The following is a 46,330-nucleotide window of genomic DNA, read 5'->3' as shown; positions in this document are numbered from 1 at the left end:
AGTTATGAAGCTGCTGTGATTCTAGCCTGTGTCTTTATTTGGCTGCCGCTGATTTGAATTCTATACAGACCCTAGTCGCTAATAATTAATTCACTAATCCTTAGTCCTTAACGTTAATAAAAAACAATAAAATCTAGGTTCGCGCCTAGGGTGTGTCATCAATTAAGCCAAACGATACAAGAGATTAGGTGAATGGCGCTCAGGAAATGACTGGCTAACTTATCATAGCGAGTGGCAATCGTACGGTACTGCTTAATCTTGGCAAAGAAGTTCTCAATCAGGTGTTGTGCTTGATAGAGCTGTTTATCAAATTCTCTTGGCTGTAACCGATTACGCTTAGACGGTATAACCGCATTACCTTGTACCGCTTCAATAGGTTCAATGACGCGGGCATCCGCATCGTAAGCTCTATCCGCTAGCCATGTTTGGCTAATGCTGACATCTAAAAGAGCATCCGTACGGGTATGACTCTTAGTCGTCATTCCGCCTTTACTGCGTCCAATCGCTTGATCCCTTTTTTTCCAGCACTGTGCTGATGCGCCTTGACAATGGTTGCATCTAGCATAGACTCCTCAGGGAGCAGGTTAAAGACCTGCTCCCATATGCCTTTTTTTGACCAACGGCTGAAGCGAGTATGAACCACTCTAATCATAGTGTCTGATCTCAGGTTTCTAAAAATGGAATAAGTATAACTTATTCTACAAGAGGCGTGCTAATTGATGACACGCCCTAGCAGTTATTCAATATGATAAATAGATGAGTAAGTTTTGTTTAGCTTAAAAATACTTATAGAGGAGAGTGCCGCTCATTTTTAATGGGCTTGGTCATACTTGGATAACTTTCAGCAACTTTTACTCTATTTCTAGCTTTGTTTCTTATCGCAGGCTTCTCGTTATAGTTTGGAGTAAACCCATTTCACTTCGCACCACTTTTATCAATATACCTTTTTGTGCAAGGCCAGAAGTTCTATTTTTTGGCTTTTGTTCCTACAGTTTTTGATGGTTTATGAAAATGTCCAGAAAGCATCGGTTTGACGTACACCATTTGAATTCATGAAGGTCTTATTTATCAAATTAGCTATACAGTTTTTTCAGTACGCAACATCATTTCCTACAAAGCTATTTATATTCAGTATATATAACGTCGTTTAGTTGTTTCAAATGTATAGTAGTTACGCAGAACCAACCCGAATAGGGATAATTATATGTCTATAATATAAACTGTATGGTTAATTGGAATGTACGAATGGTTGTTTATTTGATGAGTCATGAGAAATTAATCAATATTAAGTTCATAAACCAATAGCAAGAGCCACCCAAAATTCTATTATCACCTGCCAGCGAGAAGCCAGCATGCTTACTTTGACGTTAACGATTAACCAGCAAGATTATGAGTTTGATAACCTTGACCCACGGACGACACTGCTTGATGTTTGTCGTCAACACCTGCAAATCACCGGACCAAAAAAGGGCTGTGATCACGGTCAGTGCGGCGCTTGTACTATGCTTGTCAATGGACGGCGGATTAATTCTTGCTTGGCATTAGCAGTCATGCACGATGGCGATGAAATCACTACCATCGAAGGCATAGGTATGCCGGACTCACTATCGGACTTGCAACAAGCCTTTAGAGATCACGATGCCTTCCAGTGCGGTTATTGCACTCCTGGACAGATTTGTTCAGCGACGGCATTGATGACTGAGATTAAAGAACAATGGCCAAGCTACGTGACTGCCGATTTACAGCAACCTGATGGATTATTAGTACAAGAGATTGCTGAGCGCATGAGTGGTAATATCTGTCGTTGTTCGGCGTATCCTAATATCATTAGAGCTATTCAGCAAGTTCTTTCAGAGCAACTATCAGACCAATCTTCGACTACAGCAAGTCCAGCTTCTGGTTTGACAGACAGCAAGACAATAACCAGCTCATCCATAACTGGAATCTGGTCACCGCCGCCTAGCGAAACCCAGCTCGGTAAGCAATCGACAAGCAGTAAAACCATAGGGAGCCGCTCATGAAACGCTTCGAATATATTCGTGCCCTTGAACCGCAACAAGCGGTGATGTTTGCCACACCAAAGGATGCGTCATTTATCGCAGGTGGCACCAATCTATTAGACTTAATGAAGTTTGAGATTGAGATGCCTCTTAAGCTGGTTGATATTAATCGTCTAGAATTAGAACAAATCGAGGCCACTGCTGATGGCGGGCTACGTATCGGTACGCTAGTGACCAATAGTGATTTGGCGGCACACCCTACAATTACTGCAAGTTATCCGGTGCTGACACGGGCAATCTTAGCAGGCGCCTCAGGGCAGCTGCGTAACAAGGCGACAACAGGCGGTAATTTATTACAGCGCACCCGTTGCTATTATTTTTATCAACCGGATAGCCCGTGTAACAAGCGCGAGCCAGGTTCTGGTTGTCCTGCTATCGATGGGCAGAATCGTCAGTTGGCTATTTTGGGTACTAGTGATGCTTGTATTGCCCAGCATCCCTCTGATATGGCAGTTGCTATGAGCTTGTTGGATGTCACTATTGAGACCCTCAAAGCAGATGGCTCAACCCGTCAGATTGCTATTAAAGACTTTTATTGCTTGCCAAAAGATACCCCACATATTGAGACGGTTCTAGAGACTGGCGAGCTTATTACCCATGTCGTTTTACCTGCACCCATTAAGGGCGTACATACTTACGATAAAGTGCGTGATCGCGCCTCTTATGCCTTTTCCTTAGTATCTTGCGCCGCAGTGATAAACAAAGATGATAGCGGGAAGATGAAAACGGTGCGTCTAGCATTTGGTGGCATCGGTACCGAGCCTTGGCGTAATGAAGCGGTCGAGGCAGTATTGACCGGTACTGACGGTAACACTAACGTTATTACGCAAGCGGCAGACCTATTATTAAAAGATGCCAAAGGTAGCGGTCAAAACGACTTTAAAATACCATTGACACGGCGCTTGCTAAAGCAGGTCATTCAGCGCGCATTAACGACTCAGGGAGCATAATCATGGCACTATTTCAGTCAGGAGTTCAATCAGAACCTACCAAAAAGATGACCATGGATGAGCCCGTTGAGTCCCTTTTTGACAAAACGCCTAGTAAATTGGTGGGTCAACCCATCACTCGTGTGGACGGCTCACTAAAAGTTAGTGGTCAAGCACCTTATTCGGCTGAGTTTCATCTTGAAGGTCAAGTCTACGGAGTCTTGGTCAGCGCGACTATAGCTAAAGGCAAGATTAAGCACATCGATAGTAGTGCGGTGGAGCAGATTCCAGGCGTGATTAAAGTCGTTACTGACCCTAAGCATTTTGTGCGTAACTCGCAACAAGGCGGCGCTACCAAATCACCTACCCAAGGTGTGGCTGAGATTTTTTATCATGGTCAACCAATTGCAGCCGTTATTGCTGAGACCTTCGAGGCAGCAACTGAAGGTGCCAAAGCCCTTAAAGTCACTTATAAAGATGAAACAGAAGATGCGGTATTAGATTTTGAGGCAGCACTGTCTGATGCCCATCCAATCGATCCGGCAGAAGGCGCAGATAAGAATCAAACCCAAGGAGACCCTGAGCAAGGATTAAAAAATTCTGCGGTAACTATTGATCATGTCTACCACACGCCCAGTCAAAGTAACTCTCCTATGGAACCGCATACGACGCTAGCGCATTGGGAAGGTGATAAGTTAATCATGTATACCTCCAACCAAAAGCTAGCATCTTCTAAACAACAAATTGCGGATGCCTTAGGTTTGGATGAAGATAAGGTACAATTGATTGCTCGTTATGTCGGTGGCGGCTTCGGCAGTAAACTTGGTATTGCGCCTGAATCAATTGCTGCGGCAATTTCTGCAAAAGAGCTGGGCCGTCCGGTCTTAATTGTTATGACCCGTTCGCAAGTAATGGAGGCGACAACAAGACGCTCGAACACCCGTCAGCGTATCGCTATCGGCTGTGACAAAGACGGCATTATTAATACCTTTATTCATGATAGTATCTCTAGCAATTTGCCGGGCGAGAGCTTCTTTGAGCCTGTTGCTTTGTCCACGCATTTTTTATACCGCGGTAAGAACCGTCAGGTTCAGTACCAGATGGTCGATACCAACCAAGTCTTATCTGGTTCCATGCGCGCGCCAGGCGAGGGCGTGGGACAAATTGCAGTCGAATGTGCGATGGATGAATTAGCTATCAAGCTCAACATGGACCCGCTCGAGCTCCGCCGTCGTAATGAGCCGGAGCAAGACCCAAGCCAAGACATTCCTTTTTCAACCCGCAGTCTAATCGCCTGTATGAAGCAAGGCGCTGAGCAATTCGGTTGGGATGAGCGTGTAGCCGAACCTGCCAGCCGTTTGGAAGGCGACTGGTGGATGGGTATCGGTATGGCAGCGGCCGCTCGTGGTAACTCATTAGGAACTTCTGAGGCGCGGGTAATCCTACAAGCCGATAGCTCAAAAGAGCTGGGTATCAAAGCGGTTGTCGAGACGGACATGACCGATATCGGTACGGGTTCTTACACTGTATTTACCCAAGTAACTGCTGACTTATTAGGGCTGCCTATCGACCACATTGAGATGAAGCTCGGTGACACCAGTCTACCTCCAGCCTCAGGTTCTGGCGGTAGTAAAGGTGCGTCTAGTTCAGGTAGTAGTATCTATCTTGCTTGCCAGCAACTGCGTGAGATGCTCGCGGATAAAGTTGGTTTATACCCGGATACTATCCAGCTGCGTGCAGGTCAGATTGAAAAAGTAGGCGAGCACGATGCTGCATCAACAGAAGCTATAATGGAAGCTGGCAAAGATATTGCCACCGACGTTGTAGATAAAGCCACTGACGTTGTAGATAAGTTAGCAGAAAAAATAGGCTTGTCTGCGCCTGAGCGAGAAGATTCTGAGAAAGAAGGCTCTAGGCAAAATGGTTCTCAGCAAGAAAGCTCTGAACGAAAATATTACGACTTTAGTAATTTTCAAAGCTATTCATTAGCGGATATTATCGGTGAATACGATGAGCAAAAGCTGAGTGCCAAAGGCGAAATCAAACCCGGAAAAAATGCCAAAAACCATCGCCAAGCCTCGTTTGGTGCTCAGTTCGCTGAAGTTGGTGTGCACCGAGTCACCGGTGAGATTCGAGTCAAGCGTATGACTGGTGCATTTGCCGGTGGGCGTATTCTCAATCACAAAACGGCCACTTCACAGTGTTACGGCGGTATGGTGTTTGGGATTGGTTCAGCCTTAATGGAAGAAATTATCCATGACAAGCATGATGGTCGCCTGTGCAACCATGATCTCTCTGAATACCATGTTCCTGTTAATGCGGATGTACCGCAAATAGAAGTCATTTTGGTGGAAGAAGATGACCGCTATACCAACCCTATGCACACCAAAGGGATTGGTGAAACCTCTATTTCAGGAGCCGCCGCTGCCATAGCCAATGCTATTTATAACGCGGTCGGCATTCGAGTTCGTGAGTTGCCCATTACTTTGGACAAGCTCCTCGACCAACTACCAGATTAATTTTCCTTATTAGAAGTTATTTTCATATTAAAAAAACCCGCTACTCAAACGGGTTTTTTTAAGCTTATCTTTTGAGACTGTTTTTAAGATTTAAGGAACGTTATGAATCAAGTTGCCGACATTCTTAAGCTTGCAGCGCAGGCTGAGCAACAAAATATCGATGCCGTACTGGCAACTGTGATACGTACCGAAGGCTCGGCTTATCGCCATGCCGGTGCTATGATGCTCATCTGCGCAGATGGACGTTCGGTGGGGATGATTAGCGGCGGCTGCTTAGAACCGCATATCATCAAACGCGCGTTTTGGTTAACTCGTCATGGCGCTAATGTGCAAGCTTATCAGACAGGTGATGACATTGAATACAATGAAAGTGGCGATGCGGGGTTTGCTATTAAAGATGATGATAGTTACGACGATGATTTCTTGGATGAGGAGTTGGATAGTGAGTTGAATTTTGGTTTAGGATGTAATGGACGGGTACACGTGTTGTTCGAGCGTTTAGTGACAGCAATGTCCCTATTAGATTTAATCCGTCAGACTCGTAAGACCCAACAACCGGTAACGATTGCCACCCTCATTAAGTTCGATAGTCCTCATTCTCAAAACTCTCAACACAAAGGTTCTGAACCTCAAATCGGCACGCGTATTGATTTAGATGCTTATCTCAATACGGGGCAACTGATCGCTGTTGATTCAAGCCAAAACTTTTTCGATGCTTTTAATACTTTTACCCATGCCATTAAAAGATTATCAGGACATAAGTTTAATAAAAAAAATGCTGACTACGTTATTGTAGAAGGTGATTTAGACAAGGGTCCAATAGATGACAGTCAGCAGAATTTAACACGAGAGTCAGTACCAAAGGCAGGTCAAAAAGAGTGGTTAGTTCAGCGGATTTGCCCACAAATACGACTGCTAATTTGCGGTGCGGGCAATGACGTTATGCCGCTGGTGACGATGGCAAAGCTGCAAGACTGGCATGTCACAGTAATAGACAGTCGTCCGCAATATGCAACGCGCATACGCTTCAGTCAGGCGGATGTAGTGAAGTGCCTGCCATTGGACGATACCGAAACTTTAATTAAACTGAGCTCTAATGCTATCGTTGCCGTGATGTCGCACAGTCTTACCCAAGACCGTGCCCGCCTAGCCGTACTATTAGAACATCCACCTGCTTATCTTGGACAATTGGGCCCCCGCTATCGTACTGAGCGCCTCATTAAAGAGCTTAGCGCGACAATGGTTAATCCTGCGCTCTTAGATGAGGGTATTGCAAAACTGCATTATCCCATCGGCTATAAATTGGGCGGAGACGGGCCGGAAGCCTTGGCACTTGGTATCATAGCGCAAATGAGTGCAGTGATTCACGGTCAAACATCGCCAACAAGGCTTCCAGACAGCAAATGTAATCCGCAAGCATCGGTTCAACAAATACCAGCTCAACCATTAACCGAATATGATTATGCGGATAGTTATGCCCATGATTAACGACCATGCGGTTATTATCCTAGCAAGTGGGCTTAGTCAGCGTCTTGGCCAATCCAAACAATTGTTAAGTAAAAATGGCGAACCCCTGATCTGCTATATGACTAAACTTGCATTAGTCACTCAGCCTAATGCCGTTATCGTTGTCATTCCGCAAGGCCAAGCAGTGATTGCTAACGCAACTGCCAAGTTAGTTAGTCAGAATTCAATGATTGATATAGTGGTTAATTCAATGCCTGAAACAGGCATGGCGCGCAGTCTGTATCTGGGCATTGAAGCATTAACCAAAGTCAACCTTGATAACGCATGTATCAATCGGGTGTTAATTATGGGCGTTGACCAAGTTTTATTGGACAGTCCTCATCTAACAGACTTGCTGGCAGGCAAGCACACTGTGGTTGCTAGCAGTTATCAGCATTTAAAAGAGAACCATTTAAATGAGCAGCGCTTAGATGAGACTATTTCTACCGGTGAATCCGAAGAAAATATCGTCGGCCTACCCATAATGGTTAGTTATGAGCTTCTCAGACAGTGGCAGTCAGCGCTGATAGGGGATAAAGGGTTGCGTCATTTAATTAGAGCATTACCGTCCAACCAAATAAGTACCGTCACCAATCATCAACTAAGCTATGATATTGACACACCTAATCAACTTGCCCACGCGAAACAACAAAACTGGCTTGATAATTAATATAAAAAGCAGGTTAAATTAAAGTAGGTTAAAGGCTACTGAATAGACAACAGTCATTGCCTTATCATATTCTTACTCAAGATATCAGTTTTTTAGATATAAAGAATAGGCTCGATAAATCTCAACCTTATTCTATAGCGTTATCTGAAACTGCTGTAATCGATAGTCATGTTCGAAAGAAAGGTGAAAAATTTTTTTTCAGCGAGGGGTATTGTCACAAGACGAATGTGGCACTCATCATGGTTATTAGTTGTGATAGCCAAATAATAAACGATATATGTTGAGTTATCTTATAAACATAAGTAATGTATACTTCAACATTGTTTTTTACTGTTGAAAACTAGAGAGTGTGAGGTATGGACGTTAGTCAATTAAATGGTCGTCATAATCAAGTTGTGAGGCCGTCTTATTTAAGGGCATCAAAATCAATATTAACGCTAGGTGTTTCTGCTGGTTTAGTACTAGCGCTGACGGCTTGTAGTAAAGAAAACACCAGTGATGAGACGCAGGCAGTTACTAATGATGCATCCCAACCGACAACACCAGTAGAAACCATACGTATTGCTGCCGCTGCTAACTTATCCGATGTATTACCGGAAATTATCGATGGCTATAAAGCAGATAATAACTTACCTGACCAAGAAATAGAGGTCACTTATGCTTCTTCTGGTAAATTATATGCGCAAATAACAGCAGGCGCCCCTTATGATATATTCTTATCCGCCAACCAAACATTTCCGGCTCAGTTAGCAGACGAGATGTTTAAAGATGAAAAGAACCATTTACCGTTTACTTATACTCAAGGCCAGTTGTCTCTATATAGCGCGACCAAACCTATGAGTGGACTTAACCAAACGACATTGACTGATTTATTTAAGACCAATAGCAAAACCAAAGTTACTATTGCTAGTCCTGAGCTTGCGCCTTATGGCAAGTCCGCAAAAGCGTATCTACAATCGCAAGATGTCTATGATTCACTAAATGAGCAAAAACGCTTGATACAGGCCGAAAATATTGGCCAAGCCTTTCAATATGCTCATACCGGCAGCGTCGATTATGGTTTTGTTGCGCAATCACAAGTCATTGCGATTAAGGCCACATCTGAACAATTTTATATTTTACCACCAGATTCTTATCCAGCTATCTTACAAGACGGTATGGTCATTACGGATGTCGCAACAGCGACAGAATTTACCGATTATCTGCGCTCTCCTGCGGGACAAGCGTACTTTTCTAAAGCGGGTTATTTAGCCGTTCAATAATTGAAAGTCGTGCAGACTATAACGACCATAAACTGACATTAATATAATGATAAATCAATCCCTCGTATCGGGCATGCTCAGTCCAGTCTGGGTAAGCATTAAGCTTGCCGGTGTGACGACCTTGTGTTTGTTATTGTTTGCAACGCCTTTGGCCTACTGGTTGGCTAAGCCAAGCCATGGAAATATTGTCGGGCGTTTTAAGGTATTGTTAATGGGGGTCATTGCCATGCCATTGGTATTACCGCCAACAGTGATTGGTTTTTATTTATTGCTACTCATGAGTCCGAATTTTGGCATTGGGAAATGGCTTGCTGAGCATAATATAAGCCCATTTATATTTACTTTTGAAGGGTTGGTTATTGGCTCGATCATCTATTCACTACCTTTTTATGTGCAACCTGTCTATGCACAATTCTTGCGAATTCCAAAAAGTGTAATGGAGGTTGCCCATCTATTAGAGCCAAGCCGTTTAAGGCGTTTCATGAGAGTGGCGCTACCACAAGCACGCGTTGGTATCGTTCTTGGCAGTTTGGTTAGCTTTGCGCATACCATCGGAGAGTTTGGCGTGGTATTAATGATAGGTGGCAGCATCTCAGGTGAAACTAAAGTCGTGTCCATTGCTATATATGAGCAAGTAGAGGCGCTTAATTATGAGGCCGCCCATACGATGTCTATCATTCTCGTTGTTATGGGTATGATAATGGTCGCTTTGATCGCCAGCGTTAATAAGTTAAATCATCATTCATAAAGCTGTAGCATCTCTCTTGTTAATTTTTTGTTGTTTGCATGTTTATTAGTGCGGAAGTAGTGATATTATAAAATTGCTGCTATTTATTCTGCAGACATCATTTACTATTATTTATTTATCGTCATTTACTTATAAGGTCTGTCATGCGCAAAATTCCTGTTTATACCCCCCCTGCAGGCGGTTGGTCTTCGCTGATTGCTTCTGCTCGTAAGCTAATGGATTATAAAGCTTTTTTACGCGGTAGTTTGAGTGTATTGAGTAGCAATCAACCAATAGGCGGTTTTGATTGTCCGGGTTGTGCGTGGCCCGATCATAAGAGCCATAAAACAATTGATGTCTGTGAGACTGGTATTAAGGTAATTGCTAGCGAAACTATGTCGACGCGTGCGGATGCTAAGTTTTTTGCTAGGCACACGGTTAAAGAATTGCAAGGTTGGTCTGGCTATGAGCTTGAGCATAGCGGCCGATTATCAGAACCATTATATTATGATGCGGCGCAAGACCGCTATGTGGCTATATCTTGGCAGGACGCTTATGCCCGTATCGCTGAGCAATTAAAGAATCTCGACTCGCCTGATGAAGCATTATTCTATACCTCGGGACGTGTCGCTAACGAACCGGCCTTTATGTACCAGTTGCTTGTGCGCTGCTTTGGTACCAACAACTTACCAGATTGCTCTAATATGTGTCACGAGCCCACCTCGGTGATGCTAGGCAAGCAGTTGGGCGTAGGCAAAGCGACCGTCGTATTAGAGGACTTTGAGCAGGCCAAACTCATATTGATGTTCGGACAAAACCCTGCAACCAATCACCCACGAATGCTTGAGATGCTAGCCCATGCGCACAAGCAAGGTTGCGAAATTCTCTCTATTAACCCCATGCGCGAACAAGGGCTAAAGGCGTTTAGAAACCCGCAAAAACTGACGCAAATGGTGGCAGGAATGAGTGACGACATGGTGGATAACGTTATTCAAATCCAAATCGGTGGTGATGCCGCGCTCTTGACCGGTATGGCAAAATGGCTTATCGAAAATGATAAAATTAATACCGACTTTATTGAAACGCATACCTCAGGTTTTGAGGCGCTGAAGCATTGGCTGAGAGAGCAGTCGTGGGCCGATATCGTACTGGGTTGCGGTATCTCGCAACAAGAAATAGTTAATATTGCCGGCCTCGTTGCCGACAGTCCAGCGACGATCTGTACTTGGGGTATGGGCATTACCCAGCACGTTCAAGGCGATGACAATGTCGCTATGATTACCAATTTACTGTTATTAATGGGGATGATAGGCATCGAAGGTGGCGGTGCGTCACCGATTCGTGGTCACTCCAACGTGCAAGGTGATCGGACGATGGGTATTCATGAGCGTCCGTCTCAAAGTCTGCTTGATAGCATGCAGAAGGTCTTTAACCATCCAATGCCGCAAGAGAATGGCCTTGATGTCATCTCAGGGGCAAAAGCTTTAATTCAAGGCAAAATTAAAGTTTTTGTGAGTATGGGTGGTAACTATGCGGTTGCGGCACCTGATTCAAATGCCATTCAGCAAGCGTTAACAAAAAATCAGCTCAATGTTTTTATTGCAACTAAACTTAATGAGACCATGCTTTATCCGGGCGTGGACAATCTAATTTTACCTTGCGTGAGTCGTACGGAACGCCTCATCACTACTAAAGGTGAACAGTTTGCGACGATTGAGGATTCCATGTGTAATATTGTAACCACCCAAGGTCGCGTTAAGCCTATTAGTAAAACTCTAAAATCTGAAGCGCAGATTGTGACAGGTATTGCTACGCAGTTGTTTGGGACTGAGTCGTCAATTCCTTGGCAAGCTATGGGTGAGGATTTCGATGTGACTCGTGATTATATCGCTCAGGCCATTGCAGGTTTTGAGGACTTCAACCAGCGTATCCGTGCGGCTGATCGCGGCTTCCACTTGTATCATCCTGCGCGTCATCGTGAATGGGATACCGAAAGCGGCAAGGCCCAGTTTGAAGTACCAAAATATCCGATTACTTATGTCGCTACCCAAATGGCAGACAGAACATCGACGTTCGACGACGACAATGCCAAGAACTCTCAGCCTGACGAACAAGCAGTTTGGCAATTAACCAGTGTCCGTAGCCATGATCAATTTAATACGATGATCTTTGGCTTCCAAGATCGCTACCGGCAAACGGATCGCCGTGATGTTTTATTTATGCATCCGGATGAGATGAGCCGATTGGGTTGGCAAAAGGGCGATACAGTTAGGGTTTTACGTCAAGACAGTAAAGGCCAGCAACGAACCTTAGGGCCGTTGATACTTACTGAGATGGACATTGCTGCAAATGCCGTCGCTACCTACTATCCTGAGTGTAATGACTTAATCGATTTAGACACGCACGCTCCAGATTCCAGAATTCCGTCGTATAAATCATTGACCGTAATTCTAGAACGGGTTAGCGCTGATGATCTTGTTGCCTCTGCTTAGAACTCTATAATTAAAGTTGAGCAAGTAATAATAGTAAAATTAAAGCCAATCAAGATAATGACGAAGTTAATATCATTAACTTCGTCGCTACTCTCACTATTAAAGAAATAACTGTGACATAGATAACTATGACAGACACACATAATGGGAACGCATAATAGACATGCATAAAAGGACAACCCTCATGATCATGTCAAAAAGCTGCCCCAAACATTTTGTAGTAAACGCTTATGATAGCTGAACACGATAGTCTTCAACGCCGGCATCAATACGGTGATCAAGCTTCAACAGACAACGTACCTGAAACAATAGAGCTAGCTGAGACACCGCTGGCACGCAGTCATGCGACACAAAAACATGCTTATCCTTCTGATAAGCATGGCCAAAATAGTATTGGTAGCCTTGATGAGGTTCATATTGATCATAAATCTGCAAGCTTGGCTGTGGAGGCAGCGATTTCTATCGTTATTAATGGCATTCACTATGCGGTATTGATGGCTAGCCCCAACCAGCTTGATTACTTAGCGATTGGGTTCTTGTTCAGTGAAGGCCTAATTCAGCATAGCCATGAGTTACTCGATTGGGAGGTAACCCAACTTACAGATAAATCCAGCTTCAAAAATTTTACTGAGGAATCAATCGATGAGGCTAATGTCTCGATGGCCTTTGACCAGCTCCTAGATTACGATGTTTATGTGGTGGAATTGGTACTAAACCAACGCTGTCATCAGCGTATTCAAGCACAAAAACGTCAGCTTGCGGGGCGAACAGGATGCGGCATGTGCGGTATAACAGGACTGACCCAAGCGCTGCCAGATTTGAGTGCTTATCAACGAGATACGGAACAGCTCAGAGTAACAAAGCCAAGCCTCGATAGTTTGTTGAAAATGCGGGTAGAAGTCGACGCCGCCCAGCATACGCATCAACTAACAGGCGCTGTCCATGCTGCGGCAACGATGCATGAACAGCATTTGCATCTGTTTGAGGATGTGGGACGCCATAATGCCCTTGACAAGCTTATTGGCTGGAAATTGCGCCACAAGGTAGATGTCGAGTGCGTTACCATGACCTCGCGATTGTCGATTGAGCTGGTGCAAAAGTCTATTCGGATTCGTTTGCCTTGGTTAGTAGGTATGTCCGCACCCACCAGTACGGCAGTGCGTGTCGCTCAGCACTACGGTCTAGGGCTGGCTGGATTTTTACGTGATAATAGAGTGACTTATTATTCAGGTATTTAGTACTTTAATACTAGGACGCGTTATTAAATGTCGCTTATATTATTATAAAGTAGGCTCATAATTGCCCTTAGCCTCAAACAAAATGACTGTAGGATATTCTACTGATTTGCGAATAAGCAGTATTGAACCATCAATATCAGTCGGCCTCTATCCGTGAGTTAGATTCAAGCCTTCTTAAGAAATCGCTGTAACCCTTGCAATTAGGACAAAAAAAGCCTCACTGTGAAGTGAGGCTTTTTAAGTATTTGGAGCGGGAAAAGAGATTCGAACTCTCGACCCCAACCTTGGCAAGGTTATGCTCTACCACTGAGCTATTCCCGCATAGTTATCAACTAACTGTTTTCTAGTTGATAATGGCGTATTATACGCAGTTTTTATAAGATGTCAACCCTTATCACGAAAAATATTAAAAATTAGCAAAGTAGGCATGTCATCCTGCCATCGATATATGATATAACTTATCTTTATATTATGTATTCTAAAAGCTTTAAGTCTAATAAATGAGCTGAAATACACTTTATAAATGTTTCCAACCACCCATATAACCAACCATGACTATTTATAATAATAAGTCTTAAGGATAAGCAAGATGAGTAAGCAATATACTATCGCCGACTATTTATTTGATCGCATCGCTGAAGCAGGTGCAACCGATATATTCGGCGTTCCTGGTGATTTTAACTTAACATTCTTAGATAATATTATCGAATCGGATAAGCTACGTTGGGTGGGTAATACTAATGAGCTAAATGCTGGCTACGCAGCCGATGGCTATGCCCGTGAGCGTGGGTTTGCGGCATTGGTGACGACCTTCGGGGTAGGGGAGCTATCGGCAATCAACGCTACTGCCGGCTCGTTCGCTGAATATGCGCCCGTACTGCATGTGGTGGGTGCACCTACTATGGCACAGCAACATGCCAAGCGCCGAATTCATCATTCGCTTGGTGATGGTGTATTTAATCATTTTATCAAAATGGTAGAGCCGGTGACGGTAGCACGCGCGCAGATCACCTCCGAAAACGCCGCTTCTGAGATAGATCGGGTGATTCGTACGGTACTCAAAAAGCATCGCCCAGGCTATTTAATGCTATCACAAGATGTGGCACGTCAGCCTATTTATCCGCCTACGACCAAGCTTAATGACAGTACAGAGGATATTACTAGCCAAGCGGCATTGACAGACTTTAGACAGGCTTTACTAGATTTTTTACCAAATAAAACCACGACTTTGATGGCAGATTTGATGGTACATCGTTTGGGACTGCAAAATCAGTTAAAAGCTTTAATTGCTGATACTGAGATTCCTTATACGACCTTATCTTGGGGCAAGACTTTGCTGGATGAGCAAAGTGAACGCTGGGCGGGGACTTATGCAGGTGTTGCATCGAGGCCTGTAGTCAAAGATGCGGTGGAGAATTGCGAGTGTTTGATTAAGATCGGTGTCCAGTATACCGACACCACTACTGCAGGTTTTAGTCAAGATATTGATGAGAAGGTGGTGGTTGATTTGCATTATGAACGTGCGACAATCAGCGGTCAGAACTTTGCACCAATCGCGCTCAAAGATGCATTGCAGACGCTGCATGAAGTGCTGACATCTGGTATTGAGATTACCCCTAAGCCTTTATCTGGTCAAGTACATCCGCATAAGCAGCATGGCGCTGATGATAAGGCTATTCGCCAAGATGACCTTTGGCATATTATTGCTGACCATCTAAACCATAATAATCTAGTATTTGCTGACCAAGGAACCGCTTATTTTGGCATCAGTGATGTGCGTCTACCAGAGGGAGTCACTTGCTACGGTCAGCCAATGTGGGGCTCGATCGGTTATACCTTGCCGGCAAGCCTAGGCGCGGCGATTGCCTCAGACCATAAGCGCAGTGTGTTACTGATTGGTGATGGCTCAGCCTTACTGACTATTCAAGAAATCGCCGTAATGCTCCAAGAACGTATCAATCCAGTAATTATCCTTATCAATAACGAAGGCTATACCGTTGAGCGCGCTATTCATGGCGAAAATCAGCCTTATAACGATATTCCGCTATGTGATTGGCAATTAATGGCCCAAGCCTTTGGCGGTAATGATGAAAATAGCTTATCATTAAAGGCAGAAACTGCTGGTCAATTGAAGTCTGCACTCAAGAAAGCCGCAGCGACTACGGATAAACTGGTACTTTTAGAGGTCATGACGGACAAGCATGACGTACCGCCCTTGTTGGCTGACATCAGTGCGGCGCTCAAGCCTTAAGCATATGATTGAGTATGTCCTACAGATAACGTAATCAAAACATAAAAACCCCTATTTAGCATAGTTACTAAATAGGGGTTTTTATGATATTAAGTATTTTAAGTCATTGATTTTAAGTCATTAATCTATGATTTAAAAATGGTACTTCGCCAGTGCCATAACAGCATTTTCGTCCACACCATCGACACCAAATTTATTTCTCCAGTAGCTGTACTCTACACCCGCTTCTAAGCGGTTATCGATACCGAGTGCTTCCTGCAAGTTGTATTTAATTTGCGGGTTAAAATGAATATTATTTTTAAGTTCATCACTGTTGAAGCCAAAATCCACATAACCATCAATCAAAAAGTTATCACGTTCCCAAGCAGCGGTTAACGTCACTTTTTCGTCATCCGGCTTTTGATCGTTAAAGGAGTGATACAAGGTAGCGGACGCATATTTCATGCCAGGGATTGGTAAATCTAAATCGACACCCACACCAGCCCAGTAGTTATCTTGCCCAAAGCCAGTACTGTTCGAGCTGAACTCGTAGACACCCGCTAGGTTCACTTGTTTAATGAAGCTGTCATTAAAGGTAGCTATTTTGAATTTAGGAGAAAATTTACCAAAGGTTTCTTTATATCTTTTAGTATCAATAACTTCTCCGTCATTATTTTTAACGTCGTACTTTCCACCTTGGTGACGATCAACGAAGAAGAATACTCCGCCCCAAGTATGGGTAGACGCGTGCTCTAAAGTCATGGTTGAAAGAGTATCTACGTCGTCAGGTAGCAGTTTAAAATCACCACCGTGCAGTAAGGTAATACTAGTATCTTTAAACAGAGTTTTGGCATTAGCGCTGGTCATACCGCCTAGAGCGACGATAGCAATAGCAGCGGTGGTTAATGGTTTGATAGAAGATAGTTTGGTAGACAATGATAAGCTAGTAGGTAAATCTAAACGCACAGTATTACTCCCTTATGTACAGTCGTTATTTCCTCGTGGACGTGGGTAGGTTGTGTATACCAAAACTGGTCTTAACATCCTGTCAAAACGCACCAGTACCACTTGAGAAAAGATAAATATTACTAAAAATAGGTATGGAATAGAGGTATCAGTATTTTAGCCAAAACGAGCATTATGAGTGAAGCAGAGATCCCATAATGGTAAAAACGTAAATTACAATAAACAACTTAGTGCAATGCTTTAGAACGTTTATTTATAATTTCAAACAGTTAATCATATTATGTTACATCTGACAACTCTAATCTATGCAATAAAAAACCTTTTCTCAGCGCTTTATAGCTACAAAATTAAGTAAGGCTATGATTTCATTAAGATAACTGACTAAATGGTCAGGATTAAATATTTTTTTAAAAGGTAAAATAAAAGGGCGATATACTGAAATATTTAAATAGCTGCTGCTGAAAGGGATTAAAACAGAGAAAATGGAAAATGCTAGCGATATTTATAGTTATTTATTTTATTTCTCTAATTGCATAAGATATGTAGGATTGTCTAGTTGATTTTTGGTAACTGACCATAAACAATAGACAATAAAAAAACCCTTTTAGGCTAGATGCTTAAAAGGGTTTAAATATGGTGGGCCCAGTAGGACTTGAACCTACGACCAAAGGATTATGAGTCCTCTGCTCTAACCAACTGAGCTATGGGCCCTAACGTCAGACGCTCAATGATACCTGATTTTTTGAGATTTTCAAGTAAAAATGTCGAGTAGGGCGTAAATTATTTAGTCGGTGCTACCTGCCAAGGTCAAACTGCGCCCGCCATCCACTTTAATAATCTCACCGGTGACGTAACTTGCCTGCGCTAAGTACAGCACACTGTGCGCAATATCGTCAGGCGTACCGATGCGCTGCATGGGAATAGAGGCAATGATACTTTGCTGCTGAGTTGCATTCAGCGCTTGGTCACTATTAGTGTCAGGCAAGATATTCACTCCGGGGGCGATACCATTAACGCGAACGTAGGGCGCCATATCTAGCGCCAGAGACTGTACCATCATTCGATGGGCTGCCTTGGCCATATTATAGACCACGTAGTTCCCAAATGGCTTATCATGAGCATGAATATCAAGTAAGCTAATAATGCAACCGTGCTGCGCTTGCAAGTAAGGCAAGAAAGCTTGGCTAAGTAGCAATGGTGCTTTAGCATTGGTCAAAAATAACTCATCCCATTGATCGTAATCAATGCTACCAATGGGAGTCGGATAAAACCGTGAGGCATTATGTACCAACACGTCAAGCTGCCCGAATATCTTGATAATAATTTGGGTGAATCGACTTAAAGTAGTATTACTATTAATAATGGACAAATCGGCAACGACGACTGCGGCGCTATTTGCACGGTTAGTATTGAGCGATTCTGCTAACCTATCCGCCTCTGTCTGACTATGATGGCAATGAATGATGACTCGATAGCCTTGACAATGGGCAGCACGAATAATAGCAGCGCCAATACGCTTGGCGCTACCGGTGACGAGCATGACCGGCGCTAGCGTGTTAATCGATTCGGGATGGTTAGCGTGTCTGTGATTAGAGTAGCTCATAAGTTAAGACTGATTGGCTTGGGTTTGTAGATGCTCAATACGAGCTTGGCGTAGCGCTGCGCCGATAGCAGGACCCTTCAGCTCTGGTGCAATAGCTTCCATATTGACGGCGTAGAAGCTGTTGAGCGCTAACATCATTTGCCGATGCTGGCGTGCCAATTGTAATACGTGGCTGGTGACCAATAATTGCGAGAGTTTATCAGGTTCCTTATGAGCGCTGCAGGCTTGAATGAGATCGATTTTCTGCGCAGCCGTTAATTGCTCTATAGCCACCAAATTTGCGGCTTGTTGAACGAATAAGGAGGCAAATTGTGTTAAAGCTTTCGGCACTTTAGCTGCGTTGCCAAGTGTGCTGGCTGCTTGTGCAGCTATAGCAGTATCGACAAGATCTTCGTCGCGATAGGTATTATTAAAAAGTGTAGGATTAAGATCAAGTAAAAAACTCGCCATCAATAATGCCCAACGTTGATGGATAGCAAGCTGCATTTGTCCGGCGAACCGTAAACTGCTTAATATCATATCTTGCACTGTTCGATGTTGCCAAGTACTACTTAGGTACGGATATAATGCCGCTAATGCACCAATAGAAAACAGTTGCTCCCAGTACACTTGCGGGCAGGTCTGCATCATTGCTCGGCTGGACTCTTGCCAAACACGCTCGGCACTTAGATGGGTAAGCTCACCGCTCGCAACCAATTGTCGCATTAACACCAAGGTCTCATCAGCAATACTAAAGCCTAAATCATAATAACGCCCATAAAAGCGTGCCACTCTTAGCACTCGTAGCGGGTCTTCGCTAAAAGCGCTTGAAACATGACGCAAGGTTTTACTCTTAATATCGTCTAAGCCACCGTAGTAATCAATCACCTCACCCGTTATAGGGGTGTCATCGGCTAAATCAGTCACCTCGATCGCCATCGCATTGACCGTTAAATCGCGGCGTTGTAAGTCTTCTTGTAAGGTGACATCGGGGCTGGCATGGACGCTAAAGCCTTGATAACCATGACCAAGCTTACGCTCGGTACGTGCTAAAGCATATTCTTGTTGATTAGTAGGATGCAAAAATACTGGAAAATCGGCGCCCACTTGATGGAAGCCAGCTGCCAGCATATCAGCAACCGTCGTGCCTACCACTACGAAGTCCTTGTCTTTAATAGGACGCCCTAATAACTCATCACGCACCGCACCGCCAACGAGATAGACCTGCATCGCAACCTCTTTTATTTAATTTTATTAAAAATTTTTTTAAAATGTGAAGACATCAAATCCTACGCAAAAAAACCAGCCAGCACCCTTATTATAGCGGCACTGGCTGGTTTTAGTATAACAGACTGCTACCATCAACTAATAATGATGGTAGAACAACAACTTGCTTACATTTCTACATTGGCAGCTGCCGCCTCATTCTCTAAATCCTGCGCTTCAGTCACGGCAAGAGCAGTCATATTGACCACACGGCGTGCCGTTGCTGATGGCGTTAAGATATGAACGGGCTTGTTCGCTCCCAATAAGATAGGGCCAATAGACGCACTATCCGTTGCCGTTTTGAGCAGGTTAAAGGCAATGTTTGCGGCATCTAGCGTGGGCAAGATGAGTAAGTTCGCTGAACCTTTTAGAGTGCTTGAAGGCAGATCATTGGCACGAATATGCACATCAAGTGCGGCATCACCTTGCATTTCACCATCAAAATCGAAGTCGACATTCATATCGGTGAGCAGCTGGTGAACCTTGCGCATTTTCACCGCGCTGGCACGGTCTGATGTACCGAAGTTTGAATGTGAGACCAAAGCAACCCGTGGCGTGATGCTAAAGCGGCGCAGTTGTTCAGCGGCTAATACCGTCATTTCAGCCAATTGTTCAGCGGTAGGGTCTTCATGAATATAAGTATCCGCAATAAAGATATTGCGATCCTGCATTAAGACAGCATTCATCGCATAAAAATCGCTGACACCCTTTTTCTTACCGATGACATTTTGAACATATTTGAGATGCAGGTGGTAATGACTAAATGTACCACAAATCATACCATCCGCATCGCCATTCTCGACCAGTAATGAGCCGATTAATGAAGTTTTACGGCGGGTATCACGGCGCGCAAGCTCAATACTAACACCATTGCGCTTATTTTTCTCGTAGTAGCCTTTCCAATAATCTTTGTAGCGTGGATCATCATCAATGTTGATGATCGTGATATTTACACCATCTTGTAGACGTAAGCTAAGCTTTTCGATATTTGCTTTTATAACTGACGGACGACCAACCAAGATAGGTTGCGCTAGACCTTCATCAACCACCACCTGAACGGCAAGTAGAATATTATTGTCTTCGCCTTCACAGTAAACAATGCGCTTAGGATCTAATTTAGCGCGTGCAAAGATAGGTTTCATTACAAAGGCTGAGTTATAAACGAACTCAGACAGGCGCTGACGATAGGCTTTAAGATCATCAATAGGCAATGTCGCAACGCCAGTATCCATTGCAGCTTGTGCTACTGCTGAGGCAATCTCAATGATAAGATTTGGCTCTAGCGGTCCTGGAATCAGGTAATCACGACCAAAGCTTGGCGTGCTTTCAACATTTTTAACGTTGCTCATTGGCGTCGCTTCAACATGCGCCATCGCCGCGATTGCACGTACGCAAGCAATCTTCATCTCTTCGTTAACCGTCGTGGCACCCACATCTAACGCACCGCGGAATATATAAGGGAAGCATAACGCATTGTTAACTTGGTTTGGATAGTCTGAGCGACCAGTTGCCATGATGACGTCTGGACGTACGGCATGTGCCAATTCTGGCATAATTTCAGGCGTTGGGTTGGCAAGCGCGAAGATGATAGGGTCTTTTGCCATACGGCGAACCATATCAGCAGTCAACGTTCCGGGCATAGACAAGCCTAAGAACATATCAACGTCATCTATAAGCTCATCAATAGTGGTGGCTGTAGTATCACGCGCATACAGTTGCTTTGATTCATCTAGATTTTCACGGCTGGTAGTAATAATACCGCGTGAGTCAGAAACATAGATATGGTTTTTATTGACACCAAGCGCGCAGATAAGGTTTAAGCACGAAATAGCGGCAGCGCCTGCGCCTGAACAAATAACCTTCAGGTCTTCGATTTTTTTACCAGTCAACAATAAGGCGTTGAGCATAGCGGCGGCAACAATGATTGAGGTGCCGTGTTGGTCATCATGAAAGACTGGGATGTTCATACGTTTGCGCAATTCGCGCTCGATTTTGAAACATTCTGGTGCTTTGATGTCCTCTAAGTTAATACCACCGAACGTAGGTTCAAGAGCGGCAACCGCTTCGATGAACTTATCAGGATCGTTTTGGGCAATTTCTAGATCGAATACATCGATACCCGCGAACTTTTTGAATAGAACCCCTTTACCTTCCATGACTGGCTTTGAGGCCAATGGACCGATGTTACCTAAGCCCAATACCGCCGTACCGTTGGTGATAACACCGACTAAGTTACTGCGTGCCGTATATTTAGCGGCTAAGGTTGGATCTTTTTGGATTTCAAGACACGGTACAGCCACACCTGGTGAATAAGCCAATGCCAAGTCACGTTGGTTAGCCAACTGCTTGATAGGCGTGACCGAAATTTTACCCGGTCGCGGGTGTGAATGGTAATGTAGAGCGGCTCGTTCGAATTGTTCTTTGTCCGTATTATGATCATCCGTATTCAAATTGGTATCGTCAGTCATAGTCATAGTCATCGCCATTGTTAGAATAAATTGGAATAAAACAAACTGTGATAAAGATAAGTTAACGCTTTAACTTATACCGATAATGGTTAAATATTTAATACAAGTAATAAAAGCTGGCGCAAAATTGAGCTGTCGGTAAACACCATAGTCATCATCGGAAAAGAACGCAAGTTAACAAGCAAGCTATTCTAGCATTATTGGCAATTCACTGCCTAGTCAACAAGCGGGAAATATGCAAATATATAGTAAATTGATAATCGCTATTTAGTCTGTTGATGTTGAAAGCTATAATTTTTAATAGAAATGCCAATTCAACGACGTTAAAGCATTAAAAATATAACATCCTTAATTAAGACGAACAACTAATCGGCAGTTGCGGCGCGTTTGGCGTTGGCGGGCGACTATCAAGCGCAGTTGCAATTGTCTGCACTTCATAAGGGCTGGCAAGCAGCTCAAAAAGTCGCGCTACTTCTTCAAATTGTCCTTGTTCAGCGGCATCAATAGCATGTTGAGCCATACTGTTACGCAGCACATAAACCAGATTATTGGTGCGTAAACTCTCAATCGTTTGTTCGTTTGAGAGATGGGTTTGCTGCTGAATGCACGCTAAATAGCGCGTTGACCACTCTTGCCAAACCTCTTGTGCCTCTGAACTCAGCTCGGAAGTCATGGTTTCAAGCAGCTGCTGCTCATAAGGATGTTCGTTTGCAGCAACCAGTCCCAATAATGCTCGAAAACTATTGGTATAGTCGAGTAAGTTATCTTCTAATAAGGTTAAAAATTCAAAAGCTAAGGTTAAGCTTGCAGACTGATGCGGTAGTCCTAATTTGCGGCAGAGGCCTTGCTGATAGTGTTGCATAAAGGTGGGCTCATATACCGCTAAGCAATCCGCCAAACTATCACGCGTGACCCCAGATTGGGTTAAGCGCATAAAGTGTGGTAGCCAAGTATTGAGATTCCAATGGCCAATAGCTGGCTGGTTTTGGTACGCATAGCGTCCAGTATGGTCAGAGTGGTTGTTAATCCATGCTGGATTAAAGCGCTCCATAAAACCAAAAGGCCCAAAGTCTAAGGTGCTACCAGTAATAGATAAGTTATCGGTATTCATCACTCCATGCGCAAAGCCAATCAACTGCCAATCGGCAATCATCCGCGCCGTACGCTCAACGACCAACTGCAAAAATGCCAATACCGGCGTCTCGCTTTCACGGCATTCTGGATAATAAGTATCAATCATATAATCGGTAAACTCACCAAGTAAATCAGGCGCAAAACTGGCAATCCATTCCACATGACCGAGACGAATATGGCTGTCTGCTACGCGCATCATTGCCGCGCCAGCTTCCATCCGCTCACGGCGCACTGGCGTGTCAGACACCACAAAGCCTAGGGCGTTGGAGGAGGAGATGCCGAGTTGCGTTAACGCATGACCGCATAAATATTCGCGAATAGTACTGCGTAGTACTGCTCGTCCATCTCCCATCCGTGAGTAAGGCGTCAGACCACTGCCTTTAAGGTGTAAATCTTGTAATTGATCATTATTATCGATTACTTGCGCCATTAATAAGCCGCGCCCATCACCTAATTGTCCCGCCCATTGTCCGAACTGATGACCAGCATAGGCCATGGATAAAGGTGCAAACTCGGCAGGCACGTAATGACCGCCGATAATATCGACCCAGCGCGCCATCAGGTCGCTATCATCTGCCCAGCCGAGTTGCTGTGCGAGTTGATTGTTGAAGTGTCCGGCGCGTGGATTGTCCAGCGGAGTAGGTGCTTGACGATGATAAAGACGCGTGTCTAATTTGACATAGGTATTGTGGTAGCGCATATAAGCTCTTCCTATTCTATTAAGTCGACTATATTAATAAATGCTGTCGATAGCATTAATAAAACCACTATAACATAGCTTAAAAACAACATAGCCCAAAAACAGCTTGGTTAAAGTAAGGCAGTTAAAAAAGGGATAAAAAAATCCCTCTATCTGCTACAGATAGAGGGAAGGAGAGACGTGAATAATAAATGTGCTGAATCAATTTTTAATAGCTTTCGTTTTAAGCGGCTTTATTGTTATAACCGATTGAGCGAAATGCTATTTTTAAATTGTCATTATGCTCATGGATCTTTTGTTCAATCTTGGCATATTCACTCTTAAGATTGTCATCGACCTCATGCAAACGATCAGCAAATTCAGTCTTTTTCAACTCAATTGTTTTGGCTTTTAGGGCTTGCCATTCTTCAACGGTTTGCGTGAAGGCATCCAATTCAAACTTAATACGATCTTGGAAGTTTTGCATGATATGCGGAATATCCAAGCCAGCTTCTTTTACCGTATCAATCTGCTGCTGTGCTTGTTTAAACTGCATTTGCACTTCAGCATGTTTGATAGTGGTATTATCAATGGTACGCAGTTCACTGGTTAGACCTACTTTTGATAGACCAGCAATCAGCCATTTAGTTGGATCATACTGCCACCATTTTACACCATTACGATAGTCGTATTGGAAGAAATGATGATAGTTATGATAACCCTCACCCCAAGTAAATATCGCTAAGATAAAGTTATCACGGGCACTATTGGTATCGGTATAAGGGCGCGTGCCTGTTATATGGCATAACGAGTTAATAAAGAAGGTAAAGTGATGGGTTAAGACCAAACGTACTAACCCAGCTAGTACTAAAGTGCCCCAAACGTCACCAACCAACCAACCAACGGCCGCTACTAAACCGACGTTCGCCGCTAATACCCACAGACCATAATACTTATGCTGAATCTGTAGTACTCTATCTTTAGTCAAGTCCGGAATGTTTTTATAGTCGAACTTACCGCTCGGATAGTTACGTAGCATCCAACCGATATGACTGAAGAAAAAGCCACGCTGTGCTGAATACGGATCATCTAAACGGTGATCAACATGGCGGTGATGGCTACGGTGACCAGACACCCAGTCAAATGCTGAACCTTGTACCGCTAGGGTTGAGCCTAGTAGTAAAAAGTTTTTGACTAAGGGATGGGCTTTATAAGCACGATGCGACAACAGACGATGATAGCCTGCCGTGATGCTAATGCCTGTCCACACCATAAAGGTACCAAACACGCCCCAAACGGGTGCGCTGACATGATGAGTCGCTAGGTACCAAGGAGCAATAACTGCAGCAGCAATTGGCGTCGCTACTAGAAGAGTGGCCGGAATCCAGTTAATCGGCGCTTTTTTAAACTCAAGTTCACGTATATCGATAGTCTCGTTCATCGAGACATCGCTCTTATTGTCAGAATTGATGACAGACGCACTGTTGGCATTCTCGCTCTTTGCTACGCCGTTCGCCTTACTATCATCAAACCACGTTTTAAAACGTAGCGCTTGAGTTCCAGCGGTCTGAATGAGAGTGTCACCAGACTTGATAGCGAAACGTAGGCTTTTGAGCGGTAAACCTATTGCTTTCTTTGCAATCATATAATATCCCTAACGGTATTAATTCAAGTCTCTATATTACCTTAAAAAGACAGGAAAGTGAACGGTTATACACTAGAAAAATCTTACTAAATAACAATAACTTGTATGAGTTATAGAATGAATTCCTATCAATACCCTACTGGCTATCAGGAGTTAAACAAAAATGTAAGTCGCAGCGCGTTTATGTTAAAAGCGACCTTGAATATTTCATAAGAAATCACAGTCTATGCTGCAGCAAGATTGATGGCTATACCGCCTAAATTGAGCCAATAAAACTGATGGTAATTTAAATAGATAGCATTAAACGAATACAAACTATAAGGTTTAGATGGGATTAAAAGCGAATTTTACAACAGCTGAGTAGGAATGTCGGTAATAATAAAATCCACTTGCCATTGTACCAATCGTTTGACTTGCTCAATGTCATTTACGGTCCATGCGCTTACCGGCAGGCCATAACGATGACAATATTTAATAACCGATTGGTCAAGTAACGGATAATAGATACCGAGCTGGCCACAACCGAGCTGTAATGCCGTATTGGGCGCCGCCTTCAATAATTTAGGATCGCGAACCAATAAACCTCGTGGAACATGTGCTAACAACTTATGACTTTGGAGTTGAGCGAGGAGTTGCACGTCAAAGCTGGTGAGAACAATCGGTAGAGTAGACAGCGGGCTGTCGATTAAATAGCGCGCCAATGCTTCGATTAACTTGGTATAGTTAGTGCGGCTGTGGGTTTTTATCTCCAGCTCAATGTGGGTGAAATTGGTTAGGGTCTGCGCTGATTTCTTTATCGCACTGGTCGTAAATAAAGGGGAAGAATTAGGCAAACCAAGTAAATTATTTTGCGCGCGTTTTTGCAGTTCTGTTGCTGAGTTTAAATGAGATAGCTTTGGTGCAGGCGATTTTGAATCTGACGGATTTGATGCAGAGACAGGCAATGGTTGTGCCAATCTATCTAAAGTAATAATTTGATGTCCATTTTGCAAATGGCGCTGGATTTCAGCAAGACTCAGCTGATCCACTCTTGACTGTATGCCACATAAGCGCTGAAGCGTCTCATCATGAAAGACCACCAAATGACCGTCAGCGGTTAATTGTACGTCAAACTCAACGCCCACTAAGCCGTGTTGCTGCAAATCATGAGCATGCTGAAAGCCAAACAAGGTGTTCTCTAATGCTTCATTACGGGCACCGCGATGGCCTAAGAGTTGAGTGTTTTTAAGATTTATCATAGTTTTATTGTTATTGACAACTTTTAATTAAGGTAATACTTAGTAGTGGTTTTTGACTAGTAAATTTTAATAAGTAACGTATTAATGGTTAGGAGAGCAGTTAATATTAAGTGTAACGGTTGATTGTGTCGTTAAAAGCAGTGCTTACATTATAGTTTGTTATGTTTTTGCAACTAAAGGCAATATTTGGGTGTAATGGTAGATTTTATTTGCATATCAAAGGGCTATCCTGATGACCATCTGACCCAAACCCCGTATAATGGCGTAATTTTTCATTCAATCGCCATTTGTAATGGCGATATCAATATCAAGTTATGTCAAACGCTGTCTGTCGGCAGTAGTAAGAGTCAGTAACTCGGGAGCAAAACCAGTATGAGCGCAGTAAATAATAAATGGATAAAATGGCAGCAAATCGCAGGCGTCGGCATGATATGTGGGTTGGCTGTGGCAGGCTGTAGCCGCTCAGATAAGACCGATAATACCGAAACTACGGATGCTGTCGAGCAACCCGCAACTAATAATACCGTCACAACGGCGGTTGCTTGTGATAACCCAATGGTACAAGACCGTCTAAAAACAGCATTGAAAAATACCCTTAATCAACAAGCACGAACTCTCGCTGCCAGCTATGCTAATGATGCTGAAATCAGTCTTAATGGCGGCGCGGTCAGTGACAAAGTAAATGGTATCGTCATTGATGTGCAAAACGCAGCCGTTTTGCAAGAAGCCAATGCCAATGGTATGACGACCTGTCAGGCCAGCGTTAGCATGACCTTGCCAAGTGAAGACTTATATCAAGCAAGCCAAGTGCAGGCTGCTAACAATCAACCAAGCTTACAAACACGTTTAGCGGAAGAAAACATCCGTATCAATAATAATATGCTCATCGATGATGCCTTTACTTATGTTACTGGCGCGCAAAGTGGTCAGATAAGAGTGAGCATTGCTGGGCAGCCTGCGCTGATAACAGTCGTAGCAGATGTGGTGGCAGGCTCGGTGATGAAGTCCGCTATGGATAGCATAGCTAATAGCAAGCAGGCTCAGCGTGCCGTTAAAGAGGCCGCTCGTCGCCGCGAAGCTGCAAAAAATAACAGCCAAAACCAGACTCGTCAGCCAAAACCGGTGACCCCGCTTAACCCGGCTCAGCCTGCCCAACCTGCAAAGCCTTCTCAACCACCAACCATCAACCAAAGCAATAACCAAAATGCTGTGACACCGACTCCTGAGAATAAAGTCCCAGCAGCGCCAAAGACACCGAAGTCTGTACCTAAAGATGACAGCATTGATATGGTAATCATTGAAGATGATAGCGCTACTTATTAAACTTACTAACTCTTAATTACTAAGTCTATTAAATATTAAGCAGGAAGTGTCTGTTCTACTGTCGATGTAACTTATTCTGCTTTTAATTTAGAGGGTATAGTAGAGCCTTTATAAAAGCGGTACAATAGTTTTAAAACAAGCGAAAAGTAAAAAGATTATGACTTATTCAGCAGACTTTCGGGCTCAAGTGCTTAAAAGTGTCGAACAACAAGGCATGAGTATCAGGCAAGCTTGTGCATTCTATGACATTAGTAAGGCCACGCTACAGCTTTGGCTCAAAGACCCTAGTATCAAACTAACTCGCAATAAACCACCCAGTAAAATACCTAATGAAGCGCTATTAAAAGATGTTGAACAGTATCCAGATGATTATATGTACGAGCGAGCACGGCGTTTTGGGTGTAGCAAGTCAGGCATTGAGGCCGCTTTAAAACGCCTTGGCATCAGCAAAAAAAAAGACCTTAGAACATCCAAAAGCGTGTCCAGTAAAGAGAGCTGACTACCTAAGCAAACTCAACACCTTCATCGCTCAAGGCTTTGCTATTGTATACATGGATGAGAGTGGCTTTGAGCATGAAACCATTCGCCCTTATGGCTATGCACCGATTGGCACCCCTTGCCTTGCCAGTTATAACTGGCAAGGCAAGAAACGAACCAACGTTATTGGTGCCTTATATAAAAAAGCGTTATTTGCACTTGATTATTTCGAGAAGAACATCAATGGTGACATATTCTATAACTGGTGCAAATACACGCTAATACCGAGCCTTAAAACCAAGTGCGTGATTGTGATGGATAACGCCAGCTTTCATAAACGCGTTCAAAGGCTGCTTATTCATAAACGCGTTCAAAGGCTGCTTAATAGGCATGGTCATCGCCTGTTATTTCTACCGCCCTACAGTCCTGATCTAAATCCCATTGAGAAGAAATGGGCACAGGCTAAGTTTCTACGACAAGGGGGGATGGAGAATAATCTGCCTAAACTGTTCCATGATATGGGATGTGCTAATTTTATTCTGGATTGACTATAGTATAAATAATTTAAAAATGGTATAAAACCAAAACGCCCGCAACCTTAATAAGTTGCGGGCGTTTTGGTTATAACAATAGCATTTTACGAACAATAGAGTTTTAAGCTATTTGTTGCTCTCGAGTTTTTGTAAAACTTGGCTGTCCCATAATACTTCTGAGACTTGCTCTGGGTCAGTACAGAAGCGTGCTGCTACAAACAACCAGTCAGATAGACGATTGATTAAGCTTACCGCCGTGCTACGAATGGCCTCTGGGCGTTGCTGTTGTAATATCACCGCTTGACGTTCTGCTCGGCGGCAGACACAACGCGCCACATGCAGTTGGCTGACTAGCACTGAACCGGTGGGCAAAATAAAGTCTTTAAGCGGCGGTAAAGTGGTATTCATAGTATCGATTTGCTGCTCTAACCATTCGATATGGCTGGCATTCACCGCTTCATATTCTGGCATGGCAAGCTCACCACCGATATTAAATAACAAATGCTGAATAACCACCAATGCTTGTGCAAAATCAGTACCCGCTGTCTGTTCGCCCCACTGTAGACGTGCAGGTAGCGGTTGTGTATTGGCATCCGCTGCTGCTACGGCTTGTGCAAAGTGAGCACGTACCAGTCCGATATGCGAGTTAAGCTCGTCGACATCGCCCATCACACTGAATAAGTTATCTGCCTTACTGACTCGGCTACCGTCGGCCATACCCGTACTGCCATCATCTCCAGTACGGGTATATATTTTGCTTAAGCGATTGCCCATGGTTATTCCTTATTGGTTTATAATTAATTATTTATGAGTGAATGTTTTTGACTCGCGGACCATTGTAGTATTTTATTGCTATTTTCGCTAAGATAGATTGTTGTCAAAGTAAGGTATGGGTTGTTGGATTATAGACGATAGTGTCTTTTGGACTTTTATAACGCTAACTGCTTATATTCTACTTTGCATTTATATTAATAATGTTTTCACTTACAAGGCTATTTTATGACGACCACCCCTCTTACTGATGCCATGTCTCAGCTTGCGATTTATGATTCGTTGACGGGACGCAAGCAGCCGTTTACACCGCTTGACGCCGGGAAGGTGGGCATGTATGTGTGCGGCATGACTGTCTATGATTATTGTCATATTGGTCATGCGCGAGTGATGGTCGCTTTTGATATGGTAGTACGTTGGCTCACGCAGTTGGGTTATGAGGTCAATTATATCCGTAATATCACCGATATCGATGACAAAATCATCACCCGCGCTGCGGAAAATGGCGAAGATATCGGCTCGTTAACCCAGCGTTTTATCGAGGCCATGCACGAAGATGCTGCCGCACTGGGTTGCCTGACACCTAATGCTGAGCCACGCGCTACCGATCATATCGATGAGATGCAACAAATAATTGAAACGCTGGTCACAGCCGACTATGCGTATGCGGCCAATAATGGTGATGTTTATTATGCAGTCGATAGTTTCGCTGACTATGGTAAATTGTCTAAGCGTAATTTAGATGATATGCAGGCCGGATCGCGGGTTGAGGTCGAAACGGTCAAGCGTAACCCGTTTGATTTTGTATTATGGAAAGCGGCCAAAGCTAATGAGCCACAATGGGCATCACCGTGGGGTCAAGGTCGTCCTGGTTGGCATATTGAGTGTTCAGCGATGTCAACTAAATGCTTGGGCAATACTTTCGATATTCATGGCGGTGGTCATGATTTACAGTTTCCACATCACGAAAACGAAATTGCTCAGTCGGAAGCGGCTACCGGCTGCGAATATGCCCGCAATTGGATGCACGTGGGCTTTATTAATGTCGATGGCGAAAAGATGTCTAAGTCTTTGCATAACTTCTTTACCATTCGCGATGTGATGGCAAAATACCATCCTGAAACCGTACGTTATTTTCTATTGTCCAGCCATTATCGCAGCCAAGTCAACTTCTCAGATGTGGCCTTAGATGAAGCGCATAATAGCCTAAGCAGATTGTATCATGCACTAAAAATAGCAGAACAACAGCAAGGTCAAACGTTAGAGATTAATGAGCAATTGGTAAATGATGCTTATGCCAGTGCCGCAGGACAGGAATTTATCGCTGGCATGAATGATGATTTTAATACCTCAGCCGCCATCAGTGTCCTATTTGGGCTGGCACGTGATATTAATAAAGCGGTCAAAGCAGAAGATGTGGCCAGTGCGTGGCAATGGGCGCAGCAGCTAAAAGCACTGGCGCAGGCACTCAATATATTACAGCAACCGGTGTCGCAGTTCTTACAAGCGGTGATTGGTGAGGCTCAAGCCGATGGTTTGACCGATTTTGATATTGATAACTTAATTATTGAGCGTGCTGATACAAAGAGTAATAAAAACTTTGCTCGAGCTGATGAAATACGCGAGCAATTAATAGCGGCTGGTATTGAACTTGAAGACAGCCGTACTGGCACGACGTGGCGTCGTGCATAGGGTTAATAGCTTCGTTATCAATACCATTAATATTATTCACATTATCAACACTATTCATATCCTCAATACTGTTAATATTAAAGACGGACGTTAAGAAAAGAAGCCAGCTTCGCGCCGGCTTTTTTTTGCGGTCTACTTTAGCTTGTCTTAACCCTAAGGCCATAAAGGTTTAGCTTATGAATACTCATGTTAAAGCTGTCGATCGTAAAGATACTTCTAGATATGGCTCTGATAGTAGAGATGGCGCTGATCGAAATGGTCTGATGTCACGGGTCAGCATGTTTATTGTGGCACTTATGCTGATACTACTTAGCCTCGTTTTTCTTGCTGCCAATGCTAACGCCAATACCAATACGGCTACTCATGAGAATAGCAATTCATCAGTGCAAAAAATAACTAAGCCAGACAACATAATTGATTATGCAGAGCAAAAAATTGAGGATTTTAAAGCTGAAGATATTGATGTCTCTAAAGTCGCTGGTGACGTGTTTGACCCATCGGAGAAAAATTCGGCTCAGCAAGCAGGGGTTTTGCAAGGGAATAGCGCGCTGACTGGTGACTATAATGAGAGTTATTATCCGTTAACTGAGCTTAATACGGGTTTGCCGCCTTTGACCGAGTCGCCAAATTTGTCGACGCCGCTGGCTACGTTAGAGTTCTTTCAGTCCGCAATTATGAAGCAGCAATATGACTTGGCGGCTTACGCACTCAATATGAATCTGATGGACAGTGAGCTACAAACCAGTCGCTCGATTGAGCTGAGCCGGCGCTTAGATTTTTTATTAAACAAAAAGCAGCTTTATGTCTTTGACAGATTACCGGATCGTCCTGATGGGTTGATTGAGCCGCTGATCGGTAGTAGCAGCAGTGTCAGGGGTATTCCTCGTCGCTCTATACAGTTAGGCTATATCGATTATCGTGAACGGCGTGTGCCAATCTTTATAGAGCGCGTGCGGATTGGAGATAATGCGCCAGTCTGGGTGTTTTCTGCGCAAACCGTTAGTAATATCGATCATCTATATGAGCAGTACCAACCTGCGCCGTTTGAAAGTTATTTACCGACATGGATGACACTCAGATTCTTTGGTATTGCGGTCTGGGAGTTTTTAGCGCTGCTGACATTTTTTACCGTGACCATGGGCCTTGGTTGGCTGTTGAGTACAGGTGTTGGCAAGCTTATCCGTTGGAGCGCTAGCGATGTAGACGATAAGAACCTTGAGCAGCGCACGGTTGGTAGAAAAAGTATCACAGATTTGATTACCAAGCTTACGGTACCGCTGACATTTAGTATCAGCTTCTCCTTAGTATATACTTTGGTATCAGGTGGCTTTCCTTATCTAGACCCAGTAGCAACCGCAACACGCCCCATCATTTGGATCGGCTTGGTACTCAGTACCATATGGTTGGGTATTCGCATAATAAATTTCTTTGCCAATCGTTATCAAGACTTACAAATTGAAAATTTAGGTGAAAAAGAATTCGATAAATATCGCCGCCGCAGTACTTATGTGTCAATATTTCGCCGAGTGTTCATCTTTGTCATGATACTTGGCAGTATTTGGAATGGCCTTAGCGAATTTACCAATCTTGAAGGACTGGGCAAGACCTTATTGACCTCCGCAGGTATTGCTGGTGCCGTCATTGGTATTGCTGCTCAGCCTATCTTAGGCAATATTATCGCTGGCATGCAGGTCGCCGTTACGCAGCCGATTCGTATTGGCGATACGGTGATGATGGAGGGCGATTGGAGCACAGTCGAGGATTTACGTTATACCTATGCGGTGCTCAAAACATGGGACGAACGTCGACTGTTTGTACCCATGCGCCATTTTGTGTCTGAAATTATTGAAAACTGGTCACACCCTGAAGCGCACCAGACACGCCTGGTCTATCTGTATGTCGATTATGGCGTCAAGATTGATAAAGTTCGACAAAAATTTATTGAAGCAGTCAAAGCCCACGAACTATGGGATGGGGTAGTCGAGCCTGGGTTAACTGCGACTTCAGTGACTGAAAATAACATCAAGCTGCTCGGCACATTGTCATCAGATAGCGCAGATAATGCGTGGATACTAGAGTGTGACGTCCGTGAGCAGATGTTAGGGTATCTTTATGATGAACAAAAAGCCTATCTACCGACTGAGCGTTTAAGTTTTGAGGACAGAAGCGGTTAGATAACCTGTTGAAAGAAATAACAATAACGCATAGTTAAAAAACTATTTATTGCGTTCTTCACAAATCTAACAGCCGCATTTATATATTATAAACGCGGCTGTTAACGATGAGATCACCGTCATTAAGTCTTGAGCACCAGATAAGTTCCGGTAAAATATACTGACAAATACACCATGCGGTCAGTTGGCTTATTTGTTATAATATGGCGTTATTTTTAAGGGATAATTCAGTTATTAAGTGTTAGTATAATTAAAAATCTACGATGGGTAAGGCACTATATTTGTGACCCTACGCGACGGATTAATTAATTATTAATGATAAATAAATAACAAGGGTAGCGAACATCTGTATTGAGCGTTTACTGGTCTTTGTTTAGTCTATGAGCAACCGGTTTTAGTAATCCGGTTTTATTACTATAGTTAATTTATCAACTTAATACTGCATTGCCCACCCATCAAAATAACCACTGCTAGGGGTATGTATGTTACGTATTGTTGATGAAGCCTTCACCTTTGATGACGTTTTATTGTTACCAGCCTATTCTGAAGTGCTGCCAAAAACTGCCAATCTGTCTACTCGTCTGACTAAAAGTATCACCCTAAACCTACCGATGGTTTCTGCTGCTATGGATACGGTTACCGAGTCTGAGATGGCCATTACCATGGCACAGCTGGGCGGTATGGGTATCTTGCATAAAAATATGGACATCGTAAAACAAGCGATGCAAGTGCGCCGGGTTAAGAAGTTCGAAGCGGGCACGGTGGTTGATCCTATTACTGTCCATCCTGAGATGACCATTGGCGAGTTATTAAAGCTGACCCAAGACAATAATATCTCAGGCGTACCTGTCGTTGAAAAGGGCACTGATAAAGTCGTTGGTATCGTCACCCATCGTGACTGGCGCTTTGAAACTAATTTATCACTGCCGGTCAGTCACATTATGACGCCGAAAGAGCAGCTGGTTACCGTCCATGAAGGCGAAAGTAACGTAAATATCAAAAAACTCCTTCATGAGCACCGGATCGAAAAAGTAGTGGTCATTAATGACGACTTTCGCTTGCGCGGTCTCATTACAGTGAATGATTTTGCCAAAGCCGAAAATAACCCAAATGCTTGTAAAGATGAGCATGGTCGCTTGCGCGTAGGCGCTGCTGTTGGTACTGGTGCGGATACCCAAGCACGTGTTGAGGCCTTGATTGCCGCTGACGTTGACGTGATCATCGTTGATACCGCACATGGTCACTCAAAAGGGGTTATTGATAAAGTCGCTTGGATTAAAAAGAATTTTCCGCATATTCAAGTTATCGGTGGCAATATCGCAACTGGTGATGCCGCTAAAGCCTTACGTGACGCCGGCGCTGACGCCGTAAAAGTCGGTATCGGCCCTGGCTCTATCTGTACTACCCGTATCATTGCTGGCATCGGCGTACCACAAATATCAGCTATCGATAGCGTTGCTAGTGCACTACAAGACAGCATTCCATTGATTGCTGATGGCGGTATTCGCTATTCAGGTGACATGGCAAAAGCCATTGCCGCTGGCGCTTCGTGTATTATGGTAGGGTCACTCATGGCTGGTACAGAAGAAGCGCCGGGAGAAGTCGAGTTATTCCAAGGCCGCTACTATAAAGCCTATCGCGGCATGGGTAGCTTAGGGGCAATGTCAGGCGAAAATGGCTCGTCAGATCGCTACTTCCAAGATGCCAAAGATGGCATTGAAAAGCTGGTACCAGAAGGCATTGAAGGTCGTGTTCCTTATAAAGGACCGGTAGCCGGTATCGTCAATCAATTGGTAGGCGGCTTGCGCTCATCAATGGGTTATACAGGCTCTGCGACTATCGAAGACATGCGTAGCAAACCGCAGTTTATTCGTGTTACGTCAGCAGGTATGAAAGAGTCGCATGTCCATGATGTCCAAATTACCAAAGAAGCACCCAACTATCGTGTGAACTAAAAAACGTATAATAGATTGCTATAAGGTTTTGAGCATATAAAATGCGATATAAGTCACATAGACAGTAATTAACAGCAGGATAATGACATTAAGAGACAAACAGTCAACAATGCTTGTTCATTGCTGGCTGTTTTTTTTGTAAAATAAGATAATAATAGTCCACCTTGCCTGTGTGCATATCTGGCCTTTCATTTTTAGCATTTAGTACTAACATAAGGATATAATTTATAATGAGCTACTTTGGCACTGATGGTATACGCGGTAAGTTTGGTGAAATGCCTATTACGCCTGATTTTATTTTAAAGTTGGGTTATGTGACTGGGCGCGTCTTGATAGAAAATAATGACAATCCTGAGCGCAAGCCTAGCGTGGTTATTGGTAAAGACACTAGGCTTTCAGGCTATGTGATTGAAGGTGCGTTACAAGCCGGGTTTAATGCTGCAGGCGTTGATGTACATATGCTAGGACCCTTACCAACACCTGCCATTGCTCATTTAACGCGTAGCTTTCATGCCAATGCCGGAGTAGTGATTTCAGCCTCACACAATCCATATTATGATAACGGTATCAAATTGTTCTCAGCGGACGGTAAAAAACTGACCGATGAGATGCAAAATGCGATTAATGATAAATTGCAAGCCATCATGAGCAGCATAGGAGACACCAGTCTATTGATGCCTATTATTGATCCGGCAGAATTGGGCAAAAACCACCGCATTAATGATGCCAAAGGTCGCTACATTGAATTTTGTAAAGGCAGCTTTCCGTATCAATATGATTTAGGTCATCTAAAGGTAGTGGTAGATTGTGCAAATGGTGCCGGATATAGTGTGGCGCCGCGCGTGCTACGTGAGCTTGGCGCTAACGTGATTGCCATCAACAATAAGCCTGACGGTATTAATATCAACGAAAATTGTGGTTCCACTCATCCTGAAGGCCTACAAAAAGCAGTGCTTGAACACGAAGCTGATGTTGGGATTGCTTTAGATGGTGACGGCGATCGCATTGTCATGGTCGATGAAGCGGGTAATCTAATCGATGGTGATGGTATTTTATATGTATTGGCCACTCAAGGTCAGACCATCGCCGCCGGAGTAGTCGGTACATTAATGACCAATATGGGCTTAGAGTTAGCATTACAGGAAGCGGGGATCTCTTTTCTCCGTGCAAAAGTCGGTGATCGTTATGTCATGCAAGAGCTGGATGCTAATGGCTGGATATTAGGCGGTGAGCCGTCAGGACATATTTTATGTTTGGATAAAAGCCGTACCGGTGACGCTATTATTGCAAGCTTGCAAGTACTGGCAGTCATGCAAGCACAAGGTAAAGCGTTAAGTGAGCTGACCGAAGGCTTTGAGGTATTACCACAAAAACTGGTCAATGTACGCTTAGCAAAAATGCAAGACCCTTTTGAATATCAAGAGCTGGTCGCTGCCTTTGATAAAGCGCGTGCTACTTTAAAAGGCCGGGGTCGCTTATTGATTCGTCAGTCGGGTACCGAGCCGATGATTCGGGTGATGGTTGAGTCAGATGATGAGATAGAGTGTGATGTGATGGCCAATGATTTGGCAAAACATATCCAAGCAGTCTTGGGTTAATAGCAATTGATTAAACTGCTATTAACGATAGGCAATACTAATAAATAAGCCTAGCAAAAAGAAACAGCAATTAATATAATAATATCAACAACAAGGAGTAATTATGAGCATGGATTTTACCGATCAGCGCTTATCATACGAAAAAGGAAGACTTGACCAGCAGTCAGTACCGGCATCACCGTTTGAATTGTTAAAAGGCTGGATTGGTGAGGCGACTGAGAAACAAGTACAAGAACCTTACGCCATGAGTCTTGCCACTTGCGGTGCGGATAATAAACCAAGCGTACGTATTGTATTGATGCGTGAAATTACCGAGACTGGCATCGTTTTTTATACCAATTATGAGAGTGCTAAAGGTCAAGATATCGCTGAGAATCCTAATGCTGAAGTATTATTCTTCTGGCATGAATTAGAGCGTCAAATTCGCATTAGTGGTAGTATTGCTAAAATAGATACCGATAAGTCAGCGGCCTATTTCCAAAAACGTCCACATGACAGTCAAGTAGGCGCTTGGGTTAGCCAACCTCAAAGTGGCGAAGTTGCCAACCGCGAAGTGATGGAACAAACCTTTGATCAGCTGCAAACGGATTATCCAGAGAACACCAAAGTACCAACACCTGAGTTTTGGGGTGGCTATGAGATTACGGTAAATGAGATTGAGTTTTGGCAAGGGCGTGCCAACCGTATGCATGACCGCATTGTGTACAGTCGTGACACTAATTCCAGTAGTAAAAATATCGCAAGCTGGAATACCAAGCGTTTATTGCCATAAATATAAAACAGCTTATATTTAGCTAAGCGGTAGGTCGTTCACCGTTAAGCTTCAATAAAAAGCCACTCAAGTCGCCATATTAATGATGACGTCGAGAGTGGCTTTTTATTGGGCAGAATTATAACGGTTTTCTATAGCGCTGGGTGTTAGCGCCTTTATTTAGCTTTAGTATCCACATCGACAGAAACCGACATACCCGGACGAAGTTGGGCAAGCTCCGGCTGACCTTGTTCTAAGTCAATACGTACCGGAATACGCTGGGCAATTTTAATATAGTTACCGGTAGCAGGATTGGCAGCGCCGGCACTAAACTCGCTACCCGTTGCTGGCGATATATTACTAACGTGACCTTTAAATTCGGCACCGCCAAGCGCGTCGACATGAATGGTCGCTGACTCGCCAATCGTCATATTTGCCACTTGGGTTTCTTTAAAGTTAGCGATAATCCAAACCCCTTTAGGGACGATATACATTAGCTGCGTACCGGCGCTGACGTATTGTCCAGTCTTAACGCTCACTTGACTCAGTTGTCCTGATTCAGGGGCAGTAATAATCGTATTATCTAGATTAATCTGGGCTTGCTTAGCGCCGGCCTCAGCGTTTTTAATATTGGCATCTAATGATGAGCGGCTGCCACCGGTCTTTTTACGGGCTTCACGAGCAACTTGTAGATTGGCTTCAGCTTGTTGAACGCCAGCCTGCGCTTTAGCAAGCTCGGCCTCGGCATGGGCAACTTCAGCTCTTGAAACTGCGCCAATAGCGACCAACCCTTGATAGCGATTCACATCTGCGCGCGCACTTTCAACACTGACTTTCGAGCTATTCAGATCAGCTTCGCGCGCCTCGATTTGTGCTTGGTTTGATCCTGTATCTTGGGCATTGCTGGAGCGGTTGGTGACGGCCACTTCGATGTTAGCCTGTGCTTGTTCCAGCTGCTGCTGAAAGCTACGATCATCTATTTTTATTAATAAATCACCCGCTTTTACATTTGCAAAATCTTGCACCGCTACTTCGGTGACATAACCCGAGACTTGCGGGCTAATAATAGTGGTCTGACCTTTGATAAAGGCATTGTTCGTCTGTTGGACAGTAGGCGTAAAGGGTGGCAAATTCCATGCATAGAGAATGAGTAGCACACCGATAATAATGAGGACAATAAATAAGCCTAAATTGAAGGCAGATTTTTTCTTCGGTGACCAACCCGCAGGAGTGGTGGGCTCCTTTGGTGGCATCGGCGGCTCATCAGAGGTGCTATCTACCTCGTCTGTAGCTGGTGTGACCGCTGCAGATTCTGGCGCTGATTTATTTTCTTGAACGGGGGCAACTGTCGTTTCTGTGACAGTCTTTGTCGTTTCAGGGGTTGGTTCTGCACGGGTTTCTGCCGCTACAGGGTCGGTTGGCGTCTGAGCTTTCTGCAGATCATTAGGTTTTTCTTGGCTCACAACGCACTCCTAAAGGATTTAATAGGTATAAAAAATAACTTCAATAGCTTTGATAGATTAGAAGGTAGGGATATAAAATAAAATACGGCAAATATTCAACGCAGCCTAGCATATTCAAGCGTTAGTCTATTTTGGTTCGCGCATTTTAGCAATAGCAGCCAGCTCTTTAGCAAGCGGATTGAGCTTATGATAGCGGAAGTATGAATAACTGATTAATAAAATAATGGTAGTAAATGTGGCAATACTGCCCATTAAGAAAAATAAATCATCGTAGGCGGCAACCGTTGCTTGCTGCTGAACCCCTTGTAATACTCGTCCCATTGCCGCAATGCTAGCTTGTGCAGAATCAGTAATCTGCGTCGATAGTGCCCCGCGTGCGCCCGCGACTTGTCCCATCAAGGCCGGATCACCTAAATTAATCGAGCTGACCATGTCCGCATAATGCATTTGTGTACGAATAGTAGTAAAGGCTTGAATGGCAGCCGCACCTGCAAGGCCACCAATCGTTTGGGAGATACTAAAAATTACCGAAAAACTAATAATATAGGCAGGTCCATTGGCGAGCGCGCGAAACATGCCCTCAAACACCATCGGCCCCATAAAGTAAATAGCGGCAAAGGCAATCATAAACTGGCTAATATAAAACATATAAGGTGCTGAGTTTACCGACACTCCAGTATCTATCCATGCCCCTAATGCAATTAAAGCAACTGCAAAAATCACCGGACGGCGCAGCTCCATAGCACTGGTACGAAAAACGCTAATCACTAATGACAGTACACTGGCAGCCAGTATGACGACATAAAAAACAATCATCTGGTCATTGCCGTAGCCAAGATTTGCCAACAATCCCGCCGCACCCACGCTTTGCTCAGACAGCAAAATACGCATGGTTGCCCCAGTAATCATAAAGGCAATAATGTTGCGGCTGCGCATCCAGCGTACTTGCAGCATAGGGTTTTTGCGGTGGGTCTCAATCCATAGGGCAATAGTAATAGTGATTACCGCGATAATCAATGGATAGCTGAGCCACGGTGTCGTCCACCATTGAATTCTACCTTGCACTAAGAATACCGATAGAGCAGCAAGGCCACTAGCAAAAAAGGCAAAGCTTACTATATCGAGCTTCTCAAATACCTTTTCGGTAACACCTGCTGGCAGCTCAAGCAGATTAATTAAGCCAAAACAGATTAACGTCAGTCCAAACTCAAATAAAAATAAATTTTCAAGTTGACCGTCGACTGCTAGATAAGGCGAGATTATCCGTGATAGCGGCAGGCCAAATTGCACCAAGCCGAAACCTAGTATCAGTCCGCTGATACGCTTAGCAGCCGGCATCCCTTGCAAACAATAAAATATCGCAAGTACCGTCATCGCACTAGCGACAACGCCACTAAAGCCGCGCGCGATGATTTCAAGATAATAAGGGTCAATTCTAATGCCGGTGGTACTACTTATGAGACCACTGCTGACCAACCACTGCATACTGGTTGCGAGTAGTAAAAATGATAGGGTGATTTTGCTGAACAGTGACATCCCGAACTGCTGACGTATCTTATAGAGCAGCACGGTAATACAAGCATTGGTCATGTTATAAGCGACCGATATCCAGCCACCTTCAACTGGGGTCAATCCCATCTCACCTTGAATTTGGGTAAGATTGGCAACTAGCAAACCGTTTTGGAAGCTGGCAGTCAGACCTATAAAAATACCGATAAGCAAATAGAGCACCTTGCGGCGCACAGGATGGTCAGGAGTGGCAGGCGAACCTACCATAAACGGCTGTTCATGTGGCTTAAACTGGTATTCGGTATTCATGGATGAACGATAATCTGCATAGGTGAGTGGTTAATAATGATTAGTTTGGCAATGACTATACTATGACAGAGTGATAGCACTTGCCAGTTATTAGATATGATGAATAACAAAAAATAGCCCAAGATGACCTTGAGCTATTTTATCATATTTATCTTTAAGGGGTTAACATTATGACGGTCGAGACTCATCATGATTGTCTTCAAGACGCATTGCGCGCTGATAGCTGTCTAGGCTAGCAAGTTGTAGCGCATATTGCTTAATATTAGGATAGTCATCAAGCTCATCACGTTTAGCAAGCATAATCAAGTCAAACGATAACATAAAGTCAGCGCCGCTAAGCTTGTTTCCCACAATATAAGACTTGCCATCGACTGCATTATCTAAATAGCTTAGCAGTTTGCTTTTTTCTTTACTGATATAACTGTTTAAAAATTCATTATCACTGATGCCAGCTTTTTTAGTAAATAGCTCGAGTAGTAATGGCACCATGAGTGAGCTTTCAGCAAAACTGATCCACTGTAAATAATGACCATAATTAGCGCTCTCAGGAGCAGGGCGCAAGCGCTTTGGTGCAAAGCGCTCAATCAATAATTCAATAATCGCACCCGACTCTGAAATCACCTCACCATCAATTTCGACGACTGGCGACTTACCGAGCGGATGAATTTTTTTTAGACTATCAGGCGCTAAGTTAGTTTTAGGGTCGCGCTGATAGCTGATAATCTCATAAGGCTCGCCTAGCTCCTCGAGCAGCCATAGAATACGCAGCGAGCGTGATTGGTTAAGATGATGCAGACGAATCATAGTGCTGTCCTTATTATTAACTTTCAAGAGTTATTAGCTATTGAGCTTAGCAAGTAGATGTTTTGCAGTCTCTTCTGATGATGCAGGGTTTTGACCGGTGATTAATAGACCGTCTTCGACCACATAGGATTCCCAATCGGCACCTTTTTCATAGTTACCGCCATTGGCTTTGAGTGCGTCTTCTAATAAGAAAGGCACCACATCAGTAAGGCCAACGCCTTCTTCTTCGGTGTTCGTAAAGCCAGTGACTTTTTTACCTTTTATTAAGTATTCGCCATCAATTTTGACGTTTTTAAGTGCGGCTGGAGAATGACAGACAAAGGCAACCGGCTTGCCTTGTTTAACAAAAGTTTCGATTAATGCAATAGAGTTTTTATCAACGGCTAAATCCCATAATGGGCCGTGACCACCCGGGTAGAAGACTGAGTCAAAATCTTCAGCTTTTACATCAGCGAGTTTTTTGGTGTTGGCAAGGCGCTCTTGGGCTTCAGCATCGTCTTTAAAGCGCTTGGTAAATTCGGTTTGATTGTCCGCAGTGTCGCTACTAGGGTCGAGTGGTGGCTGACCACCTGCAGGAGAGGCGATAGTAATGTTAACGCCAGCATCAAGAAAAGTGTAATACGGCGCGGCAAATTCTTCTAGCCAAAAGCCGGTTTTTTTACCAGTATCACCCAGACGGTCATGTGACGTTAGTACCATTAGAATATTCATAATTATCCTTATTTAATATTAATTAACATTAATTAATATTATTGGTTAGCAACCATAATTTGTAGGCTATGAGTGCTAACCTTATATTTTTTAAGCTAAAATTTATTTAACATCAGCAACTTTTACCACAGTTTTACCGAAGTTATGGCCTTCTAGCATGCCGATAAAGGCGGTAGGCGCTTGATTAAGACCATCAACTTTATATTCTTTGGTTTTAACTTCGCCAGACTCAACCCATTTACTCATGGTTTTTAAGAATTCTGGGAAATGGTCGCCATATTCTTCAAAGATAATAAAACCTTTGATGGTTAGACGTTTGCTTAGAATATTACCCATCAGAACACTCAAGCGGTCTTTACCATCGGGCAATTCGGTGGCGTTATATTGTGAAACCAAGCCACATACTGGGATGCGTGCATGAGCATTTAGCAATGGCAATACCGCATCGAACACTTTACCACCGACGTTTTCATAATAGATGTCGATACCATCAGGGCAGGTGTCTTTTAACTGTTGAGCAAAGTCATCGGCTGTATGGTCAATACAAGCATCAAAGCCTAGCTCATTAATAGCATAAGCACATTTCTCAGCGCCGCCTGCGATACCGACTGTACGTAGACCTATATTATTCGCGACTTGGCCAACAGTGGCACCAACAGGGCCAGTAGCAGCAGCAACGACTAAAGTTTCGCCTTTTTGCGGTTTACCAATATCGGTCAAACCCATGTAGCCAGTGAAGCCTGGCATACCTAGCACACCTAAACCATAAGAGGGGTGCGCCATATTCTTATCAAGTTTCAGTACGCCTTCGCCATCACTGACGCTATAATCCTGCCAGCCAGAATTGGAGACCACTAAGTCACCAACGGCAAACTTGTCAATGTTGGACTCAACGACCTGTGCAACCGTGCCACCAAGCATCACATCACCAACTTGCAATGGATCAGCATAGCTTGGGGCATCACTCATTCGTCCGCGCATATAAGGGTCAAGGGATAGATAGACAGTCCGTAATAACATCTGCTTATTATTAGGTTTTGGAATCTCGCCTGTTGCCATCTCAAAGTTATCAGCAGTCGGCGCACCATTAGGACGGCTGGCAAGCTTAATTTGACGATTTTGTTGTTGGTTTTGCTGCTCTTTAAAATTATTATCGAAACTCATAATGAGGCTCCTTATTTTATTTGTTTATTCTAAATGATAACAGCCACTCAACATTGAGTAGCTATTATTTATCGCTTATTCTTTATAGAGTTATTACAGTGTAATGCTATTAGAATGTAAAGTTACTAAGCGTTACTGCTGACCGCACGTTCTAAAATACGGCGCGATACGTCTAGATCGTTGTTGCCATGCTCACCTAATTTGATCATTTTGTGAGCATCAAGCTGCTTAATAATCGGATCAATCGCTGATTCGTCTAAATCGACATCTTCTAAACTTACCGGCAAGCCAAGCTCGCGGAAGAAGTTTTCGGTATAGCTGATTGCTTTTTCAATAACGGCATCGTCGTCTTGCTCAGTGCCATTATCATCGGCTGTGATGTTCCAAACATTACGTGCATACTGAAGCAGCTTGTCTTTTTTGCTGTCTTTTAGCTCACGCATTACTGATGGTAAGACGATGGTTAAGGTACGCGCATGGTCGATAGCATGTAATGAAGTCAGTTCATGACCAATCATGTGCGTCGTCCAATCTTGCGGAACGCCCGTACCGATCAGACCGTTAAGCGCCATGGTTGCTGTCCACATAAGGTTTTTACGAGTTTCTAAATTGTCTGGATCATTTTTAACCACAAGGCCTTCATCAATCAGAATTTTTAGCAGACTCTCAGCAAAAGCGTCTTGAACTTTAGCATTGACCGGATAGGTCAGGTATTGTTCAATCACATGGACAAAGGCATCAGCGACACCATTCATCACCTGACGCTCAGGTAACGTTAAGGTTTTAGTAGGATCGAGAATCGAAAACTTAGGGTAAGTGAGTGCACTGCCAAAAGGGAGTTTTGCTTGGCGCTCGCTATAGTTAATCACGCCGCCTGAATTCATCTCAGAGCCAGTCGCTGGAATGGTCAATACCGTACCTAAATCGATAGCACTGTCTATATTTTTGCAACCACTGGTAAGAGCATCCCATGCTTGCTCACGGGATACCGCGCCGTCTTCTTCGGTTAAGGACGAAACAAGCGCAACAAATTTACTGCCGTCAATCACAGAACCCCCACCCACGGCTAATAAAAAGTCAATTTTATGCTCATTGACCATATCAGCCGCTTTTAATAAGGTCGTGAATTCTGGATTGGCTTCAATACCGCCAAACTCGAATACTTTACGGTCGCCATTCGCTGATAAAGCATCTTTCACTTCATCTAAGGTACCAGTACGCTGAGCTGAACCGCCACCATAAGTGATGAGAACGCGAGCATCAGTAGGCACTAAGTCTGATAATTGCTTGATTTGGTCTTCGCCAAAGACGATACGTACTGGATTGTAATATTGAAAGTTGTTCATAGAATTCCTAAAAAGATAAGAAGCGTTTTAAAATTTATTAATTGAAAATGAGTCATGCTTGTCTTACTATCTGTCCGCATTGTACGTTAATTAGACCGGTCGTCTAGCGGTTATTTATTAATAGTTACAAAAATATTGTACAAGTGAATACCAACGCTTAATATTAAGTAGATCGGTATAAAGGCTTATTTAGTTTAAGTCTGACTAATGTAAAAGGTAAAAAAAGCATGAGAGTAGAGTGTTATTAGCGCCCCATTTCGGTAGTGGTCATCTGCCATACTTCTGCTAACGGCGTATTGGTTTGACTAATCTTTGCGATTAAGCTGGCGCCAAGCCATGCAAAGTACCAACGCTTCGCCATACTTTCTGCGGCGATATTATCGAGATGGGGTACGGAGTTATCTGCCCAGCCGGCTTTGATTTGAGCGGCAAGCCAAGCAATCGTTTGTTGGTAGCCAGCATGTAGTACTTTACGCATGGGCTCTGAGATATCTGCTACCTCCGCACTGAGTTTAACCACCAAGCACTTTTCATGATCGCAACCATTTTGCTGGGTGTCGTACCAATTTTGAAAATAGTCATACAGCTTTTGCTGCGCGCTGACATCTTGTGCGCCAATAATCTCCAGACGCTTTTTATACTGGGTAAAGTAGTGATTAATAATTGCTTCGCCAAAAGCTTCTTTGGAAGCGAAGTAATGATAGAAAGAGCCTTTAGGAACACCAGCGGTATCTAATATTTGCTTGATGCCGACAGCAGTAAAGCCTTTTTGGGAGATGAGTTTATAGCCGGTTGCTAACAGATGGGCTTTAGTATTTGATAAGGTAATGTTTGATGGGTCGTTATCTGATGGAACAGCAGTTGTGGTGTCGAACATAAAGGTAATGTTCTCCTTAGTACTTTATTAGAATTAGATATTTAAATGGATTATTACCATTCTTTGATTTTTATAATTTTCTGAAAGTTACGTTTTTTCAACAATACTTAATGACAAAGTGGTCTTGTTTTCTCTATGTCTATGGTAGCATTAGACCAATCGTCTAGCAAGTAAGGTTTTCCTTACTTTGACTCTTTGACTCTTTGACTCTTTGACTCTTTGACTCTTTGACTCTTTGACTCTTTGACTCTTTGACTCTTTG

34 protein-coding genes and 2 tRNA genes are annotated in these 46,330 nt (G+C 43.6%); 18 read left to right on the top strand and 18 right to left on the bottom strand.

All coding sequences use genetic code 11. The features are described from left to right. Positions 1–158: 158 nt before the first annotated feature. Positions 159–482 carry a transposase gene (locus JMY06_RS10160; protein ID WP_201618163.1) on the bottom strand — a complete coding sequence of 108 codons (324 nt, stop codon included), beginning with the start codon at positions 480–482 and terminating at the stop codon, positions 159–161. A gap of 870 nt (positions 483–1,352) precedes the next feature. Here JMY06_RS10160 and JMY06_RS10155 point away from each other — a divergent pair. From JMY06_RS10155 to fdhD, 9 genes are all read left to right on the top strand, one after another. Further along, the gene (locus tag JMY06_RS10155) at positions 1,353–2,021 is read left to right on the top strand and encodes a 2Fe-2S iron-sulfur cluster-binding protein (RefSeq protein ID WP_201618162.1); all 669 of its coding nucleotides are present in this window, start codon (positions 1,353–1,355) and stop codon (positions 2,019–2,021) included. Beyond that, positions 2,018–3,010 carry an FAD binding domain-containing protein gene (locus tag JMY06_RS10150; RefSeq protein WP_201618161.1) on the top strand — a complete coding sequence of 331 codons (993 nt, stop codon included), beginning with the start codon at positions 2,018–2,020 and terminating at the stop codon, positions 3,008–3,010. Before JMY06_RS10155 ends, JMY06_RS10150 begins: the two co-directional genes overlap by 4 nt. A gap of 2 nt (positions 3,011–3,012) precedes the next feature. Continuing rightward, the gene (locus JMY06_RS10145; RefSeq protein ID WP_201618160.1) at positions 3,013–5,508 is read left to right on the top strand and encodes a xanthine dehydrogenase family protein molybdopterin-binding subunit; all 2,496 of its coding nucleotides are present in this window, start codon (positions 3,013–3,015) and stop codon (positions 5,506–5,508) included. A 102-nt stretch (positions 5,509–5,610) separates the two neighbouring features. Then, entirely contained in the window at positions 5,611–6,996 is a 1,386-nt protein-coding gene (locus tag JMY06_RS10140; protein ID WP_201618159.1) for an XdhC family protein, read from the top strand. After that, on the top strand, positions 6,983–7,684 hold the full coding sequence (locus JMY06_RS10135) for a nucleotidyltransferase family protein (protein WP_227672285.1): 702 nt from the start codon (positions 6,983–6,985) through the stop codon (positions 7,682–7,684). The genes JMY06_RS10140 and JMY06_RS10135 overlap by 14 nt, the downstream gene beginning before the upstream one ends. Before the next feature lie 356 nt (positions 7,685–8,040). Then, a complete protein-coding gene (gene modA, locus JMY06_RS10130) occupies positions 8,041–8,946 on the top strand; it encodes a molybdate ABC transporter substrate-binding protein (protein WP_201618157.1) in 906 nt (301 codons plus the stop codon). A gap of 46 nt (positions 8,947–8,992) precedes the next feature. Then, on the top strand, positions 8,993–9,694 hold the full coding sequence (gene modB, locus JMY06_RS10125) for a molybdate ABC transporter permease subunit (protein ID WP_201618156.1): 702 nt from the start codon (positions 8,993–8,995) through the stop codon (positions 9,692–9,694). 143 nt (positions 9,695–9,837) lie between these two features. Further along, a complete protein-coding gene (locus JMY06_RS10120; protein WP_201618155.1) occupies positions 9,838–12,165 on the top strand; it encodes an FdhF/YdeP family oxidoreductase in 2,328 nt (775 codons plus the stop codon). 230 nt (positions 12,166–12,395) lie between these two features. Next, positions 12,396–13,403: a formate dehydrogenase accessory sulfurtransferase FdhD gene (fdhD, locus tag JMY06_RS10115; RefSeq protein WP_201618154.1), complete on the top strand. Its 1,008-nt coding sequence runs from the start codon at positions 12,396–12,398 to the stop codon at positions 13,401–13,403. Between the two features lie 246 nt (positions 13,404–13,649). Here fdhD and JMY06_RS10110 read toward each other — a convergent pair. Continuing rightward, positions 13,650–13,724: transfer RNA gene (locus JMY06_RS10110), tRNA-Gly, on the bottom strand. Positions 13,725–13,992: 268 nt separating this feature from the next. Between JMY06_RS10110 and JMY06_RS10105 the strand changes: the two genes are divergently transcribed. Further along, positions 13,993–15,654, top strand: a complete 1,662-nt coding sequence (locus JMY06_RS10105; RefSeq protein WP_201618153.1) for an alpha-keto acid decarboxylase family protein — start codon at positions 13,993–13,995, stop codon at positions 15,652–15,654. A gap of 132 nt (positions 15,655–15,786) precedes the next feature. On the opposite strand, the gene JMY06_RS10100 is transcribed toward JMY06_RS10105, so the two are convergent. The 8 genes from JMY06_RS10100 to JMY06_RS10065 all read right to left on the bottom strand — a co-directional run bounded on the left by JMY06_RS10100 (position 15,787) and on the right by JMY06_RS10065 (position 26,611). Then, positions 15,787–16,599 carry a DUF5020 domain-containing protein gene (locus tag JMY06_RS10100; protein WP_227672284.1) on the bottom strand — a complete coding sequence of 271 codons (813 nt, stop codon included), beginning with the start codon at positions 16,597–16,599 and terminating at the stop codon, positions 15,787–15,789. A gap of 634 nt (positions 16,600–17,233) precedes the next feature. Further along, a tRNA-Ile gene (locus tag JMY06_RS10095) sits at positions 17,234–17,310 on the bottom strand. A 73-nt stretch (positions 17,311–17,383) separates the two neighbouring features. Continuing rightward, positions 17,384–18,139: a pteridine reductase gene (locus JMY06_RS10090; RefSeq protein ID WP_227672286.1), complete on the bottom strand. Its 756-nt coding sequence runs from the start codon at positions 18,137–18,139 to the stop codon at positions 17,384–17,386. A gap of 66 nt (positions 18,140–18,205) precedes the next feature. Beyond that, the gene (locus tag JMY06_RS10085; RefSeq protein ID WP_201618152.1) at positions 18,206–19,411 is read right to left on the bottom strand and encodes a tRNA nucleotidyltransferase; all 1,206 of its coding nucleotides are present in this window, start codon (positions 19,409–19,411) and stop codon (positions 18,206–18,208) included. Positions 19,412–19,575: 164 nt separating this feature from the next. Next, positions 19,576–21,915 (bottom strand): NADP-dependent malic enzyme, encoded by a 2,340-nt coding sequence (locus JMY06_RS10080; RefSeq protein ID WP_201618167.1) that lies wholly within the window; start codon positions 21,913–21,915, stop codon positions 19,576–19,578. 352 nt (positions 21,916–22,267) lie between these two features. Then, entirely contained in the window at positions 22,268–23,749 is a 1,482-nt protein-coding gene (locus JMY06_RS10075; RefSeq protein WP_201618151.1) for a protein adenylyltransferase SelO, read from the bottom strand. A 223-nt stretch (positions 23,750–23,972) separates the two neighbouring features. Next, positions 23,973–25,169, bottom strand: a complete 1,197-nt coding sequence (locus JMY06_RS10070; RefSeq protein WP_201618166.1) for an acyl-CoA desaturase — start codon at positions 25,167–25,169, stop codon at positions 23,973–23,975. Between the two features lie 551 nt (positions 25,170–25,720). Then, positions 25,721–26,611, bottom strand: coding sequence for a glycerophosphodiester phosphodiesterase (locus tag JMY06_RS10065; protein ID WP_201618150.1), 891 nt, complete (start codon positions 26,609–26,611; stop codon positions 25,721–25,723). Positions 26,612–26,983: 372 nt separating this feature from the next. On the opposite strand from JMY06_RS10065, the gene JMY06_RS10060 reads away from it, so the two are divergent. The 3 genes from JMY06_RS10060 to JMY06_RS10050 all read left to right on the top strand — a co-directional run bounded on the left by JMY06_RS10060 (position 26,984) and on the right by JMY06_RS10050 (position 28,959). After that, on the top strand, positions 26,984–27,934 hold the full coding sequence (locus JMY06_RS10060; protein ID WP_201618149.1) for a hypothetical protein: 951 nt from the start codon (positions 26,984–26,986) through the stop codon (positions 27,932–27,934). 157 nt (positions 27,935–28,091) lie between these two features. After that, positions 28,092–28,433: an IS630 transposase-related protein gene (locus tag JMY06_RS10055; RefSeq protein WP_201618148.1), complete on the top strand. Its 342-nt coding sequence runs from the start codon at positions 28,092–28,094 to the stop codon at positions 28,431–28,433. Continuing rightward, complete coding sequence (locus JMY06_RS10050) at positions 28,372–28,959, top strand: IS630 family transposase (RefSeq protein ID WP_201618147.1); 588 nt, start codon at positions 28,372–28,374, stop codon at positions 28,957–28,959. The genes JMY06_RS10055 and JMY06_RS10050 overlap by 62 nt, the downstream gene beginning before the upstream one ends. A gap of 111 nt (positions 28,960–29,070) precedes the next feature. Here JMY06_RS10050 and JMY06_RS10045 read toward each other — a convergent pair whose 3' ends face one another. Beyond that, positions 29,071–29,718 (bottom strand): cob(I)yrinic acid a,c-diamide adenosyltransferase, encoded by a 648-nt coding sequence (locus tag JMY06_RS10045; protein WP_201618146.1) that lies wholly within the window; start codon positions 29,716–29,718, stop codon positions 29,071–29,073. A gap of 225 nt (positions 29,719–29,943) precedes the next feature. Here JMY06_RS10045 and cysS point away from each other — a divergent pair, with 225 nt between their 5' ends. From cysS to pdxH, 5 genes are all read left to right on the top strand, one after another. Continuing rightward, positions 29,944–31,407, top strand: coding sequence for a cysteine--tRNA ligase (cysS, locus tag JMY06_RS10040; RefSeq protein ID WP_201618145.1), 1,464 nt, complete (start codon positions 29,944–29,946; stop codon positions 31,405–31,407). A gap of 176 nt (positions 31,408–31,583) precedes the next feature. After that, positions 31,584–33,581: a mechanosensitive ion channel family protein gene (locus JMY06_RS10035; protein WP_227672283.1), complete on the top strand. Its 1,998-nt coding sequence runs from the start codon at positions 31,584–31,586 to the stop codon at positions 33,579–33,581. Between the two features lie 482 nt (positions 33,582–34,063). Next, positions 34,064–35,536, top strand: a complete 1,473-nt coding sequence (guaB, locus tag JMY06_RS10030) for an IMP dehydrogenase (RefSeq protein WP_201618144.1) — start codon at positions 34,064–34,066, stop codon at positions 35,534–35,536. A gap of 230 nt (positions 35,537–35,766) precedes the next feature. Next, positions 35,767–37,134 carry a phosphoglucosamine mutase gene (gene glmM, locus JMY06_RS10025; RefSeq protein WP_201618143.1) on the top strand — a complete coding sequence of 456 codons (1,368 nt, stop codon included), beginning with the start codon at positions 35,767–35,769 and terminating at the stop codon, positions 37,132–37,134. A 109-nt stretch (positions 37,135–37,243) separates the two neighbouring features. Next, positions 37,244–37,906: a pyridoxamine 5'-phosphate oxidase gene (gene pdxH, locus JMY06_RS10020; RefSeq protein WP_201618164.1), complete on the top strand. Its 663-nt coding sequence runs from the start codon at positions 37,244–37,246 to the stop codon at positions 37,904–37,906. Between the two features lie 155 nt (positions 37,907–38,061). On the opposite strand, the gene JMY06_RS10015 is transcribed toward pdxH, so the two are convergent. The 7 genes from JMY06_RS10015 to JMY06_RS09985 form a co-directional block, all read right to left on the bottom strand. Then, entirely contained in the window at positions 38,062–39,348 is a 1,287-nt protein-coding gene (locus JMY06_RS10015) for an HlyD family secretion protein (protein ID WP_201618142.1), read from the bottom strand. A 126-nt stretch (positions 39,349–39,474) separates the two neighbouring features. Beyond that, positions 39,475–41,166: an MFS transporter gene (locus tag JMY06_RS10010; protein ID WP_201618141.1), complete on the bottom strand. Its 1,692-nt coding sequence runs from the start codon at positions 41,164–41,166 to the stop codon at positions 39,475–39,477. Positions 41,167–41,334: 168 nt separating this feature from the next. After that, on the bottom strand, positions 41,335–41,970 hold the full coding sequence (locus JMY06_RS10005) for a glutathione S-transferase family protein (RefSeq protein WP_201618140.1): 636 nt from the start codon (positions 41,968–41,970) through the stop codon (positions 41,335–41,337). Positions 41,971–42,003: 33 nt separating this feature from the next. After that, positions 42,004–42,681 (bottom strand): type 1 glutamine amidotransferase domain-containing protein, encoded by a 678-nt coding sequence (locus JMY06_RS10000; RefSeq protein ID WP_201618139.1) that lies wholly within the window; start codon positions 42,679–42,681, stop codon positions 42,004–42,006. A gap of 102 nt (positions 42,682–42,783) precedes the next feature. Next, positions 42,784–43,845 carry an NADP-dependent oxidoreductase gene (locus JMY06_RS09995; RefSeq protein ID WP_201618138.1) on the bottom strand — a complete coding sequence of 354 codons (1,062 nt, stop codon included), beginning with the start codon at positions 43,843–43,845 and terminating at the stop codon, positions 42,784–42,786. A 125-nt stretch (positions 43,846–43,970) separates the two neighbouring features. Continuing rightward, the gene (locus tag JMY06_RS09990) at positions 43,971–45,191 is read right to left on the bottom strand and encodes an iron-containing alcohol dehydrogenase (protein WP_201618137.1); all 1,221 of its coding nucleotides are present in this window, start codon (positions 45,189–45,191) and stop codon (positions 43,971–43,973) included. 244 nt (positions 45,192–45,435) lie between these two features. Continuing rightward, positions 45,436–46,068, bottom strand: a complete 633-nt coding sequence (locus JMY06_RS09985; protein ID WP_201525915.1) for a TetR/AcrR family transcriptional regulator — start codon at positions 46,066–46,068, stop codon at positions 45,436–45,438. Positions 46,069–46,330: the final 262 nt, after the last annotated feature.

Source organism: Psychrobacter urativorans (assembly GCF_904846675.1).
Taxonomy (GTDB): Bacteria; Pseudomonadota; Gammaproteobacteria; order Pseudomonadales; family Moraxellaceae; genus Psychrobacter; species Psychrobacter urativorans_B.
The sequence above is the reverse complement of the archived record's forward strand: the minus strand, read 5'-3'. Positions and strand labels throughout refer to the sequence as shown.

Bases quoted from the DNA above. Each gene is read 5' to 3' on its own strand.
- JMY06_RS10160 (WP_201618163.1), bottom strand. From the start codon at position 482: ATGACGACTAAGAGTCATACCCGTACGGATGCTCTTTTAGATGTCAGC.
- JMY06_RS10155 (WP_201618162.1), top strand. From the start codon at position 1,353: ATGCTTACTTTGACGTTAACGATTAACCAGCAAGATTATGAGTTTGAT.
- JMY06_RS10150 (WP_201618161.1), top strand. From the start codon at position 2,018: ATGAAACGCTTCGAATATATTCGTGCCCTTGAACCGCAACAAGCGGTG.
- JMY06_RS10145 (WP_201618160.1), top strand. From the start codon at position 3,013: ATGGCACTATTTCAGTCAGGAGTTCAATCAGAACCTACCAAAAAGATG.
- JMY06_RS10140 (WP_201618159.1), top strand. From the start codon at position 5,611: ATGAATCAAGTTGCCGACATTCTTAAGCTTGCAGCGCAGGCTGAGCAA.
- JMY06_RS10135 (WP_227672285.1), top strand. From the start codon at position 6,983: ATGCCCATGATTAACGACCATGCGGTTATTATCCTAGCAAGTGGGCTT.
- modA (WP_201618157.1), top strand. From the start codon at position 8,041: ATGGACGTTAGTCAATTAAATGGTCGTCATAATCAAGTTGTGAGGCCG.
- modB (WP_201618156.1), top strand. From the start codon at position 8,993: ATGATAAATCAATCCCTCGTATCGGGCATGCTCAGTCCAGTCTGGGTA.
- JMY06_RS10120 (WP_201618155.1), top strand. From the start codon at position 9,838: ATGCGCAAAATTCCTGTTTATACCCCCCCTGCAGGCGGTTGGTCTTCG.
- fdhD (WP_201618154.1), top strand. From the start codon at position 12,396: ATGATAGCTGAACACGATAGTCTTCAACGCCGGCATCAATACGGTGAT.
- JMY06_RS10105 (WP_201618153.1), top strand. From the start codon at position 13,993: ATGAGTAAGCAATATACTATCGCCGACTATTTATTTGATCGCATCGCT.
- JMY06_RS10090 (WP_227672286.1), bottom strand. From the start codon at position 18,139: ATGCTCGTCACCGGTAGCGCCAAGCGTATTGGCGCTGCTATTATTCGT.
- JMY06_RS10085 (WP_201618152.1), bottom strand. From the start codon at position 19,411: ATGCAGGTCTATCTCGTTGGCGGTGCGGTGCGTGATGAGTTATTAGGG.
- JMY06_RS10080 (WP_201618167.1), bottom strand. From the start codon at position 21,915: ATGACTGACGATACCAATTTGAATACGGATGATCATAATACGGACAAA.
- JMY06_RS10075 (WP_201618151.1), bottom strand. From the start codon at position 23,749: ATGCGCTACCACAATACCTATGTCAAATTAGACACGCGTCTTTATCAT.
- JMY06_RS10070 (WP_201618166.1), bottom strand. From the start codon at position 25,169: ATGAACGAGACTATCGATATACGTGAACTTGAGTTTAAAAAAGCGCCG.
- JMY06_RS10065 (WP_201618150.1), bottom strand. From the start codon at position 26,611: ATGATAAATCTTAAAAACACTCAACTCTTAGGCCATCGCGGTGCCCGT.
- JMY06_RS10060 (WP_201618149.1), top strand. From the start codon at position 26,984: ATGAGCGCAGTAAATAATAAATGGATAAAATGGCAGCAAATCGCAGGC.
- JMY06_RS10055 (WP_201618148.1), top strand. From the start codon at position 28,092: ATGACTTATTCAGCAGACTTTCGGGCTCAAGTGCTTAAAAGTGTCGAA.
- JMY06_RS10045 (WP_201618146.1), bottom strand. From the start codon at position 29,718: ATGGGCAATCGCTTAAGCAAAATATATACCCGTACTGGAGATGATGGC.
- cysS (WP_201618145.1), top strand. From the start codon at position 29,944: ATGACGACCACCCCTCTTACTGATGCCATGTCTCAGCTTGCGATTTAT.
- JMY06_RS10035 (WP_227672283.1), top strand. From the start codon at position 31,584: ATGAATACTCATGTTAAAGCTGTCGATCGTAAAGATACTTCTAGATAT.
- guaB (WP_201618144.1), top strand. From the start codon at position 34,064: ATGTTACGTATTGTTGATGAAGCCTTCACCTTTGATGACGTTTTATTG.
- glmM (WP_201618143.1), top strand. From the start codon at position 35,767: ATGAGCTACTTTGGCACTGATGGTATACGCGGTAAGTTTGGTGAAATG.
- pdxH (WP_201618164.1), top strand. From the start codon at position 37,244: ATGGATTTTACCGATCAGCGCTTATCATACGAAAAAGGAAGACTTGAC.
- JMY06_RS10010 (WP_201618141.1), bottom strand. From the start codon at position 41,166: ATGAATACCGAATACCAGTTTAAGCCACATGAACAGCCGTTTATGGTA.
- JMY06_RS10005 (WP_201618140.1), bottom strand. From the start codon at position 41,970: ATGATTCGTCTGCATCATCTTAACCAATCACGCTCGCTGCGTATTCTA.
- JMY06_RS10000 (WP_201618139.1), bottom strand. From the start codon at position 42,681: ATGAATATTCTAATGGTACTAACGTCACATGACCGTCTGGGTGATACT.
- JMY06_RS09995 (WP_201618138.1), bottom strand. From the start codon at position 43,845: ATGAGTTTCGATAATAATTTTAAAGAGCAGCAAAACCAACAACAAAAT.
- JMY06_RS09990 (WP_201618137.1), bottom strand. From the start codon at position 45,191: ATGAACAACTTTCAATATTACAATCCAGTACGTATCGTCTTTGGCGAA.
- JMY06_RS09985 (WP_201525915.1), bottom strand. From the start codon at position 46,068: ATGTTCGACACCACAACTGCTGTTCCATCAGATAACGACCCATCAAAC.